The following is a 44107-nucleotide window of genomic DNA, read 5'->3' as shown; positions in this document are numbered from 1 at the left end:
TCATATCCTGATTGTCGAAGACGAAGCGGCGATTGCCGATACGCTGATTTTTGCCCTGCAGGGCGAAGGGTTCGGCACCACCTGGCTGAGTCTCGGGCAGGCGGCGCTGGATTATCAGCGCAGTACCCCGGCGGACCTGCTGATTCTCGACATCGGCCTGCCGGACATCAGCGGCTTTGAAACCTGCAAGCAACTGCGGCGCTTCAGCGAGGTGCCGGTGATGTTCCTCAGCGCCCGCGATGGGGAGATCGACCGGGTGGTGGGTCTGGAAATCGGCGCCGACGATTATGTGATCAAGCCCTTCAGCCCGCGTGAGGTCGCGGCCCGGGTCAAGGCCATCCTCAAGCGCATGGCGCCGCGGGCTGCGGTGGAGGCGCCGGCCGCGGTGTTCCAGGTCGATACCGACAAGTTCCAGATCAGCTATCGCGGCCAGCCGTTGAGCCTGACCCGCCATGAATTCCGCCTGCTGCATTGCCTGCTGGAGCAACCCGAGCGGGTGTTCAGCCGCGAGCAACTGCTCGACGCCCTGGGGGTGGCGGCGGATGCCGGCTACGAGCGCAGCATCGACAGCCATATCAAGAGCCTGCGGGCCAAACTGCGCCTGGTGGCGGCCGCTGCCGAACCGATCCAGACCCATCGCGGCCTGGGCTACAGCTACAGCCCGGGGCACGGCTGATGCCGTTGGCCATCCGGATTTTCCTGGTCTACGTGCTGTTCGTCGGCCTGACCGGCTATTTCGTGCTCAACACCGTGATGGAGGAGATCCGCCCGGGCGTGCGCCAGTCCACCGAGGAAACCCTGGTGGACACCGCCAACCTGCTGGCGGAAATCCTGCGGGACGATTTCAAGGCCGGCACCCTCAACGAGAACCGTTGGCCGGAGCTGCTCAAGGCCTATGGCGAGCGCCAGCCGGCGGCGACTATCTGGGGCCTGCCGAAAAACCAGGTCAACCACCGGATCTACGTCACCGACGCCCAGGGCAAGGTGGTGCTGGACTCCAGCGGCCTGGCGGTGGGCCAGGATTACTCGCGCTGGAACGATGTCTACCTGACCCTGCGCGGCCAATACGGCGCGCGCTCCTCGCGCAGCGTGGCGGACGACCCGAACTCCTCGGTGATGCATGTCGGCGCGCCGATCCGCGATAACGGCCGGATCATCGGCGTGGTCACCGTGGCCAAGCCCAACAGTTCCTTGCAGCCCTATGTCGACCGCACCGAGCGCCGCCTGCTGTGGTACGGCGCCGGGCTGATCGGCCTGGGCCTGCTGTTCGGCGCCTTGCTGTCGTGGTGGCTGAGCGTGGCCCTGCGCCGGCTTACCGGCTACGCCCAGGCGGTCAGCGAAGGCCGCCGCGCCGCGCTGCCGCACTATCGCGGCGGCGAGCTGGAGCAACTGGCCACGGCGGTGGAGCACATGCGCACCCAGCTGGAGGGCAAGGCCTATGTCGAGCGCTACGTGCACACCCTGACCCATGAACTGAAAAGCCCGCTGGCGGCGATCCGCGGCGCGGCGGAGCTGCTCCAGGGCGACATGCCCGGCGAGCAGCGCGCGCGTTTTGTCGGCAATATCGACAGCGAGAGCGCGCGCATGCAGCACCTGATCGAACGCTTGCTCAACCTGGCGCAAGTCGAGCAGCGCCAGGGCCTGGAAGAGCGGGTGGCGGTGCCGCTGGCGGACCTGGTGGCACAGGTGCTGGACAGCCAGAAAGCGCGGATCGAAGGCCGGCGCTTGCAGGTCGAGCAGTCCATCGAGCCAGGGCTTGCGCTGTCGGGCGAGGCTTTCCTGTTGCGCCAGGCCCTGGGCAACCTGCTGGAAAACGCCCTGGACTTCACCCCCGTCGGCGGCGTGCTGCGGGTGACTGCCTGCCACACGGGCGAGCAACTGAGCGTGAGCCTGTACAACCAGGCCGAGCCCATTCCCGACTATGCCCTGGCACGCCTGACCGAGCGTTTCTATTCCCTGCCGCGGCCCGACAGCGGGCGTAAAAGCACGGGTTTGGGGCTGAACTTCGTCGAGGAGGTGGTGCAGTTGCACGGCGGCCGGATGCGGATCGGCAATGTGCCTGGAGGCGTTGAAGTGACGCTGCAGTTTCCGGCCTGATCCAACGGCGAAGGATGCACGGAGCCGTTGTAGCCGCTGCCGAGCCTGCGAGGCTGCGCTCGGTCGCGAAGCGGCCGTCAGCCCTGAGTCCGCGATTTACCTGATAAAACGCGCCGTCCGGTTTTACGACCGCTGCGCGGCCGTGCGCAGGCTGCGCCAGCGGCTACAGCTGGATGTGATCGATGATTCAGCGGATCGAATCTCCACAGACTCTCCACATTCCCCCCATAAAACCCCCACACCGGTCTCCCAGACTCTCCCCCATTCGAACAGGGAGAGAACCCATGAACCGCAGTCTGACGATAAAACTCGGGGCCATCGCCCTATTGATCCTGTTGTTGCTGGTCCCGCTGCTGATGATCGACGGGCTGATCCAGGAGCGCCAGGAGCTGCGCGACGGCGTGCTCACCGACATTGCCCGCAGCTCCAGCTACCGCCAACAGATCAGCGGCCCGCTGATGGTGGTGCCTTACCGCAAGGTGGTGCGGACCTGGAAAACCAACGAGAAAACCAACCAGCGCTACCAGGAATTGGGCGAAGAGCGCGGGCAGCTGTATTTCCTGCCGGAGCATTTCGAACTCGACGGCCAGGTACGCACCGAAGTGCGGGCCCGGGGGATTTACCAGGCCCGGCTGTTCCACGCCAACAACCGTATCAGCGGGCAGTTTGCCGTACCGGAGCAGATGGGCATCAAGGAAGACTTCGCCGACTACCGGTTCGAGCCGCCGTATCTCGCTGTGGGCATCAGCGACATCCGCGGTATCGAACAGGCGCTGACCCTCGAACTGAACGGGCAGAACCTGGCGTTCGCCCCGGGCACCCAGCTCGACTGGCTGGGGGAGGGTGTGCACGTCGAGTTGCCGCTGCTGGACGGCAAGCGCGGTACCAACCTGGACTTCGCCTTCAATCTGCAATTGCAAGGCACCGGCCAGTTGCAAGTGCTGCCGGTGGGCAAGACCAGCAAGGTGCGCCTGCAAGCCGACTGGCCGCATCCGAGCTTCTTCGGCGACTACCTGCCGGCCCAGCGTGAAATCTCCGACCTGGGCTTCGTCGCCAACTGGCAGGCCTCGTTTTTCTCCACCAACCTGGAAAGCGCGCTGGTCAATTGCCTGAGCAGCGAACGGTGCGAGGAATTCAAGAACCGCACGTTCGGCGTGAGCTTCATCGACCCGGTGGACCAGTACCTCAAGAGCGACCGGGCGATCAAATACGCGCTGTTGTTCATTGCCCTGACCTTTGCCGGCTTCTTCCTCTTCGAGGTGCTCAAGAGCCTGGCGGTGCACCCGGTGCAATACGCGTTGGTGGGCGTGGCCCTGGCGTTCTTCTACCTGTTGCTGCTGTCGCTGTCGGAACACATCGGCTTCGCCCTGGCCTACCTGCTGTCGGCCGGTGCCTGCGTGACGCTGATCGGTTTCTACGTCTGCCATGTGTTGCGCAGCCTGGGCCACGGCCTGAGTTTCGCCGTCGGCCTGGCCGCCCTGTACGGCCTGTTGTACGGCTTGCTCAGCGCCGAGGACTACGCGCTGCTGATGGGCTCGCTGCTGCTGTTCGGCCTGCTCGGCGTGTTCATGGTGCTGACCCGCAAGCTCGACTGGTACGGCGTGGGCCAGGGCAAGCCGGCCCGGGCGCAGGATAAGGCGGTGGCCCATGAGTAACCTGGGGCTGCGTGAAGATCGGCAGGCGGCCCGGGCCTTGCTGGTGTGGATTGTCGAGTCGTTGCCCGAGGCGCCGCTGTGCGGCTATCGCGAGCAAGCTTGCTCCTACAGGGGCAGCGACGCTTTGGGTAGGAGCGAGCTGGCTCGCGATAAGGCCTCCCAGCCTCAAGCCGGCGGCTGGGTCGCCAGCATCGACGGCCGTTGACTGGCCTCGGCGTACCAGGTCGCGAGCCGCGGCTGGGCATCGCGCCAGCGCAGGTCGGGGTGGCGGAAGTCGAGGTAGCCCAGGGCACAGGCGACGCTGAGTGCGGCCACGTCGAAAGGGCCGGCCAGTTCGGTAAGGGCATCGGCCTCGAGCACGGCCAGGGCGCGGCGAATCTTCTCGCGCTGGCCATCGAGCCACTGCTCCCAGTGTTTCTCGGGGGCACGCAGGGCCAGTTCGTAACGGATCAGCACCGAGGCGTCCATGATCCCGTCGGCCAGCGCCGCCAGGGTCAGGCGCCGCCAGCGGGCCGGGCCTTCGCGGGGGATCAGCGGGCGGCCCGCGTGTTGCTGGTCGAGGTACTCGAGGATCACCCGGCTGTCGTACAGCACGTTGCCGTCGGCCAGGCGCAGCGCGGGAACCTTGCCCAGCGCGTTGCCCTGGTTGAGCGCGGCGTCGGGGTTCACCGGGGTTGGCTGGCAGCCTTGCAGGGCTACATGGTCCAGCTGGCCGGTCTCGTGCAGCAGCACCATGACTTTGCGTACGTAAGGTGATGCCGGGTTGTGGAACAGCGTCAGGCTTGGGGCGGACATGAATACTCCTCGCGGGTGGAAGTTGGAGCACAGGTCCCGGGGATCTTAGCGCAGCCGGTGGCTCTGGCCACCGGGGCGGCGAACAGAACAGACAAGGAGTGATGAATGCGCAGGTCTTATCTTCGACATGGGTTGTACAGCCTGGCCCTGAGCCTGTTGGGCGTGCTGGCGGTGTACCTGGCCTTGCAGTACGAGTTTCGCCGCCACGGCGAGGGCGAGCCGGAGCTGATCCTGGCGTTTGCCTGGATGGCCCGGTACTGGGCGCTGCCGGCGCTGGCCCTGCCGGCCCTGGGGTGTGCCCTGTTGGGCTTGCGCGGCCCCGGACCATTGACGCGAGCCTGGCGCTGGGGCCTGGCGGCCAGCTATGTACCGCTGCTGGCCCTGGCGCTGTTCTGCGTCCTGGTCGCCGCCGAGGCGCAACAGGACAACCGCGTCTTTATCCCGGTGCTGCCGATCGGCCTGGGGCTGGCACTGTACCTGTGGCGCGGTTTCCCCGCCGGGGTCAGGCCGCCCGCCTGCGACTGAACAACCCGCGCAGCGCCAGCCCCGCCGGGACGCCCAGGCCGAGCCAGCTCAGGGCGTCCCAGATGCCGTCGCCGAGCAGTGCCGAGAACAGCCCCGCGGCACTGAGCACGGCAATGAACAGCGGCGCGCCGAAGACCTTCCAGAAACTCGATTGCCGCGGCTTCATGGCGTCGCCCCGGCTTGCGCGCCCAGGGCCGGCCGGGCGGCACGGCGCCGGACGATCCACAGGTACAGGCCGCTGGCGAGGACGACGATGGTCAGCACATCCAGGGCCGCCCAGAGGATTTTCATCGGCATGCCGCCGTAATCGCCGAAGTGCAGCGGTTGCGACATACCCATGGCGTCCATGTACCAGGGGCGTTCGGCCACCGCCGTGACCTGCAGGGTGCTGGCGTCGATCAGCACCGGGGTCAGCAGGTGCGACGTCAGGTGGGTGCTGCCTTTCATGAACACCGCGTAGTGGTGCTCGCTGGAAAAGCGCGTGCCGGGAAAGGCGATGAAGTCCGGCTGCATGCCCGGGGCCACCTCTTGGGCAATGTCCAGCAAGCGGCTGGCGGGTGCCAGTTGGGTCAGTGGCGGTGCATCGCGGTATGGCTCGATCATCGCGCTGAGGCTGTCGTTGCGCCAGGCGGCGATCAGCAGGTCGGCGCAGGCGCTGATCACCCCGGTGACGCCCACCACCAGGGCCCAGGTGAGGGTCACCACGCCGATCAGGTTATGCAGGTCGAGCCAGCGCAGGCGGCTGGATTTATCGTGGCGCACGGTGGCGAACGTCAGCCGGCGCATGAACGGCAGGTACAACACGACCCCGGAAATGATCGCCAGCACGAACAGCAGCCCCATGAAGGCCAGCAGCAGCTTGCCCGGCAGGCCGGCGAACATGTCCACATGCATGCGCAGGAAAAACATCATCAGCCCGCCGTTGGCCGAAGGGGTTTCCACGGCTTCGCCGGTGCGCGCGTCGAGCATGAAGGTATGGGACGAGTTGGGCTCGGTGCCGGCGGTCCTGGCCATGATGGTGAGCACGCCGTTGGGGTCTTCCTCGTCCCAGCCGAAGTACTGCATGACCTCGCCCGGGCGATGGGCCTCGGCGGCGCGCACCAGCTGTTGCAGGTCGAGTTTCGGGGTGTCGGCGGGCATCTCGCGCAGTTCCGGCGCGTCGCCCAGCAAATGGTCGATCTCATGGTGAAAGATCAGCGGCAGCCCGGTCAGGGCCAGCATCAGCAGGAACACCGTGCAGATCAGGCTGGTCCAGGTGTGGATAAAGGACCAGCGGCGGATGGTTTTGCTTTTCATGAATCATCCAAATGCAAAAGGGCCACGGCGCGGCCGTGACCCTTGTTTCGACGCAATGAGCTTAGCCGGTTACCACTTGTAGTTGACGCTGGCCATGACGTTTCGGCGGTCGCCGTAGTAGCAATAGAAGCCGTCGCAGGTCGATATGTATTCCTTGTCGAATACGTTATTGGCGTTAACGGCGACGCTGACACCCTTGAGCGTATTGTTCAGGCGACCCAGGTCGTAATGGACGGCGGCATCGTAGACGGTATAGGAGTCGGTATGGCCATCCGACTTATCGCGTACGTAGCCCATGCTGCCGATGGCGATATTGTCCGTTTCGCCGATGTAGCGCACGCCGAAGCCGATGCCAAAGCCGTCCAGCACGCCGGTGTGCCAGGTGTAGTCGGCCCAGGCCGAGGCCTGGTTTTCCGGGGTCAGCGGCAGTGGGCGGTTTTTATCCAGGGGGTCGCTGACTTTGGTCATTTTACTGTTGGCGTAGGTGTAGGACGCTGTCAGCTTGAGGTTCTCGTTGACGTTGCCAGTCGCCTCCAGTTCCAGGCCGCGCACCTTGGCTTCGCCCAGCGGACGCGATACACCCAGGGTGTCGCTGAGAACGATGTCCTTACGGGTCAGGTCATAGGCTGCCACGGTGAACAGCATGTCCATGCCCGGTGGTTGGTACTTGAGACCCACTTCGTATTGCTTGCCTGTACCTGGGCGGAAGGCGGCACCGTTAGCGCCGCCGGCTTCGGCCTGGAAGGACTCGGCATAGGAAATGTAAGGGGTGAACCCGGAGTCGAAGACATAGCTCAGCGCCGCGTTGCCGGTAAAGGCACTGTCGTCGCGGGTGTCTTTGGCGTTCAGGTTGTAGAAGGTCGAATCGGTGTGCAGCCAGTCCTGGCGGCCACCGAGGGTCAGGCGCCAGTTATCCAGGGCCATCTGGTCCTGCAGATACAAACCGGTGTCCCGGGTTTTCTGGTTGTAGTCGTTGTAAGCGGTGTATTGGACCTTGCTGAAGTCCTGGCCGTAGATCGGGTTGATGATGTTGCTGGTCGGCGCGTTGCCGTACAGCCATTTGTAGTTGGTATTGACGCGCTGGTGATCGAGTCCGAGCAGCAGTGTGTGCTTGATGGCGCCGGTCTGGAAGTCGGCCTGGAAGTTGTTGTCCACGGCGAACTGGCTGATGTCTTCATTGACGATGTTGGCGCCACGGGCAACGGTGCCGTCGTCGCTTACCGAACCGTAGTAGCCACCTGCGGTAATGCCCTGGAAGGACAGGTCGCTCTTGGTATAACGCAGGTTCTGGCGGAACTGCCAGACATCGTCCAGGCGGTGTTCGAAGGCATAACCCAATGCGTAATAGGTCTTGTCGTAGAACTCCCATTCTGGATCGCCAAGGTTCTTGTGGTACTTCACCTCACCGGCAGGCGTCGACAGCTTGGTGCCTTGCAATGGCAAGAACTGGCTGGTGATGCCGGTATCGTCGCGGTTGAACTGGCTGAGGAAGGTCAGCTTGGTGTCTTCATCGATGTTCCAGGTCAGGCTGGGAGCGATGTTGTAGCGCTTGTCGTCGTTGTGCTCGATGGCCGAGTTACTGTCCCGCACCACACCGGTGACCCGGTAGAGGAAACGACCTTCGTCGTCGATCGGGCCGGTGCTGTCGAAACTGATCTGTTTACGCTGGTAGCTACCGATTTGCAGTTGGACTTCGTTGCTGTTGGTGGCTTCCGGGCGACGGCTGACCATATCGATCAGGCCACCGGGAGGCGTCTGGCCATATACCGAAGAAGCCGGGCCACGCAGCAGGGCAACGCGTTCCAGGTCCCAGGTTTCCATCTTCGGCATGGTGTAGGTGCCCTTGGGCAACGGCAGGCCATCCAGGAACTGGGTCGGTTCAAAGCCACGGACTTTCAGCCACTCGGCGCGACTGTCGCTGCCATAGCTGCTGGCCGTGACACCCGGCATATAACGCACGGCGTCATCGAGGTTCTGGACGGCACGGTCCTGCATTTGCTCGCGAGTGGCGACCGAAATCGAACGGGGCGCTTCGGCAAGAGCGGTATCGGTCTTGGTGCCAGCGGCAGTGCGCTTGGCGACATAACCTTCGACCGGACCCCAGGCGCTTTCGTAGCTGCCCTGCCCGGTAATGCTGGTCTCCGGCAAGGCCACCACGCCCTCGGGAATCGCCACCAGGCTGTAGGTGCCGGCGCTGCTCTGTTCCAGTTGCAGGCCGGTGCCGCGCAGGGCCTCGCGCAGGGCGCCGGCGGCGTCGAACTGGCCCTTGACCGGGGCCGAGGTCTTGCCGGCGGCCAGGCCCGGGTTGAGGCTCAAGGCCAGGCCGGCCTGGCTGGCGATCTGGTTCAGGGTGCTGGCCAGGGGCGCGGCCGGCAAGTTGTAGGCGCGCACGCTGGACGCCTGTTCGGCGGCGATCAGCGTGGTGCTGGCCAGCGGGGCGCAAAGGGCAATCGCCACGGCCAACAGGCTGGGGCGCAACAGGGTGTCTAGCGAACGGGACATACGGTGGCTCCTGAATGGAAGTATTTCTCAATTGCCTATGTGCCGGACGAGATTCAAAAAGTGATAGGGCGAATTGAAAATAATTTCGATTTCGCAAAAACGGGGCGTTTCAGGTGGGTGAGGCGGTGTTCCTGGTGGCCTTATTCCTACAGGGACGGCGGCGCGCCGATGGCTCCGGCGCTAGTCAAGGCTTGCCCTTGGCCTGCGCCGCCACCGTTACCCACCATGGCGTGTGCCGCTCGATTTGCACCGGCAGGGTCGGCAACAGCGCGCTCAGGGCCAGGTCGGTGTCGTGCAGCGGGAAGCTGCCGGTGATGCGCAGGTCGGCCACGTCGTCGGCCACGCCCAGGTGGCCGCGGCGATAACGCCCCAGCTCGCTCACCAGGTCCGCCAGGCGCGCGTTGTCCACCACCAACATGCCGCGGGTCCAGGCATCGGCGCCGGGGCTCAGGGCCAGCAACGGGCCAAGGCCGTCGCGGCGCATCAGCACCTGCTGGCCTTCCTTGAGGATCTGCTCGTCCGGGCTCGACTCCGGTCGCGCGGCCACGGCCGATTGCAGCACGCTCAGACGCGTGCCCTGTTCCTCGCGCTTGACCAGGAACCGCGTGCCCAGGGCACGCATATGGCCTTCGCGGGTTTCGACGATAAAGGGCCGGGCGTCGTTGTGCCCGGTTTCGATCAGGATCTCGCCTTCCTGCAGCACGATGCGTCGCTGTTTTTCATCGAAGCGCACATCCAGCGCGCTGTGGGTGTTGAGGTTGATCACCGTGCCGTCGGCCAGGCGCAGGGTGCGCTGCTCGCCCGTGGCGGTGCGCTGGTCGGCGAGCCAGTAGTCCAGCTGGCCGTAGCGCTCGCCGGCGAACAAGGCCAGGCCCAGCAGCAGGGCGATGCTGGCCAGCCCGCTACCGAGCTTGCGCACGCGCCGGCGAACGCCCTCGCGCGATTGCAGCAGGGCGTTGCGGGCCGGGCCGCTGGCGACACTGAAGCGCTGGTCGAGCATGCCCAGCTGGCGCCAGGCGCGGGCGTGCTCTTCGTCGGCGGCGTGCCACTTGGCGAACTCTTCGCGGGCCATCGGGCTGCCTTCGCCGGAGTCCAGCGACAGCTGCCAGGCAATCGCCGCGTCGAGCACTCGGGCGGATACCGGCTTGGCGTTGAGCGCGCTCATAGCGGCTCCCCGTACAGGGCGACGTAGCACTGGCGGATGCCCTGGGCCAGGTACTGGCGGACCCGCGGCACGGACACGCCGAGGCGTTCGGCGATTTCGGCGTGGCCGAGGCCGTCGAGGCGGTTATAGAGGAAGGCCGCGCGGGCCTTGCTCGACAGCTTGCCGAGCAGGCGGTCGATGGCCTTGAGGTCTTCGAGGATCAACTGCTGGGCTTCCGGCGAGGGTTGTTCCTCTTCCGGGACCAGCATCAGTTCGGTGAGGTAGGCCTGTTCCAGCGCGGCGCGGCGGAAGTAGTCGAACAGCAGGCCCTTGGCGATGGCCACCAGGAACGCCCGCGGCTCGCGCGGGGCTTTCAGGTCGTCGCGGCCGAGCAGGCGCACGAAGGTGTCCTGGCTCAGGTCCTCCGCCCGCTGCGGGCAGGCCACGTTGCGCCGCAGCCAGGCCAGCAGCCAGCCGCGATGGTCGCGATACAACGCGCCAACGAGGTCACTGTGGGGGCTTTGGGCTGACGACACGGCGTATCACCAATCGAGAAGTTGAAACTAACGAGAATTATTCGCGATTGTGGCAGGGCGCAATGAGCCGCGCAATGGGCGCTGGTCGGCTGCGATTAATCTGATACCTGGCCGCTGTCGGGGTTGTGCGTTCTGTCTGATGCACCGCTGCGGCCACGGCGTTGTTGGGTGCAGCCTCGCTCTGGCTCGGCAGCGGCCACAGGTTAGAAGGAGGGGGTCTGTTGTCGGCGTTTCCATTGGCCGAGCCGCTGTTGCAGGTTCAGCGGGCTGTGGATCTGCTGTTGGCGGGCGCGGTGGAACAGGATCAGCGCCAGTTCGGCGGTGGCCAGGGCATCGGCGGCGGCATGGTGGCGTTCGCCGACGTGCAGCTTGAAGTGGGCCAGCCAGTCGTCCAGCCCGGCTTCGCGGATAGGGGCGTGCGGACACAGCAGCGGGGCCATCTCGGCGACGTCGAGGAACGGATGCTGCAGGCGATAGCCCAGGCTGTCCTTCAGGGCCCGGCCGAGCATGTGCTGGTCGAACGATGCGTGGAACGCCAGCAGCGGGCTGTCGCCGACGAACGCCATGAAGTCGAGCAAGGCTTCCACCGGGTCGCTGCCGGCGGCGATCGCGCTGGGCCCCAGGCCGTGAATCAGCACGCTGGGGCTGAGCTTGTGGTCGACGCGCTGCAAGGTGCGCTCGAACTGCTGGCCCAAATCGATGGCACCGTCTTCTATGACCACCGCGCCGATGGACAACACCTGGTCGCGGTTGAGGTTCAGCCCCGTGGTTTCCAGGTCCAGCACCACCCAGCGTTGTTCGCGCAGGCTGCATTCGCCCAGCGCCGCCGCGGCGGCCAGGCGTTCGCGGCGCTGATGCTGTTCGACGCTGAGCGCCGCGCTGGCCGGGCGCAACCAAGCGAACAGGCTCATAGCTGATACCTCAGCGCCAGGCTGCTTTGCAGGCGCTGGGCCTGGCGCAGCGACTCGCGCAGGATCCGCCGGTCCAGGTGGTTGAGGCTGTCCGGGTCGACGCGATTGGAGTACGGCTGGTTCTGCCGGGTCTGCAATTGGTGCTGTTGCATGCGGGTCTGCTGGATGAAGTGGTAGGCCTCTTCATAGGCAGCGCCGTCGAGGGTCTCGATGACCTCTCGGGCCACCAGCTGGCGCAGGCGCTCCAGGGTGTTGTTGGCGTCGATACCGTTGGCCAGGGCCAGCAGGCGCGCGCCGTCGACGAAGGGCGTGAGTCCCTGGACCTTGAGGTCCAGGGTGGCCTTCTCGCCATTTTTCCGGGCCAGCACGAACTCGCGGAAACGCCCCACCGGCGGGCGCTGGCGCAGCGCGTTCTCGGCCATCATGCGCTGGAACAGGCGGTTGTCGCCGACCTGGTCGAGGATGCCGCGGCGCAGTTGCGCGCAGCCCTGCTCGTCGCCCCAGACCACCCGCAGGTCGAAATAGATGCTCGACGCCAGCAGGTTTTCCGGCGTGGCTTCGCGAATGAAGGCGGCGAAGCGCCGCGCCCATTCGGCCCGGGACAGGCACAGCTCGGGGTTGCCGGCCATGATGTTGCCCTTGCACAGGCTGAAACCGCACAGCGCCAGGCTGTGGTTGATCTGCTGCGCCAGGGGCAGCAGCTTGCCGCGGATTTCGGCGGCGTGCACGGCATCGCGGGCCTCGAACAGGATGCCGTTGTCCTGGTCGGTGTGCAGGGTCTGTTCGCGCCGGCCTTCGCTGCCGAAACACAGCCAGCTGAACGGCACGCCGGGGTCGCCCTTGTCGGCCAGGGTCAACTCGATGACCCGGCACACGGTGTGGTCGTTGAGCAGGGTGATGATGTGGGTGATCTGGGTCGAGGAGGCGCCGTGGGCCAGCATGCGTTCCACCAACTGGCCGATCTCGCCGCGAAGCGCCACCAGGTTGTCGACGCGCGGCGCGTTGCGGATGGTCCGCGCCAGGTGCACCAGGTCGACCCGTTGCAGGGAAAACAGATCGCGCTCGGAGACCACGCCGCACAGGCGCTGCTCCTTGACCAGGCAGACGTGGGCGATGTGGCGTTCGGTCATGGCGATGGCGGCATCGAAGGCGCTGTGGTCCGGCGATAAGGCGAACGGCGCCTGGGTCATGTGCCGTTCGATCTCCTGGGTGAAATCGCTGGTGCCGTCGGCCACCACCTGGCGCAGGTCACGCAGGGTGAAGATCCCCAGCGGTGCCTTGCGTTCGTCGACGACCACTATGCTGCCGACCTGTTGTTCATGCATCAGGCTCACGGCTTCGCGCAGCGGGGTGGACGGGCTGCATGTCACCGGATGGCGCATCGCCAATTCGCCCAGCCGGGTGTTGAGGGAGTACTGGGTACCGAGGGTTTCCACGGCCTTCTGCTGGACCTGCTGGTTGACCTGGTCCAGCAGGCTGCTGACGCCGCGCAAGGCGAAGTCGCGGAATACCGCGCACAGGGCGAACAGCTTGATGAAGGCCGGCTTGTTCAGTTGCAGGCAGAAGGTGTCTTCGGCCGCCAGGTGTTCGGTGCGGGTGGCGCGCTCGCCGAGCAGCGCGGCGAGGGGAAAGCACTCGCCGGTGGTGATTTCGAAGGTGGTCTCGGTGCCGCCCTTGAGGGCGTGCTGGCGCTCGCCGACCACCCGGCCCTGCTTGACGATATAGAAGTGTTCGACCGGTCCGTCGGTGGGCTTGATGATGCTCTCGCCGGGGCCGTAGAAACGCAGCTGGCATTGCTCGACCAGGTACGCCAGGTGAGCGTTTTCCATCTGATTGAAAGGGGGGAACCGCTGGAGGAATTGCATCGTGCCGTGGATGTTCTGCAACACCGCGGTTTTCCCTGCCTGGGTGAAGGCATCCGCTTTACTCATAACCATTACCGCAGTCTTTTTGGATTTGTCGTGGTCGGGTCTTTGGCCATGGTCGGTCGCCCGGTGCGGGGTGCCCATTGGACGTAAGTCTAGGTAGCGGTCCGGCACCTGTTAATTCGCTTCAAGGCGCTGTCGAAACCGTGCAAAAAGTACTTATCGGCCCTCTTGGAAAAAAATCCGACGAAGTGCACATTGAAGGCCTGCTTAGCGATGTCTGACCACTGTGCTAGGGGATTGATCCGAATATGTAGAGAACGCCATGTCCGACCACGATATTTTGAGCGATGCCGAGCGTGAGGCGCTGAACGCCGTGATGCTCGAGCCTGACCTGCCGGCCCAGCGTGTGTTGATTGCCGACGACGACAAGGATGCCCGCGAGTTGTTGTCGGAGATCCTGGGGCTGGATGGCATTCGCTGCATGACCGCCGCCAACGGCATGGCCGCGCTTGAACTGTTGAACTCGAACAAGTCGATCGGCCTGCTGATCACCGATCTGCGCATGGCCCCCGGCAGCGGCCTGGACCTGATCCGCCTGGTGCGCGAATCGGAACGGGCGGCGCTGCCGATCATCATCATTTCCGGCGACGCCGATGTGCGTGACGCCATCGCCGCCATGCACTTGAGTGTGGTGGACTTCCTGCTCAAGCCGATCGATACCGGCAAGTTGCTGGCGCTGGTCAAGCATGAACTGGGAGTGGTGCCTTAGGTCGGTGGTGTTGCTTATGACGCCATCGTTGTAGGAGCGAGCTTGCTCGCGATAGCGATTTTCCGGCAGAAACGAAAAAAGCCCCGATCTCGCGATCGGGGCTTTGTCGTTTAGCGCATGCTTTTTACAGGCCGTTGCGCGCCTTGAACTCGCGACGGCGACGGTGCAGCACCGGCTCGGTGTAGCCGTTCGGTTGCTTGGTGCCTTCGATCACCAGCTCGACCGCGGCCTGGAAGGCGATGTTGCTGTCGAAGTTCGGCGCCAGCGGACGGTACAGGGTGTCGCCGGCGTTCTGCCGGTCCACCACGGGCGCCATGCGCTTGAGGCTTTCCATGACCTGGGCTTCGGTGACGACGCCATGGCGCAGCCAGTTGGCGATGTGCTGGCTGGAAATGCGCAGGGTGGCGCGGTCTTCCATCAGGCCCACATCGTTGATATCCGGCACCTTGGAACAACCCACGCCCTGGTCGATCCAGCGCACCACGTAACCGAGAATGCCCTGGGCGTTGTTGTCCAGTTCGTTCTTGATTTCCTCGGCCGACCAGTTGGTGTTAGTGGCCAGTGGGATGGTCAGGATGTCGTCTACCGAAGCGCGGGCGCGCTTGGCCAGTTCGGCCTGGCGGGCGAACACGTCGACCTTGTGGTAGTGCAGGGCGTGCAGGGCCGCGGCGGTCGGCGACGGTACCCAGGCGGTGTTGGCGCCGGCCAGTGGGTGAGCGATTTTCTGTTCGAGCATGGCGGCCATCAGGTCCGGCATGGCCCACATGCCCTTGCCGATCTGCGCGCGACCTTGCAGGCCGGTGGAGAGGCCGATGTCGACGTTCCAGTTCTCGTAGGCGCCGATCCATTTGGCGGCTTTCATCTCGGCCTTGCGCACCACGGCGCCGGCTTCCATGGAGGTGTGGATTTCGTCGCCTGTACGGTCGAGGAAGCCGGTGTTGATGAACACCACGCGCTCGCTGGCCGCCTTGATGCAGGCCTTGAGGTTGACCGTGGTGCGGCGCTCCTCGTCCATGATCCCGACTTTCAGGGTATTGCGCGGCAGCTTCAGCGCGTCTTCGATGCGCCCGAACAGCTCGTTGGTGAACGCGGCTTCTTCAGGGCCGTGCATCTTCGGTTTGACGATGTACACCGAGCCGGTGCGGCTGTTGGTGCGCAAGGTGCTGCCGTTGAGGTTGTGGATCGCCGCCAGGCTGGTGACCAGGCCATCGAGGATGCCTTCCGGCACTTCGTTGCCTTGGTTGTCGAGGATCGCGTCGATGGTCATCAGGTGGCCGACGTTGCGCACGAACAGCAACGAACGGCCGTGCAGCTTGACGCTGCCGCCGTTGGGCGCGGTGTATTCGCGGTCGGCGTTCATGGTGCGGGTGAAGGTCTTGCCGCCCTTGGCCACCTCTTCGGCCAGGTCGCCCTTCATCAGGCCGAGCCAGTTGCGGTAGATCACCACCTTGTCGTCGGCATCGACCGCGGCGACCGAGTCTTCGCAATCCATGATGGTGGTCAGGGCCGCTTCCATCAGCACGTCCTTGACGCCGGCGGCGTCGGTCTGGCCGACCGGGGTGGACGCATCGATCTGGATTTCAAAATGCAGGCCGTTGTGTTTCAGCAGGACCGCGGTGGGCGCCGCGGCATCGCCCTGGTAGCCGATCAGCTGGGCGTCGTCGCGCAGGCCGCTGTTGCTGCCGCCCTTGAGGGCGACCACCAGCTTGCCGCCGACGATCTTGTAGCCGCTGGAGTCGACATGGGAGCCGGCGGCCAGTGGCGCGGCTTCGTCGAGGAAGGCGCGGGCGAAGGCGATGACCTTGTCGCCGCGGACCTTGTTGTAGCCTTTGCCCTTTTCTGCGCCGTCGGCTTCGCTGATGGCATCGGTGCCATAGAGCGCGTCGTACAGCGAGCCCCAGCGGGCGTTGGAGGCGTTGAGGGCGAAACGCGCGTTCATCACCGGGACCACCAGCTGCGGACCGGCCATGCGGGCGATCTCGTCATCGACGTTTTGCGTCGTGGCCTGGAAGTCCGCCGCTTCTGGCAGCAGATAACCGATGTCTTGCAGGAAAGCTTTGTAGGCCACGGCGTCATGGGCCTGGCCGGCACGGGACTGGTGCCAGGCATCGATACGCGCCTGGAAATCGTCGCGTTTGGCGAGTAGGGCTTTGTTCTTCGGCGCCAGGTCATGGATGACCTTGTCGGCGCCGGCCCAGAACGTGTCGGCGGTGAGGCCGGTACCGGGAATGGCTTCGTTGTTCACGAAGTCGAACAGGACTTTGGCGACCTGCAGGCCACCGACTTGAACGTGTTCAGTCATTGCTTGCCTCACTCTGCTCAGCTATTTCGCTTTTCAGCTCTTCAAATTGACAATGAAGCCTCTGGCCATTTAAACCACAAACCCCTCTACCAGTACATGCCATCGCTGGCGGCTGGGATGGTTCCAATCAACGGCTTGAAGCCTTGCTGACGGGGCTTTCAGGGTTGCGACTGCGCCTTGGCAGACATCGATCCAACGTTATGTAGTGCGCGCTGCGGCATACTACATGATGAATTGCGGTTGTGAAAATTAGACTAAATACGTCGTTCCGCGACCCAATTTCGCGCTCCGGTCACGCCGGAAGATGGGATGTTCTCAAAAAACTCGCGGATTGTTCCATAGAATTCTAAAAACATGTACACGATTCGTCTTTGTCCCCATGTTCCTTGTAGGAGCGGAGCTTGCTCGCGATGGCGTCCTGACGGTCGTCGACGATGTCGGCCGAGTGATCCTTGTCGCGAGCAAGCTTCGCTCCTACCGAGCCGCTGCGACCCTGTGGCTTGCCTATACTTGGCCTTCTATAACAAACGTCATGACAGAGGGCTGCGCCATGGACCACCTCGTACTCACCGTATTCGCCCCGGATAAACCCGGACAGGTCGAGCGCATCGCCCAATGCATCGCCGAGCATGGCGGCAACTGGCTGGAGAGCCGCATGTCGCGCATGGCGGGGCAGTTCGCCGGCATCCTGCGGGTCGGCGTGCCGGCGGAAGCCTACGACGAGTTGGTGGACGCCTTGCAGGGATTGGCGACCCAGGGCATCCGGGTACTGATCGCCGAAAGCGGCATCGAGCAAGCCTGCACCTGGAAGCCGATCGCCATGGAGTTGGTGGGCAACGACCGGCCGGGCATCGTGCGTGATATCACTCGGTTGTTGAGCGAGCAGGGGGTGAACCTGGAGCGACTGGTCACCGAAGTGCGTCCGGCGCCCATGAGCAGCGAACCGCTGTTCCACGCCGAGGCGATCCTGGCGGTGCCGTTGACCTTGTCCCTGGATGTCTTGCAGTCGCGCCTGGAAACCCTGGCGGACGACCTGATGGTGGAATTGGTGCTGCGCAGCGAGGTGTGAGCCGGGACGGGCGTTGGGTTATCCAGTATTAACGTGCATGCGCCTGTGGATAACCTGTAGAGACCGGGCTCTGGACCAGGCCGGCTGCGGCTCTTCGTGATCTGATCAAAAAACCAGCAGTTTCAAGGGCTTGTGCACAAACGGCGGGGATCACGCTGTGGATAACCTTGGGAAGGATAGCTGCAGGCCATGCCAGTCGTGGCCTGCAGGGCTTTGTACGTTTATTGATCAGGCGCGCTTGCGCAGGCTCAGCCAGGCATCCACGCTGTACACCGCCAGGCCGGCCCAGATGAACATGAACGCCACCAGGGTGCTCGATGACAGGTGCTCGCCGAACAGCAGGACCGCCTGCAACAGCACCAGGGTCGGCGCCAGGTACTGGAGGAAACCCAGGGTGGTGTAGGGCAGGTGGCGGGCGGCGGCGTTGAAGCACACCAGCGGCACCAGGGTGACCGGGCCGGCTGCCACCAGCCACCAGGCTTCGGAGCTGGTCCAGAACGCCGACTGGGCGCTGGTGGCGCCCGGGTTGAGCAGCAGCCAGGCCACGGCAATCGGCACCAGCATCCAGGTTTCCACCACCAGCCCCGGCAGCGCCTTGACCGGTGCCTGCTTGCGGATCAGCCCGTAGAAACCGAAGGTCAGCGCCAGCACCAGCGACACCCAGGGCAGGCTGCCGACTTGCCACACCTGCTGCGCCACGCCGACTGCCGCCAGGCCGACGGCCAGCCACTGCATGCGCCGCAACTTTTCACCGAGGATCAGCATGCCCAGCAGTACGTTGACCAGTGGGTTGATGTAGTAACCCAGGCTGGCTTCGAGCATGCGCCCGTTGTTCACCGACCAGACGTAGGTCAGCCAGTTGGCCGCGATCAGGGTGCCGCTCAGGGCCAGGATCGCCAGGCGCTTGGGATTGTCCCGCAGTTCGCGCCACCAGCCGGGGTGTTTCCAGACCATCAGCAGCAGCGCGCCGAACAGCGCGGACCAGAGCACCCGGTGGATGATGATTTCCACGGCGGGCACGTTGGCGATGGCTTTGAAGTAGATCGGGAACAGGCCCCAGATGATGTAGGCGCTCAGGCCCAGGATGTACCCGCGACGCGGGTTGGCGGCTTGCATGCAGAGTCCTTGCTTAGGCAGCTAACAAAGGCAGTGATTGTAAGGAGATTTGTCTGACTATGTCTTTGTCGGCGTAGTCACGGTTGACCGATTCCGCGGTCAATCCATTGTCGTAGGAGCGAGGCGTGCCCGCGAAGGGAGCGCCTCGTTCTTAAGGCAGGTCCGCGTTATCGTTCATCGCGGGCAAGCCTCGCTCCTACAGTCCAGGCAGGACGGTTCAGAACAGCTTCAACGGCTCTTCGTTCAGCGCCGCCAACTGTTCGCGCAGCGCCAGCACCTGGTCGCCCCAATAACGTTCGTTGCCGAACCAGGGAAAGCTGCGGGGAAAAGCCGGATCGTCCCAGCGCCGCGCCAGCCAGGCGCTGTAGTGCATCAGGCGCAGGGCGCGCAGCGGTTCGATCAGCGCCAGTTCGCGCGGGTCGAAGTCGTGGAATTCGCTGTAGCCGTCCATCAGTTCCGACAGCTGCCCGAGGCATTCCTGGCGATCGCCGGCGAGCATCATCCACAGGTCCTGCACCGCCGGGCCCATGCGGCAGTCGTCGAGGTCGACGATATGGAACACCTCGTCGCGGCACATCATGTTGCCGGGGTGACAGTCGCCGTGCATGCGGATGTTCTGGTGCGGCGTGGCCTGGTAGACCTCCTCCACCCGCTTGAGCAAATCGCGGGCCACCGATTCGTAGGCCGGCAGCAGGCTTCTGGGAATGAAGTCGCCTTCCAGCAGGGTGGCCAGCGAGTCGTGGCCGAAGTTCTTCACCCCCAGCGCTTCGCGATGCTCGAACGGGCGGGTGGCGCCCACTGCGTGCAGGCGGCCGAGCAATTGCCCGAGGCGGTACAACTGGTCGAGGTTGCCGGGTTCCGGCGCCCGGCCGCCACGGCGGGGGAACAGGGCAAAACGAAAGCCCTGATGCTCGAACAGGCTTTCGCCTTGATAAATCATGGGTGCGACCACCGGCACTTCGCACTCGGCGAGTTCGAAGGTGAAACGGTGCTCTTCGAGAATCGCTTCGTTGGTCCAGCGCTGCGGGCGGTAGAACTTGGCGATCAGCGGCTCGCTGTCTTCGATGCCGACCTGATACACGCGGTTTTCGTAGCTGTTGAGGGCCAGGACGCGGGCGTCGCTGAGAAAGCCGAGGCTTTCGACGGCATCGAGGACCAGATCGGGGGTAAGGCTATCAAACGGGTGCGACATGCTGACTCCTGCGAGCAGCAGGCTGCTGCGTCCGGCCAGGCATGGTAACGCAGGCGAGGGATGAGGTGGTGGCTGGGCGACGCTATCACGAGCCAGCTCGCTCCTACAGGTCGGCGACAATCGTAGGAACGGGCTGGCTCGCGATGCGTTCTATCAGGCGCCGACGATACCGCCGTCTTCCCGGGTGATGACCATCACCGAGGAGCGCGGCTTGCCGTTGGGCAGGTGCTCGGGGAAGGTCGATCCGCCGTTCTCGCCCGGATGCTGGATGCCCACGAACAGGCTCTTCTGGTCCGGCGAGAAGCTGATGCCGGTGACTTCGCAGCCTACCGGTCCGACCATGAAGCGGCGGATCTCGCCGGTGGCGGGGTCGGCACAGAGCATCTGGTTGTTGCCCATGCCGGCGAAGTCGCCAACGTTGCTGACGTCGCCGTCGGTGAGGATCCAGAGCCGGCCGGCCTTGTCGAAGCCCAGGCCGTCGGGGCTGTTGAACATGTTCTGCGGGGTGATGTTCGACGAGCCGCCTTTGGGCTGGCCCGCATGCACGCTCGGGTTGCCGGCCACCACGAACAGGTCCCAGGTGAAGTTCATCGAGCCGTGGTCGCCGCGAGCGGTCTGCCAGCGCAGGATTTGCCCGTAGACGTTTTTCTCCCGCGGGTTCGGGCCGCCTACCGGCTGGCCGTCTTCGCCGCGTTTGGAGTTGTTGGTCAGGGTGCAGTAGACCTGGCCGTCTTTCGGGCTGACCACGATCCATTCCGGGCGGTCCATGCGCGTGGCCTTGACCACGCTGGCCGCCAGGCGGGCGTGGATCAGTACTTCGGCCTGGTCGGCGAAGCCGCTGCTGGCGTCGATGCCGTTCTTGCCATGGCTGAGTTCGACCCACTTGCCCTGGCCTTTGGGGTGGTCCGGGTTGCCGTCGCCGTTGTCGAAGATCGCCACATACAAGGTGCCGTGGTCCAGCAGGTCGCGGTTGGCCTTGGGGTTGCGATGGTTGATGCGGTCACGGCTGATGAACTTGTAGATGAACTCGCCACGTTCGTCGTCGCCCATGTACACCACGGCGCGACCGTCGCGGGTTTCGGCCAGGGCGGCGTTTTCATGCTTGAAGCGGCCCAGGGCGGTGCGCTTGATCGGCGTGGACTGCGGGTCGAACGGGTCGATCTCCACCACCCAGCCGTGACGGTTGAGTTCGTTGGGGTTCTTCGCCAGGTCGAAACGCGGGTCATGCTGGTGCCAGTTGATGTCGCGGCTGGCCACCGAGGCACCGTAGCGCTTCTGCGCGGCGTCGAAGCTCTGCTGGGCATTGCTGCTGCCGAAGCAGTCGGTGAAGTTCTCTTCGCAGGTCAGGTAGGTGCCCCACGGCGTCTTGCCGTTGGCGCAGTTCTGGAAGGTGCCGAGGACTTTGCGGCCGCTCTTGTCGGCGCTGGTTTTCATCAGCGCGTGGCCAGCAGCGGGGCCGCTCAGGCGCAGTTTCGCGTTGCCGTGGATGCGCCGGTTGTAGCGCGAGCCCTGGACGAACTGCCACTGGCCGTTGCGCCGCTGCACCTCGATCACCGACACGCCTTCGCTGGCCAAGGCCTTGCGCACGTCTTCGGCCGATTGCGGCATGCCGCCGTGGGGGTAGAGGTAGCGGTAGTTGGTGTATTCGTTGTTGATCGCCATCAGCGCCCGGTTCCTGTCGTCCGGGAAGGCGAACAGGCTCATGCCGTCGTTGTTGTCGCCGAACTGGACTTCCTGGGCGGCGGCGGTGCCATTGCCGCTCGGGTCGAAGGCCGGGCCGTTCTTCTGCAGGGGCTGGCCCCAGCTGATCAGGACCGAGGACTTGTAGCCCGGCGGCAAGGTGATGCTGTCGCTGGTGGCGGCGGCAATGCCTTCAAAGCCCAGCAGCTTGCTGGAGCCGGCGCTGACACTGGCGGCCAGCACGCTGCGGCTCAGCAGGTTGCCGCCGAGAAACATGGCCGCGCCGCACAGGGCGCCGGCACTGATGAAACCACGGCGGCTGAGGCCGACCATCTTCTCGAGGTCGGTGGGTTGATCTTCTTCTAATAGGCTCATCACAGGCTCCCTGCAGGTTTTTGCAGCCACCTTAATCAGCGTCGATGACGAACATGTTGCAGCGTTGAGCCTTGTGTACCGCCTGCAAGAGCGCGCCCGCTGTGTTGGAATGCCGCCCGGATCGAGCGGCTACAGAGGGATCTGTGGTCTTTGTTGCCGCTGCCGCAGGCTGCGCCAGGTCCGCAGGACCTCCTGCGGTTGCAGGAGCGGCGCCTGCATCGCGACCGGCCCCATTCGGGCGGGTTTACAGCGGTGTGCCGAGCAGCACGTTGGACGGTGAGAACTGCACGCGCACGGGTTTTCCGGCGCTCAAGCCGAGCGTTCTCAGTTGCAGCGGTTCGGCCAGGGCGCAGAGCGTCTGGCCGCTGGGCAGGACGATCCGCAGTTCGCTGGGGCCGTCCTCGGCATCGAGGATTTCCTCCAGGGTGCCTTGCAAACAATTGTGTCCAGGTGTTGCGGGCTGTTCGCCGGCGAGCAATTCCAGCCAGCCGGCCTTGATCAGCGCGACCACCTCGGTGCCGGGCTCCAGCTCCAGGCGCAGGGTGCTGTCGTGGGTGATCTGCGCCTGGACGACCAGGTCCGCGGCCAGTGCCAGGCGCACCAGGTCGTTGCGGCCCTGGGCTGCGACGGCCAGCACCGTGCCGTGCAACTGGTTACGGGCGCTGGTGCGCAGCATCAGGCGTCCCAGCAGGTCGAGGTCGGCGGCGTCTTCCGCCGCTTCCAGCACCTGGGCCTGCAAGGCTTGCAGGCGCTGGTAGAGACGCAGCACCCGCTCGCCCTCGGTGGAAAGCCGGGCGCCGCCGCCGCCCTTGCCGCCGACACTGCGTTCGACCAAAGGCTTTTGCGCCAGGTTGTTCAACTCGTCGATGGCGTCCCAGGCGGCCTTGTAGCTCAAGCCCGCGCTTTTCGCCGCGCGGGTGATCGAGCCCTGCTCGGCGATGTGTTGCAGCAGGGCAATGCGCTGCGGGCGGCGGACGATGTGCTGGGTCAACAAGGTAGGCAGGGACATGGCTGGATGCTTTGCGCGCTGGGGATGGACAGGGAGTGTGCGGTTTGAGGGCCGAGAGTCAAGTTCAGTCGGGTGCGCCGGGTTTCGGCGTGCGTGCCAGGCAATACACGTCGACCCGTCGCGCCCCGGCCCTGAGCAGCAGCCGTGCCAGGGCGTGGGCCGTCGCGCCGGTGGTCAGTACGTCGTCCACCAGTGCCAGGTGCCGGCCCGCGACCGGTGCGCCCGGCGTCAGGGCAAAAGCATGGCGCAGGTTGCGTTGCCGCGCCTGGGCATCCAGGCCTTGCTGTGGCGGCGTGTCCTGGATGCGCTGCAATACGCTTTCGTCCCAGGGGATATGCAGGATCTCGCTCAGCCAATGCGCGAGCATCGCGGCCTGGTTGTAGCCACGCTGGCGCAGGCGCTGGCTGGCCAGGGGCACCGGCAGCAGGGCGTCGGGGCGTGGCAGGTCTTCGATGAAGCGATGTAGCAGGGATTGCGCGAGAAGTTCGGCCAACAGACGGCCAAAGGGCCATTTTCCGTTGTGCTTGAAACGGCTGACCAGGCTGTCCACCGGGAACCCATAACGCCAGGGCGTCACCACCCGGGCGAAAGCCGGCGGCCGCTTGAGGCACTCGCCGCAGGTCAGGCCGGCCATGGGCAGGGGCAGGGCGCAGATCTGGCACTGCTCGCCGAGCCACGGCAATTCGGTTTCGCAGGCGGTACAGATGGGCTGGGGCGTGTCGGTGGATTCGTCGCAAAGTAAACAGATTTGTTTGTTTTTTAACCAGATGTAAACCGGTCCTTGGTATTTGGGTTGACAGTGCATGGCGCTTCCTTAAATATGCCGAACATCCGTGTCGTGGCTGTGGGTATTCCCTTCCCACGCCAGCCTGCCAAGCATAATCAAGGAACCGCCCATGAGCGCCAGCACCACCGCCACTCTGCGTCATGACTGGACTTTGGCTGAAGTCAAAGCCCTGTTCGTCCAGCCGTTCAATGACTTGCTGTTCCAGGCGCAGACCGTGCACCGCGCGCATTTCGACGCCAACCGCGTCCAGGTTTCCACCCTGTTGTCGATCAAGACCGGCGCCTGCCCGGAAGATTGCAAATATTGTCCGCAGTCCGGCCACTACAACACCGGCCTGGAAAAAGAAAAGCTGATGGAAGTGCAGAAGGTCCTCGAGGAGGCCGCGCGCGCCAAGGCCATCGGTTCGACCCGCTTCTGCATGGGCGCGGCGTGGAAGCATCCGTCGGCCAAAGACATGCCCTACGTGCTGGAAATGGTCAAAGGGGTGAAGGCCATGGGCCTGGAAACCTGCATGACCCTCGGCCGCCTGGATCAGGACCAGACCGAAGCGCTGGCCAAGGCCGGCCTGGACTACTACAACCACAACCTCGACACCTCGCCGGAGTTCTACGGCAACATCATCACCACCCGCACCTACGGCGAGCGCTTGCAGACCCTGGCCTACGTGCGCGATGCCGGGATGAAGATCTGCTCCGGCGGCATCCTCGGCATGGGCGAGTCCCTTGATGACCGCGCCGGCCTGCTGATCCAACTGGCCAACCTGCCGGAGCACCCGGAGTCGGTGCCGATCAACATGCTGGTGAAAGTCGCCGGCACCCCGCTGGAAAACGCCGACAACGTCGACCCGTTCGACTTTATCCGCATGCTCGCGGTGGCCCGCATCCTGATGCCGCAATCCCATGTGCGCCTGTCCGCCGGCCGCGAGGCGATGAACGAGCAGATGCAGGCCCTGGCGTTCTTCGCCGGCGCCAACTCGATTTTCTACGGCGACAAACTGCTGACCACTGCCAACCCGCAGGCCGACAAGGACATGCAACTGTTCGCGCGCCTGGGTATCCAGCCCGAAGCCCGCGAAGAGCACGCCGACGAGGTGCATCAGGCGGCCATCGAGCAGGCGCTGGTGGAGCAGAAGAGCAGCGAGCAGTTCTACAACGCCGCTGTCTGACTCTGCTTCCTCTGTAGGAGAGGCCGGTCGACGCTCGATTACCCGCGATCCAGGCACCTCTGTGTTCTTGGCTCACGCGGTGAACCCTTGGCGGCCAGCCTCGCTCCTACACGGATGATGTTTTTTTCTTGCCTGCGAGGCCTGCATGTCTTTCGATCTCGCCGCGCGTCTCGCTGCCCGTCGCGCCGAAAATCTCTATCGCCAGCGCCCGCTGCTGGAAAGCCCGCAAGGGCCGCAAGTGGTGGTCGACGGCCAGCCATTGCTGGCGTTCTGCAACAACGATTACCTGGGCCTGGCCAATCACCCGCAAGTGATCGAAGCCTGGCGCGCTGGCGCATCCCGTTGGGGTGTGGGCGGCGGCGCTTCGCATCTGGTGATCGGCCACAGCACGCCGCACCATGAACTGGAAGAGGCCCTGGCCGATCTCACCGGCCGTCCGCGCGCGTTGCTGTTCACCACCGGCTACATGGCCAACCTCGGTGCGGTCACCGCGTTGGTGGGGCAGGGCGATACGGTGCTGGAGGACCGTCTCAATCACGCCTCGCTGCTGGATGCCGGCCTGCTCTCCGGCGCGCGTTTCAACCGCTATCTGCATAACGACGCCGATAGCCTGGCCAAGCGCCTGGAGAAAGCCACGGGCAATACCCTGGTGGTCACCGACGGGGTGTTCAGCATGGACGGCGACCTCGCCGACCTGCCGGCGCTGGCCCGTGAAACCCGCGCCAGGGGCGCTTGGCTGATGGTCGACGACGCCCATGGCTTTGGGCCGTTGGGGGCCAACGGTGGCGGTATCGTCGAGCACTTCGGCTTGAGCCAGGAGGATGTGCCGGTACTGGTCGGGACTCTCGGCAAGGCGTTCGGCACCGCTGGCGCTTTTGTCGCCGGCAGCGAAGAGCTGATCGAAAGCCTGGTGCAGTTCGCCCGTCCTTATATCTACACCACCAGCCAGCCGCCGGCCTTGGCCTGCGCCACCCTGAAAAGCCTGGAGCTGCTGCGCAGCGAGCATTGGCGGCGCGAGCACTTGCAGACACTGATCCGCCAGTTCCGCCAGGGCGCCGAGCAGATCGGCCTGACGCTGATGGACAGTTTCACGCCGATCCAGCCGATCCTGATCGGCGACAGCGCACGGGCGATTCGCTTGTCGCAGATGCTGCGCGAGCGCGGCCTGATGGTCACCGCGATCCGCCCGCCCACCGTGCCTGCTGGGAGCGCTCGCTTGCGGGTGACCCTGTCCGCGGCCCACAGCGAGGCTCAGGTGCAGCTATTGTTGAATGCATTGGCGCAGTGTTTTAGCGAATTGGGGCCGGAGCCAAGCCATGCGTGATCGACTGATTCTGTTGCCCGGTTGGGGCCTCGGCGTATCGCCGCTGGAGCCCTTGGCGGCGGCGCTGCAAGGGCTGGACGAGCACCTGCGGGTGGAGATCGAGCCGTTGCCGGCGCTGGAGTCCCGCGACCTGAACGAATGGCTCGCCGAACTGGACGCCAGCGTGCCGGAGCATGCCTGGCTCGGCGGCTGGTCGCTGGGCGGGATGCTGGCTTCCGAGCTGGCGGCGCGGCGCGGCGAGCGCTGCTGCGGGCTGCTGACCCTGGCCAGCAACCCCAGCTTCGTGGCCCATGCCCAATGGTCGAGCGCGATGCCGGAGGAGACCTTCGACGGGTTTCTGGCCGGCTGCGACGCCGACCCGCGCACCACCCTCAAGCGTTTCGGCCTGCTGTGCGCCCAGGGCTCTGGCGATCCGCGCGGCCTGTCGCGCTTGCTATCGGGCGGCGCGCCGCACACCTCGGGCCCGGTGCTGATGGCTGGCCTGGAGTTGTTGGCGCAGTTGGACACCCGCGCGGCCTTGCAGGCATTTCGTGGCCCGCAGTTGCATCTGTTCGCCGGGCTCGACGGCCTGGTACCGGCCGAAGCCGCGGGCGAGTTGCTGGCGCTGTTGCCCGATGTCGAAGTTGGTCTGATCGAACAGGCCAGTCACGCGTTTCTTCTGGAGGACCCCCACGGAGTGGCTGGGGCGATCCAGGCTTTTTTGCATGAGTCCGGTGATGACTGATCTGTCCCTTCCCCAACTGCCCGGCAACTTGCCCGACAAGCGCCAGGTCGCAGCCTCCTTTTCCCGTGCCGCGTCGAGTTACGACAGCGTGGCGCAACTGCAACGCGATGTCGGCAACGAGTTGTTGAGCCGCCTGCCGCCGGGTCGCGAGCCTGGTCGCTGGCTGGACATGGGCTGCGGCACCGGTTATTTCAGTCGTCTGTTGAGCGAGCGGTTTCTGGCCAGCGAAGGGCTGGCGCTGGATATCGCCGAAGGCATGCTCGAACATGCCCGCCCATTGGGCGGAGCGCAGCACTTCATTGCCGGCGACGCCGAGCGCCTGCCGTTGCAGGGGCAGAGTTGCGAGCTGATTTTTTCCAGCCTGGCGGTACAGTGGTGCGCGGATTTTCGTTCGGTCCTCAGCGAGGCGCAGCGGGTGCTGAAACCGGGCGGCGTGCTGGCTTTCGCCAGCCTGTGCGTCGGTACGCTGTACGAGTTGCGCGACAGCTGGCGTCAGGTCGACGGTATGGTGCATGTGAACCGCTTTCGCGAGTTCGGCACTTATCAACAGCTGTGCGCGGCAAGCGGTTTGCGCGTGCTGAGCCTGGAAAGTCGCCCGCATGTGCTGCACTACCCGGACGTGCGCAGCCTGACCCATGAGCTCAAGGCCCTGGGCGCGCACAACCTCAACCCCGGCCGGCCTGGCGGGCTGACGGGGCGGGCGCGGATCAAGGGCCTGATCGACGCCTATGAACAGTTTCGTCAGACTCAGGGGCTGCCGGCGACCTATCAGGTGGTCTACGCCGTACTGGAGAAGCCGCTATGAACCGAGCCTATTTCATCACCGGAACAGACACCGATGTCGGCAAAACCACGATTGCCGCCGGGTTATTGCATACGGCGCGGCTTTCGGGGCTGAGCACCGCCGCCGGGAAACCGGTGGCTTCGGGGTGCGACTTGACGCCCAAGGGGCTGCGCAATGCCGATGCACTGGCCTTGTTGGCCGAGTGCTCGTTGCCGTTGACCTACGATGAAGTCAATCCACTGGCCTTCGAGCCGGCCATCGCCCCTCATCTGGCGGCCCGCGAGGCCGGCGTGGTGTTGACCGTGCAGAGCTTGCTGACCCCCATGCGTCAGCTGCTGGCCAAGGGCGCGGACTTTACCCTGGTCGAAGGCGCGGGCGGCTGGCGTGTGCCGCTGGCTGGCCAGGACAATCTGTCCGACCTGGCCATGGCCCTGGATCTGCCGGTGATTCTGGTGGTGGGCGTGCGCCTGGGCTGTATCAACCATGCCCTGCTGACGGCCGAGGCCATCGCCCAGGACGGTTTGCAGCTGGCCGGCTGGGTGGCCAATATCATCGAACCCAAGACTGCGCGGCTCGAGGAGAACCTCGCCACGCTGGCCGAGCGCCTGCCCGCGCCGTGCCTGGGCCGGGTCCCAAGACTCAAGGCGCTCAGTGCCGAAGCGGTGGCCGAACATCTGCAACTGGACTTGCTTGACTAGATTTTGCCTATGGTCAGGCACTGTGCCATTAGTGTTTTTGACGGGTCTTTTTTTGACGCGTCTGCTTCAATGGACGCCGTCCATTCTTTTCAGGGTCGAGTTCTCCCATGGAAATTACCGGGAATACCGCTTTCTACGCCGGCCTGAGTACGGTGCAGGCCGGGCAGAACCGCGTCGATCAGGCTGCCGGCCAGATCGCCAGTACGACCATCGAACGTTCCGTCACCAGCCAGTCTTCCGAGGTTCAGGCCGAACGCCTGCGCTCGGTCGATCGCAGCCAGCAATCGGACCTGGCCAGCAGCATGGCCGAGATGTCCATGGGCAAGGTTCAGGCGGAGCTGGGCGTGAAAGTCGCCAAGGCCGCCGATGAAGTGCTCGGTACGCTGATCGACACCTACGCTTGATCTCCCTTCGGTAGCCGCGCTCCTTTTGCGAGCGCGGTGACCTGCGCAAGATTCCCTCGATACGGCGCCATCCCCCTCCTTGCTGGCCCGCCAGCTCCTACACTCTATTTTGCTCCCGGATCTTTCGCGGCATTCGCTGCGGGCCTTTGCGCGCAAGGCTTGCAGAGGATCGATGACGAACGGTGTTTGCGTGGTGCTTGACAAGATTTGGGCGTAAACGTATGTTTCAAACAACTGTTTGACCGCCACAATAAATCGACGCGGTCGTTCATTCCCGGTTACATCAGCAGAGGTTTATCGCTATGCCTGACTACAAGGCCCCCTTGCGTGATATTCGCTTCGTTCGTGACGAGCTGCTCGGTTATGAAGCGCACTATCAGAGCCTGCCGGCTTGCCAGGACGCTACTCCAGACATGGTCGACGCCATCCTCGAGGAAGGCGCGAAGTTTTGTGAGCAGGTACTGGCCCCTCTGAACCGCGTGGGCGACCTGGAAGGCTGCACCTGGAGCGAGTCCGGCGTTAAGACCCCGACTGGCTTCAAAGAGGCCTACAAGCAATTCGTCGAAGGCGGCTGGCCAAGCCTGGCGCACGACGTCGAGCACGGCGGTCAAGGCCTGCCGGAATCCCTGGGTCTTGCGGTCAGCGAAATGGTCGGCGAAGCCAACTGGTCGTGGGGCATGTACCCAGGCCTGTCCCATGGCGCGATGAACACCATCTCCGAGCACGGCACCCCCGAGCAGCAAGAGGCTTACCTGACCAAGCTGGTATCCGGCGAGTGGACCGGCACCATGTGCCTGACCGAACCGCACTGCGGCACCGACTTGGGCATGCTACGTACCAAGGCCGAACCTCAGGCCGACGGTTCCTACAAAGTCACTGGCACCAAGATCTTCATCTCGGCCGGTGAACACGACATGGCCGACAACATCGTCCACATCGTTCTGGCTCGCCTGCCGGATGCACCGGCCGGTACCAAAGGCATCTCGCTGTTCATCGTGCCGAAGTTCCTGCCGAACGCCGACGGCACTGTTGGCCAGCGCAACGCAGTGAGCTGCGGTTCCCTGGAACACAAGATGGGTATCCACGGTAACGCCACCTGCGTGATGAACTTCGACGCGGCCACCGGTTTCCTGATCGGCCCGGCGAACAAAGGCCTGAACTGCATGTTCACCTTCATGAACACCGCTCGCCTGGGGACCGCGCTGCAAGGCCTGGCCCACGCCGAAATCGGTTTCCAGGGTGGCCTGAAATACGCTCGCGATCGCCTGCAAATGCGTTCCCTGACTGGCCCGAAAGCGCCGGACAAGGCCGCTGACCCGATCATCGTGCACCCTGACGTACGTCGCATGCTGTTGACCATGAAGGCTTTCGCCGAAGGCAACCGCGCGATGGTCTACTTCACCGCCAAGCAGGTCGATATCGTCAAGTACGGCGTGGACGAAGAAGAGAAGAAGAAAGCCGACGCGCTGCTGGCCTTCATGACGCCGATCGCCAAGGCCTTCATGACCGAAGTCGGCTTCGAGTCCGCCAACCACGGCGTACAGATCTACGGCGGCCACGGCTTCATCGCCGAGTGGGGCATGGAGCAGAACGTTCGCGACAGCCGTATTTCCATGCTGTACGAAGGCACCACCGGTATCCAGGCCCTGGACCTGCTGGGCCGTAAAGTGCTGATGACTCAAGGCGAAGCCCTGAAAGGCTTCACCAAGATCGTCCACAAGTTCTGCCAGAGCAACGAAGGCAACGATGCCGTCAAAGAATTCGTCGCACCGCTGGCTGCGTTGAACAAGGAATGGGGCGAGCTGACCATGAAGGTCGGTATGGCGGCCATGAAAGACCGTGAAGAGGTTGGCGCCGCGTCCGTGGACTACCTGATGTACTCCGGTTATGCCTGCCTGGCTTACTTCTGGGCCGACATGGCTCGCCTGGCTGCCGAGAAGCTGGCTGCCGGCACCACCGAAGAGGCGTTCTACACCGCCAAGCTGCAGACTGCGCGCTTCTACTTCCAGCGCATCCTGCCGCGTACGCGCACTCACGTTGCAACCATGCTCTCGGGTGCCAACAACCTGATGGACATGAAAGAAGACGATTTCGGCCTGGCTTACTAAGCACTTCCGGCGTCGTTGCAGAAGCCGCTTCTCCTTCGGGAGAAGCGGCTTTTTTGTGCGCGAGATGAATCTGAAAATTAATCCGACTAAAACGTTAAGAGAATTTGCTCCCTGCCGTTACAGAAGTGGCAATGTGACACGTGTCACATTCTTCCTGTTTTACTATGCCGGCTGAAGGCATAGTGCTATCTACTGTTTAGCCGCGTCGGAGCTTTACCCTTGCCGCGTTCTTCCGCTGTACGTTTCAGTCATTTTCTACCGTCATTGTTACTCTTGCTTGCGGGGCTCGCGGCTGCCTACGTCAAGGATCTCAACGTCTTCTTCACCTCGCTGTTCAATGTCTTGCCGACCCTGGTGCTGCTGCTCGGCGGGGCTTATTGCGCGGTGTACCGGCGCCAGCGCGAGCTGTTCCTGATGGTCACGGTGTACATCGCCTATTTCCTGCTCGATACCCAGACCGACTACTACCGCGACAACGGCAAGGTGCGCGAAGACGCTGCCGTGGTGTTTCATCTGGTCTGCCTGTTGCTGCCGCTGCTGTTCGGTCTGTTCGCGGCCTGGCAGGAGCGTACCCACCTGTTCCAGGACATGGTGGCGCGCTTCGCTGTCTTGCTCGCCTTTGGCAGTGTGGCGCTGGGGCTCGAGCAGAGTTATCCCCAGGCGCTGCTGAATTGGCTGGCGGAAATCCGCTGGCCAGCGCTGCACGGAGCCTGGATGAGCCTGATCCAGTTGTCGTACCCGGTGTTTTTCGCCGCCTTCCTGTTGCTGACGATCCAGTATTGGCGCAACCCGCGTCCGTTGCATGCGGCGCAGTTGGTGGGGCTGTTGGGGTTGTTCTGGATGCTGCCCAAGACCTTCATCCTGCCGTTCACCCTGAACATCATGTGCAGCCAGGTGATGTTGATGATCGCGTCGGCTGTTGCCCATGAGGCGTACCAGATGGCCTTTCGCGATGAGCTGACCGGCTTGCCGGGGCGTCGGGCGCTGAACGAACGCATGCAGCGGCTGGGGCGCAACTACGTGCTGGCGATGAGCGACGTCGACCACTTCAAGAAATTCAACGACACCCACGGTCACGATGTCGGCGACCAGGTGCTGCGCCTGGTGGCCAGTAAACTGTCGAAAGTCACCGGCGGCGGCCGTGCCTATCGTTATGGCGGCGAGGAGTTCGCGGTGGTGTTCGCCGGCAAGACGCTGGAGGAATGCATGCCGCACCTGGAGGTCATCCGCGAGACTATCGCCAACTACAACATCCAGTTGCGCAATCAGGAGAACCGCCCCCAGGACGACCAGCAGGGGCGCCAGCGCCGCGGCGTGGTTGCGGCTTCCAGCGTATCGGTGACCGTCAGTATCGGTGTCGCCGAGCGGCAGGTGGAGCACCGCTCGCCGGAAGAAGTGCTCAAATCCGCCGACCAGGCGCTGTACAGCGCCAAGGGCGCGGGGCGTAACTGCGTCATGGCTTTCGGCCAGAACCGCCGTGGCGCGGTGCGCATGGATGCCGCCGCGGGTTGAGTGATGACGGCGCATTCAGCGTTTGGACTGTGATTGGCAGGTCTTGGGAGCGGCAGTAGGTTGGGTCGATCTGCCGCCGGAGAAACGACCATGCCCGAGTACAAAGCTCCCCTGCGCGACATGCGCTTTCTGATCGACCACGTCTTCGATTTCCACACCCGCTATGCCGCCCTAGGGGCCAACGACGCCAGCCCGGACATGGTTGCCGCGATCCTCGAAGAAGGGGCCAGGTTCTGCGAGAACGTGTTGGCGCCGCTGAACCGTTCCGGCGATGAAGAGGGCTGTCACTTCGACAATGGCGTGGTCACCACGCCGAAGGGTTTCAAGCAGGCGTTTGCCCAGTATGTCGAGGGCGGCTGGCATGGCCTGGCGGCGGACCCGAGCTACGGCGGCCAGGGCCTGCCGCATTCGCTGGGGTTGGTGATCAGCGAGATGGTCGGCTCCAGCAACACCTCCTGGGGCATGTACCCGGGCCTGACCCACGGCGCGATGTCGGCGATTCATGCCCACGGCAGCGCGGAACAGAAGCAGACCTACCTGAGCAAACTCACCGTCGGCCAATGGACCGGCACCATGTGCCTGACCGAAGCCCATTGCGGCACCGACCTGGGCCTTATCAAGACCCGTGCTGTACCCCAGGCCGATGGCAGCTATGAGATCTCCGGCAGCAAGATTTTCATCTCGGCCGGCGAACACGACATGAGCGCGAACATCATTCACCTGGTGCTGGCCAAGCTGCCGGACGCGCCAGCAGGGACCAAGGGCATTTCGCTGTTTATCGTGCCCAAGTTCCTGCCCGATGCCCAAGGCGAGGCGGGGGAGCGCAATGGCGTGAGCTGCGGCTCCATCGAACACAAGATGGGGATCAAGGCCTCGGCCACCTGCGTGCTGAATTTCGATGGCGCCAGGGGCTTCCTGATCGGCGAGGCCAACAAGGGCCTGAACTGCATGTTCACCATGATGAACCACGCGCGCCTCGGCACCGGGATGCAGGGCTTGTGCCTGGGCGAGGCAAGCTTCCAGGGGGCAATCAGATACGCCAACGACCGCTTGCAAATGCGCTCTCTGACCGGGCCGAAGGCAGCGGACAAGGCCGCCGATCCGATCATCGTCCACCCCGATGTACGGCGCATGCTGTTGACCATGAAGGCCTTCAACGAAGGCAACCGCGCCCTGACGTACTTCACCGCACAGTTACTGGATATGGCGCACCTGTCTGCCGATGAAGACCAGCGTCAGGACGCCGAGAACCTGTTGGCTTTCCTGACACCGATCTGCAAGGCCTTCATGACCGAAACCGGGCTAGAGGTGACCAACCACGGCATGCAGGTGTTTGGCGGCCATGGCTTCATCCGTGAGTGGGGCATGGAGCAACTGGTGCGCGACTGTCGCATCGCCCCGATCTATGAAGGTACCAACGGCATCCAGGCCCTGGACCTGCTGGGGCGCAAGGTGCTCGGTAGCCAGGGCAAGTTGCTGATGGGTTTTACCAAGATCGTCCACAGGTTCTGCGCGGCCAATGCCGACCATCCTCAGCTCAAGGCTTATGTGGCGCAGCTCAACGGGCTTAACCAGGAATGGGGCACGCTGACCACCCAGGTGGGCATGGCGGCGCTGAAGAATCCCGACGAGGTCGGCGCCGCGGCGCTGGATTACCTGATGTACAGCGGCTACATCGTCCTTGCCTACCTGTGGTTGCGCATGGCGCTGGTGGCCCAGGCCCAGCTCGATAACGGAGAGGGCGATGCCGATTATTGCCAGGCCAAGCTGGCGACCTGCGAGTTCTACTTCAAGCGCCTGCTGCCGCGCACGGCTGCCCATCGGGCGGCGATCGAGGCAGGTAGCGACTGCCTGATGAAGTTGCCGGCGCAGCTGTTTGCGCTCTGATACGGGCCGTCGTTTATCGCGAGCAAGCGTGCTCCTGCAGAAGGCTGCAGGAACACGCTTGCTCGCGATTATCGTCGGTGACCAAAATTAACAATAAAGTCATGTGTTGACCCTATGTGTCTTAAAAGTTGTTCGGTTACACTCGAGCTTTCGTAAATAGGGCCGTTCGAGCCCACCTGTTTAGATCTTGTGAGGTTTGCCATGGCTGACTACAAAGCGCCCCTGCGCGATATGCGCTTCGTCCTCAATGAAGTGTTCGAGGTCGCCAGACTCTGGGCCGAACTGCCTGCCTTGGCGGACACTGTCGACGCTGAAACCGTCGAAGCGATTCTTGAAGAAGCCGGTAAAGTCACCGGGAAAACGATCGCCCCGCTAAGCCGCGGCGCCGACGAAGAAGGCTGCCACTGGAGCGCTGGCGCAGTCACCACGCCGGCAGGTTTTCCGCAGGCTTATAAAACCTATGCCGAGGGCGGTTGGGTAGGCGTGGGCGGCGATCCTGCCTACGGCGGCATGGGCATGCCCAAGGCGGTGTCGGCGCAGGTCGAAGAAATGGTCAACTCGGCCAGCCTGTCGTTCGGCCTGTATCCGATGCTGACCGCCGGGGCCTGCCTGTCGATCAACGCCCATGCCAGCGAAGAGCTGAAGGCGGCCTACCTGCCGAACATGTACGCGGGTGTCTGGGCTGGCTCCATGTGCCTGACCGAGCCGCACGCCGGCACCGACCTGGGCATTATCCGCACCAAGGCCGAACCGCAGGCCGATGGTTCCTACAAGGTCAGCGGGACCAAGATATTCATCACCGGCGGCGAACACGACCTGACCGAGAACATCATCCACCTGGTGCTGGCCAAGCTGCCGGACGCGCCGGCGGGTCCGAAAGGCATTTCGCTGTTCCTGGTGCCGAAGTTCCTGGTCAATGCCGATGGCAGCCTGGGCGCGCGCAACCCGGCGAACTGTGGGTCGATCGAGCACAAGATGGGGATCCAGGCGTCCGCTACCTGCGTGATGAACTTCGACGAGGCTGTCGGCTACATCGTCGGCGAACCGAACAAGGGCCTGGCGGCGATGTTCACCATGATGAACTACGAGCGTCTGGGCGTCGGTATCCAGGGGCTGGCCTCGGGCGAGCGTTCCTATCAGAACGCTGTGGAATACGCCCGCGATCGCCTGCAAAGCCGTGCACCGACCGGGCCGCAAGCTAAAGACAAGGTCGCCGACCCGATCATCGTCCACCCGGACGTACGGCGCATGCTGCTGACCATGAAAGCCGCGAACGAAGGCGGCCGTGCCTTCTCCACCTACGTGGCCATGCAGCTGGATACCGCCAAGTTCAGCGAAGATGCTGCCGTGCGTAAGCGCGCGGAAGATCTGGTCGCCCTGCTGACGCCGGTGGCCAAGGCTTTCCTGACCGATCTGGGCTTGGAAACCACGATTCACGGCCAGCAGATTTTCGGTGGCCACGGCTATATCCGCGAGTGGGGCCAGGAGCAACTGGTACGCGATGTGCGCATTACCCAGATCTATGAAGGCACCAACGGCATCCAGGCGCTGGACCTGGTCGGGCGCAAGGTCGTCGGCAGCGGCGGGGCGTTCTACAAGCTGTTCGCCGACGAGATCCGCCATTTCGCCGCGACCGCCAGCGCCGATCTGGGCGAGTTCACCCAGCCGCTGAACGAGGCTCTGGATAATCTCGACGAACTGACGGCGTGGTTGCTGGATCGGGCCAAGGCCAACCCGAACGAAATCGGCGCCGCGTCGGTGGAATATCTGCAAGCGTTTGGTTACACCGCGTACGCCTACATGTGGGCGTTGATGGCCAAAGCTGCCTTGGGCAAGGAGGCGCAAGACGATTTCTACGCCAGCAAACTGGGTACCGCACGCTTCTACTTCGCCCGCCTGCTGCCGCGTATCCACTCGCTGAGCGCGTCGGTGAAGGCGGGTAGCGAATCATTGTTCCTGCTGGAGGCGGCGCAGTTCTGATTATGTAAGCATTCTCTTACATGACGTGCTGCTAATCGCCCCTATCGGCAGATTGGATCCAGAGCTAATCTACTTCACATGGACGTCGCGCAGGAAGCGCAAAGCAACAACACGGACACGTAGGATTCCGCCAGGATGGTGGAGTGAAAAGGATGTCAGGGAAACAGTCTGCAAAGCCCCGCTTCGGCGGGGTTTTCTTTTGCCCGCGTTTTTATCAGCTTAGGCCTTCCAGCGTTGTCGGACTGGTCATCCGCCCGTCCGGGCCGCTCATTTCTTCTTCCAGCAGGGTTCGCAGCAGCGCTAATGTTGCCTGCTGACGCTGTACGTCACGGCACACCAGCCCCACTTTCAACGGCACTCTCGATTCGCTCAGCGGCTTCCAGAGCAGGTCCGGGTGGCTGTGGCTCTGGCGCGAACGCCCTGGCAAGACCGTCGCCAGGCGAGTGTGCGGCAAGCTGTCGAGAATCCCCGCCATATTGTTCAACTCCGCCTGTACCTGCGGCCGGCGTCCGAGGCTGGCCAGTTGCGCCTGCCAGATCTGGCGGATCTGAAACTCCTCGCCCAGCAGCAGCATGGGCAACTCCGCCGCCTGGCTCATGGAAACTTTCTTGAACTCGCGCAAGGGATGCCCGGCGGGGATCACCAGGGTCAACTCGTCTTCGTAGAGCTGTACGCCATGCAACCCCGGCTGGCCCGGGGGGAGATAGCTGATACCGATATCCAGCGCGCCGTTGAGCAGGCGTCGTTCGATTTCCAGGCCGGTCAGTTCGTAAATCTGTACCACCAGATGGGGCTGGGCCTTGCGCACCCGTTCGAGCATCTGCGGCACCAGGCTGCTATGTACGGTCTGCAGTACGCCGATCGCCAGCGTGCGCAGGGCCTGCCCTTTGAAGTTACCCAGCGCTTCGCGAGCCCGTTGCATGCCGTCGAGCAAAGGCAGGGCGTGGTTGTACAAGGTATGGGCCGCCAGGGTCGGCAACAGGCGTTTGCTGCTGCGCTCGAACAGGCTGACGTCGAGGTTCTGTTCGAGCTGACGGATTTGCTGCGAGAGCGCGGGTTGGGAGATCGACAGGCGCTCGGCGGCGCGTCCCACGTGGCCTTCTTCATACACCGCGACGAAATAGCGCAGTTGTTTAAAATCCATAAGCCCTGCTTATCGAAAAAGCTGGAAAATCGAAATGGCCCGCCAGGCCGTGCAGGCCTAGTCTAACCCCTATTCACAGGGCTTACAGGGCCATAGGGTGCAATGAATACCGTTTACGTGGATGGTGTTTACATAGGCAAGGCAAAAAATATCGGCCAAGGTTTGATCAGCGATACCGACAAACGTCCAGTTGCCAATCGGCTCTGGTTATGGCCGCAGGGGCTGGGCAGCGACGAACACGGCGACCCGCGTTTTCATACCGGCCCGGAGCGGGCGTTGCACCATTACCCCGCCGAGCACTACAGCCACTGGCGCAAGCGTTATCCACAGATCGACTGGTGCGCCCCGGCCTTTGGCGAAAACCTCTCTACCCACGGCCTTACCGAAGACCAGGTGTGCCTGGGCGATATGTTTCGCTGGGGCGGCGCGCTGCTACAGGTCAGCCAGCCGCGTTCGCCCTGCTATCGCCTGAGTCATCGATGGGGCCTTCCCGACCTGCCTCAGCAGGCGCAGAACAATGGCCGCTGCGGCTGGTTCTACCGAGTGCTCAAGCCCGGCTTCGTCAGCGCCGATCAACCGTTCGAGCTGATCCAACGCAGCTACCCGGGCTTGACCGTGGCCTGGGCCCTGCGCTGTTTTTATCGAGAGCCTCTGGAACATGCGGGTTTGAAGAAACTGGTGGATTGCCCGGCATTGGCGTCGCGCTGGCGCGACATCGCGATCAAGCGCATGCGTACCGGCTTGGTCGAAGATTGGTCCTCGCGTCTGCTCGGGCTGCCACTGGAGGGTTTGAGCGCATGAACCTGTTCAGCCTGCGTCGCTCTCAACCGAGCCTCGATGACCTGGTGTCCGAGCCCTGCCTGTCGCCTCTGGGCGACCACCTTTCCAGCGAGTGTCTGATGCCCAGCGTCCAGCGGCCCCATCCGGTGTTTGTGCGTGGCCAGGGTTCGTGGCTGTGGGATGCGGACGACCGCGCCTACCTCGATTTCGTCCAGGGCAACGCTGCCAACAGCCTTGGCCATAGTCCCTCGGCAGTGGTCAAGGCGCTGACCGCCCAGGCGCAATCGCTGATCAATCCCGGCGCGGGTTTTTACAACCGCGGCCTGCTCAACCTGAGCGAGCGTTTGTGCCGCAGCACTGGCAGCGACCAGGCGTACCTGTTGGGCAGCGGCAGCGAAGCCTGCGAGGCCGCGATCAAGCTGGCCCGCAAGTGGGGCCAACTGCACCGCGGCGGGGCCGCGAAGATCATCACCGCCAGCGGCAGCTGTCATGGACGTAGTTTCGCGGCCATGTCGGCCTCGGCGAGCAGCAACATCGCCAACCGCTTCGAGCCGCAACTGCCGGGCTTCAGTCATGTTCCCTTCAACGACTTGCCGGCTTTGCATGCCGCGGTAGACGCGCAGACCGTGGCGATCATGCTCGAACCGATCCAGGGCGAGGCCGGGGTGATTCCGGCGACCGAGCACTACCTCAAGGGTGTCGAGCGCCTGTGTCGCGAGTTGGGCATTCTCTTGATCCTCGACGAAGTGCAGACCGGTATCGGCCGTTGCGGCACGTTGCTGGCCGAACAGGGTTATGGCGTACGCGCCGATATCGTTGTTCTGGGCAAAGGGCTCGGCGGCGGTGTGCCGCTGGCGGCCCTGCTGGCACGTGGCGGCGCGTGCTGCTTCGAGGAAGGCGAATTGGGCGGCACCCACCATGGCAATGCGTTGATGACCGCGGCGGGTCTGGCGGTGCTCGAGAGCGTGCTGGACACGGGTTTTCTCGAGCAGGTGCGCGACAGCGGGCAGTATTTGCGGGAGGGTTTGGCGCGTCTGGCTAACCGTTATGCCCAGGGGGCATTGCGTGGGCAAGGACTGTTCTGGGGGCTGAGCCTGGCCGACGATTCGGCCGAAGCCGTGGTGAGCGCGGCCCGCTACGAAGGCTTGTTATTGCTCGCGCCGCAAGCGGACTGCCTGCGGTTTACCCCGGCGCTGACGGTGAGCAAGGCCAATATCGATGAAATGCTGCTGCGCCTGGCACGCGCTTTCGCACGCGTGCGCACCACCCAACTGCAATGCCGCAAGGGGTTGGTGGTTTAACGGCTGTGTGGGTTTCGTTGCAAATCTGACTTTATCCAGGGACAGCATTCCAGAACCGTCTCGCGGTATAACGCATCGCCCCGTGCCTGATCTTTCGCACGGGGCGTTTTTTTGCCTGGGGTTCGAGGCATCGGTTTGAGGGGAAAACTGGCCCTTGGCCAGAACCGACTGAACCCTGCCGAGCGGCATGGGTCGATTAAGGGTGAGGCTCGTATGAGTCGACTTCTATCAGGAGCTGCCCCATGGACTTTATCCGCATCATCATCGCCATTCTGTTGCCGCCATTGGGAGTGTTCCTGCAAGTGGGGTTCGGCGGCGCGTTCTGGCTGAATATCCTGCTGACCCTGTGCGGCTACATCCCGGGTATCGTGCACGCGGTGTACATCATCGCCAAGCGCTGACTCCTCAAACCGTTTCGCGAGCCAGTGGTTGTGGCTCGCGATCCTCGCGTCACGAACTGATTGAGCGACGCTCTTTTCAGTTCTCCTGCTCCATCACCTGTCGATAAAACAACCATTCCTGTTCCAGCGCGTGGGCCTGGTTGGCCGCCTTGCGAAAACCGTGGCGTTCGTCCGGGTAGTAGTGTGCTTGGGCCGCAATACCCTTGTCCCGCAATGCCTTGAGCATGTCCCGGGTTTGCTGGGGCACCACCACGGCATCGAGCTCGCCCTGGAAGAAAATCACCGGCACGCGGATATTGCCGGCGTGCAGCAGCGGGGTGCGGGCCCGGTAACGTTCGGCGTCCTGTTCCGGATCGCCGATCAGCCAGTCTAGGTAGTCGCCTTCGAATTTGTGGGTGGCTCGTGCCAGGGCGACCGGGTCGCTGACGCCATAGAGGCTGGCTCCTGCGCGGAACACATCGGCAAAAGCCAACGCGCAGAGGGTGGTGTAGCCGCCGGCGCTGCCGCCGCGAATGAACGCCCGTTCGCCGTCGACCAGGCCCTGTCGGGCCAGGTAGGCGACCACTGCGCAGGCGTCTTGCACATCCACTTCGCCCCAGCTCAGGTGCAGCGCTTGCCGGTACTCGCGGCCGTAACCGCTGCTGCCGCGGTAGTTCAGGTCGGCCACGGCGAACCCCCGTTGCGCCCAGTACTGGATGCGCGGGTCGAGGATCGGATAACAGGCCGAGGTCGGGCCGCCGTGGATGAACACCACCAGGGGCGGTCGCTCGGTGTCACCCATGGCCGGGTAGAAAAAGCCGTGGGCCTCGCCCTGGCCACTGGGGTAACGCAAGGTTTGTGGATGGCTGATCCGCTCCGGCGGCAGGGGCGCCACGCCGCCCGCCAGGACGCTGACCTGCTGCGAGCGGCGCTCGATGGCGATCACCGCGGAGGGGCTGATCGGCGAGGCGGCGATGGCGTAGATAAACCGCTCGTCCAGCGCCAGGTTGCGGAAGCGGCTGTAGTTGCCGCTGAAGTCCTGTTGCGAACCCTTGGCTTGCAGCCCCAGGCGGCCAAAGCCGTCTTGCGTCCAACTGCCCAGCCAGCTGTCGCCACCCAGCGGCAGCCAGGTGCAGCCGCCCAATTGCCAGGGCGCCGGCGCATGATCGGCGGCGGCGCAGGGCAGCGCTTGCAGGCTATCCTGGGTTTCGCCCCAGGGTTGCCAATAGCCGCCGCGGTCGGTCAGGCAGTAGAGGCGACCGGACTCGTCGAAGCGTGGTTGTTGCAGCGATTCTTGCGCGCCGTCGCCGGCCACGCAGCGCGGATCGTCCCAACGGCCGTCAGCCAGGCGCTCGGCGAGCATCAGGCGCGTCGAGGTCCAGGGCTGATGCGGGCGATCCCATTCGATCCAGGCCAGACGCTGGCCGTCCGGACTCAGGGTGGGCGCGGCATAAAAGTCCGCCCCTTCGGCCAACAACTGGCGCTTGCCGTTACCGGCATCGATGGCCACCAGGCGATGCCGGTCGTTGTGTTCTTCCACCGCCAGTACCTGCCCTGCGGCGAACTGCAGGTCGCCAAAACGGCATTCGCCCGAGGTCAGGGCGACTGGCGTCTCGCCTTGCAGCGACTGCCGGTAGAGCTGCTGGTCCGTCTCGTTGACGAACACCACGCCGTCGTCGCCCAGGCAAAAGGCCCCGCCGCCGTATTCGTAGACCCGGCTACGCACGCTGAAGCCCTGCGGTGTCAGGCAGCGGGCCTGGTTATCGCGCCAGTGCCAGAGGCGGCAGGCGCCATCTTCGGGGCGATATTCGTTCCAGAACAGGCCGCTGGCGCCGAGCCGCAGCTCGGCGAAATCGATGCCGGCGGCCACGGCCCGGGCGGCGCTGAAGGCTTCAGCCTTTGGCGATGAGGCGTGAGTTTCGTTCATTACGGAAGGCCAGTTGCTCGATGGTCTGGGTGGCGTGCTCGGCTTCTTCGCGCGCCTTGAGGATCACGTCGTGTTGGGGCGACTTGCCGCACACCGGATCGGCATTGCTGGCATCGCCCGTCAGCATGAAGGCCTGGCAGCGGCAGCCGCCGAAGTCCTTCTCCTTTTCGTCGCAGGAGCGGCACGGCTCGGGCATCCAGTCGTAGCCGCGGAAGCGGTTGAAGCCGAAGGAGTCGTACCAGATGTGTTGCATGCTGTGGTCGCGCACATTGGGAAACTGCACGGGCAGTTGCCGGGCGCCATGGCAAGGCAGGGCGGTGCCGTCCGGCGTGACCGTGAGGAAGAGGCTGCCCCAGCCGTTCATGCAGGCTTTCGGGCGCTCCTCGTAGTAGTCCGGGGTGACGAAAATCAGTTTGCACGGATGCCCTTCGGCTTCCAGGCGGGCGCGGTATTCGTTGGTGATGCGTTCGGCGCGCACTAATTGTTCCCGGGTCGGCAGCAGGCCGACGCGGTTGAGCTGGGCCCAGCCGTAGAACTGGCACGTGGCGAGTTCGACGAAGTCGGCTTCCAGGGCGATGCACAGTTCGATGATGCGGTCGATCCGATCGATGTTGTGCCGGTGGGTGACGAAGTTCAGCACCATCGGGTAGCCGTGGGCTTTCACCGCCCGGGCCATTTCCAGCTTTTGCGCGAAGGCCTTTTTCGAGCCGGCCAACAGGTTGTTCACCTGCTCGTCGCTGGCCTGGAAGCTGATCTGGATATGGTCCAGCCCGGCTTTCTTGAAGTCACTGATTTTCTGCTCGGTGAGGCCGATGCCGGAGGTGATCAGGTTGGTGTAGAACCCCAATTTGCGGGCCTCGCCGATCAGCTCGGCAAGGTCTTGGCGCACCAGCGGTTCGCCGCCGGAAAAGCCCAGTTGCGCGGCGCCCATTTCCCGGGCTTCGCGAAACACCTTGAGCCATTGCTCGGTACTCAGCTCCTTGCCTTGCTCGGCGAAATCCAGCGGGTTGGAGCAGTACGGGCACTGCAACGGGCAACGGTAGGTCAGCTCGGCCAGTAGCCACAGCGGCAGGCCGACTTCCGGCTTGGGCGGCAGCGTCACTGGCGAATCAGCCAAGTTCGATCCAGTGCTGGGCACGGGCGACCTCCATGAATTGCTCGATATCGTCACCGAGTTCGGGCACGCCGGGGAACTGGATTTCCAGGGCCTGGATGATCGCCGCGACATCCCGTTCGCCGTCGATCAGGCCGCCGATCAGCGCGGCGCTCTCGTTGAGCTTGATCATGCCTTCAGGGTAAAGCAGCACATGGCCTTTCTGCGCCGGTTCGTACTGGAAACGGTAGCCGGGACGCCAGGTCGGGGTCTTGCTGCGATCGAAGCTCATAGGGTGATTCCTTTATGCCAGACCCGTTGTGCGGTAACGCTGTGATACGGCGGGCGATTGAGTTCGTAGGCCATGCTCATGGCGTCGAGCATGCTCCAAAGGATGTCCAGTTTGAACTGGAGAATTTCCAGCATGCGTTCCTGCCCGGCACGGGTGGTGTAGTGCTGCAGGGTGATCGCCAGCCCATGCTCGACATCGCGTCGGGCCTGACCCAGGCGGGTGCGGAAATATTCGTAGCCGGCCGGGTCGATCCAGGGGTAATGCTGCGGCCAGCTGTCGAGGCGCGACTGGTGGATCTGCGGCGCGAACAGTTCGGTCAGCGAGCTGCTGGCGGCTTCCTGCCAGCTGGCGCGGCGGGCGAAATTGACGTAGGCGTCGACGGCGAAACGCACGCCGGGCAACACCAGCTCTTGCGAGCGCAGTTGATCCGGGTCGAGACCGACCGCCTGCCCCAGGCGCAACCAGGCCTCGATGCCGCCGTCTTCGCCCGGCGCGCCGTCGTGGTCCAGCAGGCGCTGGATCCACTCGCGGCGGATCTCCCGATCCGGACAGTTGGCGAGAATCGCCGCGTCCTTGAGCGGAATGTTCACCTGATAGTAGAAGCGGTTGGCGACCCAGCCCTGGATCTGCTCGCGGGTCGCCCGGCCTTCGTACATCGCCACGTGGTACGGATGGTGGATGTGGTAGTAGGCGCCCTTGGCCCGCAGGGCCTGCTCGAATTCGGCGGGGGACATTGCTGTGTCAGTCATTGCGGTTCTCCGGGGAACGGCCGCGGGATTGATGTCGTTTGGTCTGGCCTGCCGCGAGCACGCTCGCTCCTACAGGACAGCGCTACCCTCTGTAGAAGCGAGCTTGCTCGCGATGGACCGCAAAGCGGTCCGGCGATTACAGCTCGATACTCATGCCGTCGTAAGCCACTTCAACGTTGCGCCGCGCCAGCTCCGCGCGTTCGGCGGAGTCCTCGTCGAGGATCGGG

The 44107-nt window shown here is 64.0% G+C and carries 40 protein-coding genes (1 of these 40 cut by a window edge); 20 read left to right on the top strand and 20 right to left on the bottom strand.

The genetic code is table 11. From position 1 onward, the window contains the following. The 4 genes from creB to BTN82_RS31260 form a co-directional block, all read left to right on the top strand. Positions 1-676: two-component system response regulator CreB (gene creB, locus BTN82_RS27295; protein ID WP_075122135.1), on the top strand; the 676-nt coding region annotated here is incomplete at its 5' end. Next, a complete protein-coding gene (creC, locus tag BTN82_RS27290; protein WP_075122134.1) occupies positions 676-2097 on the top strand; it encodes a two-component system sensor histidine kinase CreC in 1422 nt (473 codons plus the stop codon). The genes creB and creC, both read left to right, overlap by 1 nt. A 284-nt stretch (positions 2098-2381) precedes the next feature. Continuing rightward, complete coding sequence (creD, locus tag BTN82_RS27285; RefSeq protein WP_075122133.1) at positions 2382-3752, top strand: cell envelope integrity protein CreD; 1371 nt, start codon at positions 2382-2384, stop codon at positions 3750-3752. Then, positions 3745-3957 (top strand): hypothetical protein, encoded by a 213-nt coding sequence (locus BTN82_RS31260; RefSeq protein WP_148169621.1) that lies wholly within the window; start codon positions 3745-3747, stop codon positions 3955-3957. The genes creD and BTN82_RS31260 overlap by 8 nt, the downstream gene beginning before the upstream one ends. Here the strand turns inward: BTN82_RS31260 and BTN82_RS27280 are convergent. Then, positions 3918-4547: a glutathione S-transferase family protein gene (locus BTN82_RS27280; protein ID WP_075122132.1), complete on the bottom strand. Its 630-nt coding sequence runs from the start codon at positions 4545-4547 to the stop codon at positions 3918-3920. The two genes, BTN82_RS31260 and BTN82_RS27280, sit on opposite strands and share 40 nt — an antisense overlap. A gap of 105 nt (positions 4548-4652) precedes the next feature. Here BTN82_RS27280 and BTN82_RS27275 point away from each other — a divergent pair, with 105 nt between their 5' ends. Further along, positions 4653-5072 (top strand): hypothetical protein, encoded by a 420-nt coding sequence (locus tag BTN82_RS27275; protein WP_081375523.1) that lies wholly within the window; start codon positions 4653-4655, stop codon positions 5070-5072. Here BTN82_RS27275 and BTN82_RS27270 read toward each other — a convergent pair. The 7 genes from BTN82_RS27270 to BTN82_RS27240 all read right to left on the bottom strand — a co-directional run bounded on the left by BTN82_RS27270 (position 5050) and on the right by BTN82_RS27240 (position 13398). After that, on the bottom strand, positions 5050-5238 hold the full coding sequence (locus BTN82_RS27270; protein WP_075122131.1) for a hypothetical protein: 189 nt from the start codon (positions 5236-5238) through the stop codon (positions 5050-5052). The genes BTN82_RS27275 and BTN82_RS27270 overlap by 23 nt on opposite strands. After that, complete coding sequence (locus BTN82_RS27265; protein ID WP_075122130.1) at positions 5235-6368, bottom strand: PepSY-associated TM helix domain-containing protein; 1134 nt, start codon at positions 6366-6368, stop codon at positions 5235-5237. Before BTN82_RS27265 ends, BTN82_RS27270 begins: the two co-directional genes overlap by 4 nt. Before the next feature lie 69 nt (positions 6369-6437). Then, on the bottom strand, positions 6438-8870 hold the full coding sequence (locus tag BTN82_RS27260) for a TonB-dependent siderophore receptor (RefSeq protein WP_075122129.1): 2433 nt from the start codon (positions 8868-8870) through the stop codon (positions 6438-6440). Positions 8871-9054: 184 nt separating this feature from the next. Continuing rightward, positions 9055-10035 carry a FecR domain-containing protein gene (locus tag BTN82_RS27255; RefSeq protein WP_075122128.1) on the bottom strand — a complete coding sequence of 327 codons (981 nt, stop codon included), beginning with the start codon at positions 10033-10035 and terminating at the stop codon, positions 9055-9057. Continuing rightward, positions 10032-10550 (bottom strand): RNA polymerase sigma factor, encoded by a 519-nt coding sequence (locus BTN82_RS27250; protein WP_075122127.1) that lies wholly within the window; start codon positions 10548-10550, stop codon positions 10032-10034. The genes BTN82_RS27255 and BTN82_RS27250 overlap by 4 nt, the downstream gene beginning before the upstream one ends. Positions 10551-10753: 203 nt before the next feature. Continuing rightward, the gene (locus BTN82_RS27245; protein WP_075122126.1) at positions 10754-11461 is read right to left on the bottom strand and encodes a PolC-type DNA polymerase III; all 708 of its coding nucleotides are present in this window, start codon (positions 11459-11461) and stop codon (positions 10754-10756) included. Further along, positions 11458-13398 (bottom strand): putative nucleotidyltransferase substrate binding domain-containing protein, encoded by a 1941-nt coding sequence (locus BTN82_RS27240; protein WP_075122125.1) that lies wholly within the window; start codon positions 13396-13398, stop codon positions 11458-11460. Before BTN82_RS27240 ends, BTN82_RS27245 begins: the two co-directional genes overlap by 4 nt. A 253-nt stretch (positions 13399-13651) precedes the next feature. Here BTN82_RS27240 and BTN82_RS27235 point away from each other — a divergent pair, with 253 nt between their 5' ends. Further along, positions 13652-14098 carry a response regulator gene (locus BTN82_RS27235; protein WP_075122124.1) on the top strand — a complete coding sequence of 149 codons (447 nt, stop codon included), beginning with the start codon at positions 13652-13654 and terminating at the stop codon, positions 14096-14098. A gap of 124 nt (positions 14099-14222) precedes the next feature. On the opposite strand, the gene BTN82_RS27230 is transcribed toward BTN82_RS27235, so the two are convergent. Then, entirely contained in the window at positions 14223-16400 is a 2178-nt protein-coding gene (locus BTN82_RS27230) for a malate synthase G (RefSeq protein ID WP_075122123.1), read from the bottom strand. A gap of 550 nt (positions 16401-16950) precedes the next feature. Here BTN82_RS27230 and BTN82_RS27225 point away from each other — a divergent pair. Then, positions 16951-17469 carry a glycine cleavage system protein R gene (locus BTN82_RS27225; RefSeq protein WP_075122122.1) on the top strand — a complete coding sequence of 173 codons (519 nt, stop codon included), beginning with the start codon at positions 16951-16953 and terminating at the stop codon, positions 17467-17469. Positions 17470-17697: 228 nt separating this feature from the next. Here BTN82_RS27225 and rarD read toward each other — a convergent pair whose 3' ends face one another. From rarD to BTN82_RS27200, 5 genes are all read right to left on the bottom strand, one after another. After that, positions 17698-18585, bottom strand: coding sequence for an EamA family transporter RarD (gene rarD, locus BTN82_RS27220; protein WP_075122121.1), 888 nt, complete (start codon positions 18583-18585; stop codon positions 17698-17700). A gap of 217 nt (positions 18586-18802) precedes the next feature. After that, the gene (locus tag BTN82_RS27215) at positions 18803-19777 is read right to left on the bottom strand and encodes a serine/threonine protein kinase (protein ID WP_075122120.1); all 975 of its coding nucleotides are present in this window, start codon (positions 19775-19777) and stop codon (positions 18803-18805) included. A 153-nt stretch (positions 19778-19930) separates the two neighbouring features. Then, entirely contained in the window at positions 19931-21832 is a 1902-nt protein-coding gene (locus tag BTN82_RS27210) for a PhoX family protein (RefSeq protein WP_075122119.1), read from the bottom strand. A 244-nt stretch (positions 21833-22076) separates the two neighbouring features. Next, on the bottom strand, positions 22077-22841 hold the full coding sequence (locus tag BTN82_RS27205) for a TOBE domain-containing protein (RefSeq protein ID WP_075122118.1): 765 nt from the start codon (positions 22839-22841) through the stop codon (positions 22077-22079). Between the two features lie 64 nt (positions 22842-22905). Continuing rightward, positions 22906-23646 (bottom strand): ComF family protein, encoded by a 741-nt coding sequence (locus BTN82_RS27200; RefSeq protein WP_075122117.1) that lies wholly within the window; start codon positions 23644-23646, stop codon positions 22906-22908. Between the two features lie 91 nt (positions 23647-23737). On the opposite strand from BTN82_RS27200, the gene bioB reads away from it, so the two are divergent. The 10 genes from bioB to BTN82_RS27150 all read left to right on the top strand — a co-directional run bounded on the left by bioB (position 23738) and on the right by BTN82_RS27150 (position 36214). Then, a complete protein-coding gene (bioB, locus tag BTN82_RS27195; RefSeq protein WP_075122116.1) occupies positions 23738-24793 on the top strand; it encodes a biotin synthase BioB in 1056 nt (351 codons plus the stop codon). A gap of 145 nt (positions 24794-24938) precedes the next feature. Then, positions 24939-26117 carry an 8-amino-7-oxononanoate synthase gene (gene bioF, locus BTN82_RS27190; RefSeq protein WP_075122115.1) on the top strand — a complete coding sequence of 393 codons (1179 nt, stop codon included), beginning with the start codon at positions 24939-24941 and terminating at the stop codon, positions 26115-26117. Next, positions 26110-26841, top strand: coding sequence for an alpha/beta fold hydrolase (locus BTN82_RS27185; protein WP_075122114.1), 732 nt, complete (start codon positions 26110-26112; stop codon positions 26839-26841). The genes bioF and BTN82_RS27185 overlap by 8 nt, the downstream gene beginning before the upstream one ends. Beyond that, positions 26834-27646, top strand: a complete 813-nt coding sequence (gene bioC, locus BTN82_RS27180; RefSeq protein ID WP_075122113.1) for a malonyl-ACP O-methyltransferase BioC — start codon at positions 26834-26836, stop codon at positions 27644-27646. Before BTN82_RS27185 ends, bioC begins: the two co-directional genes overlap by 8 nt. Beyond that, a complete protein-coding gene (bioD, locus tag BTN82_RS27175) occupies positions 27643-28323 on the top strand; it encodes a dethiobiotin synthase (RefSeq protein WP_075122112.1) in 681 nt (226 codons plus the stop codon). Before bioC ends, bioD begins: the two co-directional genes overlap by 4 nt. 107 nt (positions 28324-28430) lie before the next feature. Beyond that, on the top strand, positions 28431-28727 hold the full coding sequence (locus BTN82_RS27170; RefSeq protein WP_075122111.1) for a pyrroloquinoline quinone biosynthesis protein PqqE: 297 nt from the start codon (positions 28431-28433) through the stop codon (positions 28725-28727). A 302-nt stretch (positions 28728-29029) separates the two neighbouring features. Continuing rightward, complete coding sequence (locus BTN82_RS27165; RefSeq protein ID WP_075122110.1) at positions 29030-30835, top strand: phenylacyl-CoA dehydrogenase; 1806 nt, start codon at positions 29030-29032, stop codon at positions 30833-30835. A 219-nt stretch (positions 30836-31054) separates the two neighbouring features. Continuing rightward, a complete protein-coding gene (locus BTN82_RS27160; protein ID WP_075122109.1) occupies positions 31055-32347 on the top strand; it encodes a GGDEF domain-containing protein in 1293 nt (430 codons plus the stop codon). A gap of 90 nt (positions 32348-32437) precedes the next feature. Beyond that, positions 32438-34234, top strand: a complete 1797-nt coding sequence (locus BTN82_RS27155) for an acyl-CoA dehydrogenase C-terminal domain-containing protein (protein ID WP_075122108.1) — start codon at positions 32438-32440, stop codon at positions 34232-34234. A 201-nt stretch (positions 34235-34435) separates the two neighbouring features. Continuing rightward, on the top strand, positions 34436-36214 hold the full coding sequence (locus BTN82_RS27150; RefSeq protein ID WP_075122107.1) for an acyl-CoA dehydrogenase C-terminal domain-containing protein: 1779 nt from the start codon (positions 34436-34438) through the stop codon (positions 36212-36214). Between the two features lie 214 nt (positions 36215-36428). Here the strand turns inward: BTN82_RS27150 and BTN82_RS27145 are convergent, their stop codons facing one another. After that, positions 36429-37358: a LysR family transcriptional regulator gene (locus tag BTN82_RS27145; RefSeq protein ID WP_075122106.1), complete on the bottom strand. Its 930-nt coding sequence runs from the start codon at positions 37356-37358 to the stop codon at positions 36429-36431. A gap of 102 nt (positions 37359-37460) precedes the next feature. Here BTN82_RS27145 and BTN82_RS27140 point away from each other — a divergent pair, with 102 nt between their 5' ends. From BTN82_RS27140 to BTN82_RS27130, 3 genes are all read left to right on the top strand, one after another. Further along, on the top strand, positions 37461-38159 hold the full coding sequence (locus tag BTN82_RS27140) for an MOSC domain-containing protein (RefSeq protein ID WP_075122105.1): 699 nt from the start codon (positions 37461-37463) through the stop codon (positions 38157-38159). Further along, on the top strand, positions 38156-39439 hold the full coding sequence (locus BTN82_RS27135; RefSeq protein ID WP_075122104.1) for an aspartate aminotransferase family protein: 1284 nt from the start codon (positions 38156-38158) through the stop codon (positions 39437-39439). The genes BTN82_RS27140 and BTN82_RS27135 overlap by 4 nt, the downstream gene beginning before the upstream one ends. 242 nt (positions 39440-39681) lie before the next feature. Further along, positions 39682-39840: a YqaE/Pmp3 family membrane protein gene (locus BTN82_RS27130; protein WP_003228885.1), complete on the top strand. Its 159-nt coding sequence runs from the start codon at positions 39682-39684 to the stop codon at positions 39838-39840. Positions 39841-39916: 76 nt separating this feature from the next. Here BTN82_RS27130 and BTN82_RS27125 read toward each other — a convergent pair whose 3' ends face one another. From BTN82_RS27125 to pqqB, 5 genes are all read right to left on the bottom strand, one after another. Continuing rightward, positions 39917-41746 carry a S9 family peptidase gene (locus BTN82_RS27125; RefSeq protein WP_075122103.1) on the bottom strand — a complete coding sequence of 610 codons (1830 nt, stop codon included), beginning with the start codon at positions 41744-41746 and terminating at the stop codon, positions 39917-39919. Beyond that, complete coding sequence (gene pqqE / locus BTN82_RS27120) at positions 41712-42848, bottom strand: pyrroloquinoline quinone biosynthesis protein PqqE (protein ID WP_186828460.1); 1137 nt, start codon at positions 42846-42848, stop codon at positions 41712-41714. Before pqqE ends, BTN82_RS27125 begins: the two co-directional genes overlap by 35 nt. A gap of 7 nt (positions 42849-42855) precedes the next feature. After that, positions 42856-43131 (bottom strand): pyrroloquinoline quinone biosynthesis peptide chaperone PqqD, encoded by a 276-nt coding sequence (pqqD, locus tag BTN82_RS27115; RefSeq protein ID WP_075122101.1) that lies wholly within the window; start codon positions 43129-43131, stop codon positions 42856-42858. Continuing rightward, positions 43128-43880: a pyrroloquinoline-quinone synthase PqqC gene (gene pqqC / locus BTN82_RS27110; protein ID WP_016704071.1), complete on the bottom strand. Its 753-nt coding sequence runs from the start codon at positions 43878-43880 to the stop codon at positions 43128-43130. The genes pqqD and pqqC overlap by 4 nt, the downstream gene beginning before the upstream one ends. Positions 43881-44016: 136 nt before the next feature. Further along, on the bottom strand, positions 44017-44107 hold the 3' portion of the coding sequence (pqqB, locus tag BTN82_RS27105; protein ID WP_075122100.1) for a pyrroloquinoline quinone biosynthesis protein PqqB. The gene runs 821 nt beyond the window's last position; the window shows 91 of its 912 coding nt (coding positions 822-912); the start codon falls outside the window, past its right edge; its stop codon occupies positions 44017-44019.

The organism is Pseudomonas chlororaphis, assembly GCF_001921865.1.
Taxonomy (GTDB): Bacteria; Pseudomonadota; Gammaproteobacteria; order Pseudomonadales; family Pseudomonadaceae; genus Aquipseudomonas; species Aquipseudomonas chlororaphis_D.
Note: the sequence above shows the minus strand (reverse complement) of the source record. Positions and strands in the feature narration are given on the sequence as shown.

Coding starts and splice junctions, on each gene's coding strand:
- creC (WP_075122134.1), top strand. CDS start 676: ATGCCGTTGGCCATCCGGATTTTCCTGGTCTACGTGCTGTTCGTCGGC.
- BTN82_RS27210 (WP_075122119.1), bottom strand. CDS start 21,832: ATGAGCCTATTAGAAGAAGATCAACCCACCGACCTCGAGAAGATGGTC.
- bioB (WP_075122116.1), top strand. CDS start 23,738: ATGAGCGCCAGCACCACCGCCACTCTGCGTCATGACTGGACTTTGGCT.
- BTN82_RS27185 (WP_075122114.1), top strand. CDS start 26,110: ATGCGTGATCGACTGATTCTGTTGCCCGGTTGGGGCCTCGGCGTATCG.
- BTN82_RS27245 (WP_075122126.1), bottom strand. CDS start 11,461: ATGAGCCTGTTCGCTTGGTTGCGCCCGGCCAGCGCGGCGCTCAGCGTC.
- BTN82_RS27215 (WP_075122120.1), bottom strand. CDS start 19,777: ATGTCGCACCCGTTTGATAGCCTTACCCCCGATCTGGTCCTCGATGCC.
- pqqC (WP_016704071.1), bottom strand. CDS start 43,880: ATGACTGACACAGCAATGTCCCCCGCCGAATTCGAGCAGGCCCTGCGG.
- BTN82_RS27150 (WP_075122107.1), top strand. CDS start 34,436: ATGGCTGACTACAAAGCGCCCCTGCGCGATATGCGCTTCGTCCTCAAT.
- BTN82_RS27240 (WP_075122125.1), bottom strand. CDS start 13,398: ATGGTTATGAGTAAAGCGGATGCCTTCACCCAGGCAGGGAAAACCGCG.
- BTN82_RS27135 (WP_075122104.1), top strand. CDS start 38,156: ATGAACCTGTTCAGCCTGCGTCGCTCTCAACCGAGCCTCGATGACCTG.
- bioD (WP_075122112.1), top strand. CDS start 27,643: ATGAACCGAGCCTATTTCATCACCGGAACAGACACCGATGTCGGCAAA.
- BTN82_RS27270 (WP_075122131.1), bottom strand. CDS start 5,238: ATGAAGCCGCGGCAATCGAGTTTCTGGAAGGTCTTCGGCGCGCCGCTG.
- BTN82_RS27235 (WP_075122124.1), top strand. CDS start 13,652: ATGTCCGACCACGATATTTTGAGCGATGCCGAGCGTGAGGCGCTGAAC.
- pqqD (WP_075122101.1), bottom strand. CDS start 43,131: ATGAGCTTCGATCGCAGCAAGACCCCGACCTGGCGTCCCGGCTACCGT.
- bioF (WP_075122115.1), top strand. CDS start 24,939: ATGTCTTTCGATCTCGCCGCGCGTCTCGCTGCCCGTCGCGCCGAAAAT.
- BTN82_RS27255 (WP_075122128.1), bottom strand. CDS start 10,035: ATGAGCGCGCTCAACGCCAAGCCGGTATCCGCCCGAGTGCTCGACGCG.
- BTN82_RS27170 (WP_075122111.1), top strand. CDS start 28,431: ATGGAAATTACCGGGAATACCGCTTTCTACGCCGGCCTGAGTACGGTG.
- rarD (WP_075122121.1), bottom strand. CDS start 18,585: ATGCAAGCCGCCAACCCGCGTCGCGGGTACATCCTGGGCCTGAGCGCC.
- BTN82_RS27280 (WP_075122132.1), bottom strand. CDS start 4,547: ATGTCCGCCCCAAGCCTGACGCTGTTCCACAACCCGGCATCACCTTAC.
- BTN82_RS27200 (WP_075122117.1), bottom strand. CDS start 23,646: ATGCACTGTCAACCCAAATACCAAGGACCGGTTTACATCTGGTTAAAA.
- BTN82_RS27230 (WP_075122123.1), bottom strand. CDS start 16,400: ATGACTGAACACGTTCAAGTCGGTGGCCTGCAGGTCGCCAAAGTCCTG.
- BTN82_RS27155 (WP_075122108.1), top strand. CDS start 32,438: ATGCCCGAGTACAAAGCTCCCCTGCGCGACATGCGCTTTCTGATCGAC.
- bioC (WP_075122113.1), top strand. CDS start 26,834: ATGACTGATCTGTCCCTTCCCCAACTGCCCGGCAACTTGCCCGACAAG.
- BTN82_RS27130 (WP_003228885.1), top strand. CDS start 39,682: ATGGACTTTATCCGCATCATCATCGCCATTCTGTTGCCGCCATTGGGA.
- BTN82_RS27140 (WP_075122105.1), top strand. CDS start 37,461: ATGAATACCGTTTACGTGGATGGTGTTTACATAGGCAAGGCAAAAAAT.
- BTN82_RS27275 (WP_081375523.1), top strand. CDS start 4,653: ATGCGCAGGTCTTATCTTCGACATGGGTTGTACAGCCTGGCCCTGAGC.
- BTN82_RS27260 (WP_075122129.1), bottom strand. CDS start 8,870: ATGTCCCGTTCGCTAGACACCCTGTTGCGCCCCAGCCTGTTGGCCGTG.
- BTN82_RS27265 (WP_075122130.1), bottom strand. CDS start 6,368: ATGAAAAGCAAAACCATCCGCCGCTGGTCCTTTATCCACACCTGGACC.
- BTN82_RS27165 (WP_075122110.1), top strand. CDS start 29,030: ATGCCTGACTACAAGGCCCCCTTGCGTGATATTCGCTTCGTTCGTGAC.
- BTN82_RS27125 (WP_075122103.1), bottom strand. CDS start 41,746: ATGAACGAAACTCACGCCTCATCGCCAAAGGCTGAAGCCTTCAGCGCC.
- BTN82_RS27205 (WP_075122118.1), bottom strand. CDS start 22,841: ATGTCCCTGCCTACCTTGTTGACCCAGCACATCGTCCGCCGCCCGCAG.
- BTN82_RS27145 (WP_075122106.1), bottom strand. CDS start 37,358: ATGGATTTTAAACAACTGCGCTATTTCGTCGCGGTGTATGAAGAAGGC.
- creD (WP_075122133.1), top strand. CDS start 2,382: ATGAACCGCAGTCTGACGATAAAACTCGGGGCCATCGCCCTATTGATC.
- BTN82_RS31260 (WP_148169621.1), top strand. CDS start 3,745: ATGAGTAACCTGGGGCTGCGTGAAGATCGGCAGGCGGCCCGGGCCTTG.
- BTN82_RS27225 (WP_075122122.1), top strand. CDS start 16,951: ATGGACCACCTCGTACTCACCGTATTCGCCCCGGATAAACCCGGACAG.